This window comes from Arcicella rigui (genome assembly GCF_034929435.1).
Lineage (GTDB): Bacteria > Bacteroidota > Bacteroidia > Cytophagales > Spirosomataceae > Arcicella > Arcicella rigui.
The window spans coordinates 115,343-157,841 of the sequence record NZ_JAYFUM010000012.1 but is presented as its reverse complement, the minus strand read 5'-3'; the positions used below and the strand labels follow the sequence as shown (position 1 = coordinate 157,841).

General features: G+C 35.9%; 29 protein-coding genes and 1 pseudogene (1 of these 30 only partly in view). 16 read left to right on the top strand and 14 right to left on the bottom strand.

The window, feature by feature from the left end:
• Positions 1-1,831 (bottom strand): annotated as a pseudogene (locus VB248_RS12205) (hypothetical protein); the annotation flags it as partial.
• Between the two features lie 128 nt (positions 1,832-1,959).
• Positions 1,960-3,006 (bottom strand): hypothetical protein, encoded by a 1,047-nt coding sequence (locus VB248_RS12200; protein ID WP_323297063.1) that lies wholly within the window; start codon positions 3,004-3,006, stop codon positions 1,960-1,962.
• A 244-nt stretch (positions 3,007-3,250) separates the two neighbouring features.
• On the opposite strand from VB248_RS12200, the gene VB248_RS12195 reads away from it, so the two are divergent.
• The 3 genes from VB248_RS12195 to VB248_RS12185 all read left to right on the top strand — a co-directional run bounded on the left by VB248_RS12195 (position 3,251) and on the right by VB248_RS12185 (position 5,833).
• Positions 3,251-4,078, top strand: coding sequence for a helix-turn-helix transcriptional regulator (locus tag VB248_RS12195; RefSeq protein WP_323297062.1), 828 nt, complete (start codon positions 3,251-3,253; stop codon positions 4,076-4,078).
• 328 nt (positions 4,079-4,406) lie between these two features.
• Positions 4,407-4,856: a nuclear transport factor 2 family protein gene (locus VB248_RS12190; RefSeq protein WP_323297061.1), complete on the top strand. Its 450-nt coding sequence runs from the start codon at positions 4,407-4,409 to the stop codon at positions 4,854-4,856.
• A 320-nt stretch (positions 4,857-5,176) separates the two neighbouring features.
• The gene (locus VB248_RS12185; protein WP_323297060.1) at positions 5,177-5,833 is read left to right on the top strand and encodes a response regulator transcription factor; all 657 of its coding nucleotides are present in this window, start codon (positions 5,177-5,179) and stop codon (positions 5,831-5,833) included.
• On the opposite strand, the gene VB248_RS12180 is transcribed toward VB248_RS12185, so the two are convergent.
• The 4 genes from VB248_RS12180 to VB248_RS12165 form a co-directional block, all read right to left on the bottom strand.
• A complete protein-coding gene (locus VB248_RS12180; protein WP_323297059.1) occupies positions 5,820-7,619 on the bottom strand; it encodes a tetratricopeptide repeat-containing sensor histidine kinase in 1,800 nt (599 codons plus the stop codon). The two genes, VB248_RS12185 and VB248_RS12180, sit on opposite strands and share 14 nt — an antisense overlap.
• 257 nt (positions 7,620-7,876) lie before the next feature.
• A complete protein-coding gene (locus tag VB248_RS12175) occupies positions 7,877-10,195 on the bottom strand; it encodes a glycoside hydrolase family 65 protein (protein WP_323297058.1) in 2,319 nt (772 codons plus the stop codon).
• A gap of 282 nt (positions 10,196-10,477) precedes the next feature.
• A complete protein-coding gene (gene pgmB / locus VB248_RS12170; protein ID WP_323297057.1) occupies positions 10,478-11,125 on the bottom strand; it encodes a beta-phosphoglucomutase in 648 nt (215 codons plus the stop codon).
• 179 nt (positions 11,126-11,304) lie between these two features.
• Positions 11,305-13,203 carry a glycoside hydrolase family 13 protein gene (locus tag VB248_RS12165; protein ID WP_323297056.1) on the bottom strand — a complete coding sequence of 633 codons (1,899 nt, stop codon included), beginning with the start codon at positions 13,201-13,203 and terminating at the stop codon, positions 11,305-11,307.
• Positions 13,204-13,554: 351 nt separating this feature from the next.
• Between VB248_RS12165 and VB248_RS12160 the strand changes: the two genes are divergently transcribed.
• The 3 genes from VB248_RS12160 (at position 13,555) to VB248_RS12150 (ending at position 17,600) form a co-directional block, all read left to right on the top strand.
• Positions 13,555-15,357 carry an alpha-amylase family glycosyl hydrolase gene (locus VB248_RS12160; RefSeq protein WP_323297055.1) on the top strand — a complete coding sequence of 601 codons (1,803 nt, stop codon included), beginning with the start codon at positions 13,555-13,557 and terminating at the stop codon, positions 15,355-15,357.
• A 106-nt stretch (positions 15,358-15,463) separates the two neighbouring features.
• On the top strand, positions 15,464-16,717 hold the full coding sequence (locus VB248_RS12155; RefSeq protein WP_323297054.1) for an MFS transporter: 1,254 nt from the start codon (positions 15,464-15,466) through the stop codon (positions 16,715-16,717).
• A 7-nt stretch (positions 16,718-16,724) separates the two neighbouring features.
• The gene (locus tag VB248_RS12150) at positions 16,725-17,600 is read left to right on the top strand and encodes an N-acetylmuramoyl-L-alanine amidase-like domain-containing protein (protein WP_323297053.1); all 876 of its coding nucleotides are present in this window, start codon (positions 16,725-16,727) and stop codon (positions 17,598-17,600) included.
• 73 nt (positions 17,601-17,673) lie between these two features.
• Here the strand turns inward: VB248_RS12150 and VB248_RS12145 are convergent, their stop codons facing one another.
• Positions 17,674-19,050, bottom strand: a complete 1,377-nt coding sequence (locus VB248_RS12145) for an aldehyde dehydrogenase family protein (protein WP_323297052.1) — start codon at positions 19,048-19,050, stop codon at positions 17,674-17,676.
• A gap of 314 nt (positions 19,051-19,364) precedes the next feature.
• On the opposite strand from VB248_RS12145, the gene VB248_RS12140 reads away from it, so the two are divergent.
• Both VB248_RS12140 and mog read left to right on the top strand, forming a co-directional pair.
• Positions 19,365-19,943, top strand: a complete 579-nt coding sequence (locus VB248_RS12140; RefSeq protein WP_323297051.1) for a TetR/AcrR family transcriptional regulator — start codon at positions 19,365-19,367, stop codon at positions 19,941-19,943.
• 347 nt (positions 19,944-20,290) lie between these two features.
• A complete protein-coding gene (gene mog / locus VB248_RS12135; RefSeq protein WP_323297050.1) occupies positions 20,291-20,821 on the top strand; it encodes a molybdopterin adenylyltransferase in 531 nt (176 codons plus the stop codon).
• Between the two features lies 1 nt (position 20,822).
• On the opposite strand, the gene VB248_RS12130 is transcribed toward mog, so the two are convergent.
• Both VB248_RS12130 and VB248_RS12125 read right to left on the bottom strand, forming a co-directional pair.
• Positions 20,823-21,806 (bottom strand): helix-turn-helix domain-containing protein, encoded by a 984-nt coding sequence (locus tag VB248_RS12130; protein ID WP_323297049.1) that lies wholly within the window; start codon positions 21,804-21,806, stop codon positions 20,823-20,825.
• A 396-nt stretch (positions 21,807-22,202) separates the two neighbouring features.
• Entirely contained in the window at positions 22,203-23,828 is a 1,626-nt protein-coding gene (locus VB248_RS12125) for a S8 family peptidase (protein WP_323297048.1), read from the bottom strand.
• A 558-nt stretch (positions 23,829-24,386) separates the two neighbouring features.
• Between VB248_RS12125 and VB248_RS12120 the strand changes: the two genes are divergently transcribed.
• Positions 24,387-25,643, top strand: a complete 1,257-nt coding sequence (locus VB248_RS12120; protein ID WP_323297047.1) for an MFS transporter — start codon at positions 24,387-24,389, stop codon at positions 25,641-25,643.
• Positions 25,640-26,779: a MalY/PatB family protein gene (locus tag VB248_RS12115; protein ID WP_323297046.1), complete on the top strand. Its 1,140-nt coding sequence runs from the start codon at positions 25,640-25,642 to the stop codon at positions 26,777-26,779. Before VB248_RS12120 ends, VB248_RS12115 begins: the two co-directional genes overlap by 4 nt.
• 86 nt (positions 26,780-26,865) lie before the next feature.
• Here the strand turns inward: VB248_RS12115 and VB248_RS12110 are convergent, their stop codons facing one another.
• A complete protein-coding gene (locus tag VB248_RS12110; RefSeq protein WP_323297045.1) occupies positions 26,866-28,329 on the bottom strand; it encodes a hypothetical protein in 1,464 nt (487 codons plus the stop codon).
• Between the two features lie 166 nt (positions 28,330-28,495).
• Here VB248_RS12110 and VB248_RS12105 point away from each other — a divergent pair, with 166 nt between their 5' ends.
• Entirely contained in the window at positions 28,496-30,214 is a 1,719-nt protein-coding gene (locus tag VB248_RS12105; RefSeq protein ID WP_323297044.1) for an IlvD/Edd family dehydratase, read from the top strand.
• Between the two features lie 387 nt (positions 30,215-30,601).
• Positions 30,602-32,584, top strand: a complete 1,983-nt coding sequence (locus VB248_RS12100) for a S9 family peptidase (RefSeq protein ID WP_323297043.1) — start codon at positions 30,602-30,604, stop codon at positions 32,582-32,584.
• Positions 32,585-32,965: 381 nt separating this feature from the next.
• Here the strand turns inward: VB248_RS12100 and VB248_RS12095 are convergent, their stop codons facing one another.
• Positions 32,966-33,256 carry a putative quinol monooxygenase gene (locus VB248_RS12095; protein ID WP_323297042.1) on the bottom strand — a complete coding sequence of 97 codons (291 nt, stop codon included), beginning with the start codon at positions 33,254-33,256 and terminating at the stop codon, positions 32,966-32,968.
• A 193-nt stretch (positions 33,257-33,449) separates the two neighbouring features.
• Here VB248_RS12095 and VB248_RS12090 point away from each other — a divergent pair, with 193 nt between their 5' ends.
• Both VB248_RS12090 and VB248_RS12085 read left to right on the top strand, forming a co-directional pair.
• Positions 33,450-34,559, top strand: a complete 1,110-nt coding sequence (locus VB248_RS12090) for a carboxypeptidase-like regulatory domain-containing protein (protein WP_323297041.1) — start codon at positions 33,450-33,452, stop codon at positions 34,557-34,559.
• Positions 34,549-35,319 carry an SDR family NAD(P)-dependent oxidoreductase gene (locus VB248_RS12085; protein ID WP_323297040.1) on the top strand — a complete coding sequence of 257 codons (771 nt, stop codon included), beginning with the start codon at positions 34,549-34,551 and terminating at the stop codon, positions 35,317-35,319. Before VB248_RS12090 ends, VB248_RS12085 begins: the two co-directional genes overlap by 11 nt.
• 181 nt (positions 35,320-35,500) lie before the next feature.
• Here VB248_RS12085 and VB248_RS12080 read toward each other — a convergent pair whose 3' ends face one another.
• Positions 35,501-38,308 (bottom strand): outer membrane beta-barrel protein, encoded by a 2,808-nt coding sequence (locus VB248_RS12080; protein WP_323297039.1) that lies wholly within the window; start codon positions 38,306-38,308, stop codon positions 35,501-35,503.
• A gap of 172 nt (positions 38,309-38,480) precedes the next feature.
• On the opposite strand from VB248_RS12080, the gene VB248_RS12075 reads away from it, so the two are divergent.
• Positions 38,481-39,704: an alpha/beta hydrolase family protein gene (locus tag VB248_RS12075; protein ID WP_323297038.1), complete on the top strand. Its 1,224-nt coding sequence runs from the start codon at positions 38,481-38,483 to the stop codon at positions 39,702-39,704.
• Positions 39,705-39,803: 99 nt separating this feature from the next.
• Positions 39,804-40,214, top strand: coding sequence for a hypothetical protein (locus tag VB248_RS12070; RefSeq protein ID WP_323297037.1), 411 nt, complete (start codon positions 39,804-39,806; stop codon positions 40,212-40,214).
• A 43-nt stretch (positions 40,215-40,257) separates the two neighbouring features.
• Here VB248_RS12070 and VB248_RS12065 read toward each other — a convergent pair whose 3' ends face one another.
• Both VB248_RS12065 and VB248_RS12060 read right to left on the bottom strand, forming a co-directional pair.
• Complete coding sequence (locus VB248_RS12065) at positions 40,258-41,160, bottom strand: histone deacetylase family protein (RefSeq protein WP_323297036.1); 903 nt, start codon at positions 41,158-41,160, stop codon at positions 40,258-40,260.
• Positions 41,160-42,499, bottom strand: partial view of a sensor histidine kinase gene (locus VB248_RS12060; protein ID WP_323297035.1) — the 3' portion only. The gene runs 502 nt beyond the window's last position; only the last 1,340 of its 1,842 coding nucleotides appear in the window; its start codon lies beyond the right edge, outside the window — the gene reads right to left on this strand; its stop codon occupies positions 41,160-41,162. The genes VB248_RS12065 and VB248_RS12060 overlap by 1 nt, the downstream gene beginning before the upstream one ends.

Genomic DNA, 42,499 nt, shown 5'->3' with positions numbered 1-42,499 from the left:
CTGTTACCGAACTTCCTGTTAAATTACCTGTCCAACTTACGGTACCTGCACAACCTGTCGCTGTTAGAACTGAACTCGTTCCTAAGCAAACTGAACTATTATTACTTTTCGCAACTGGTGTTACTGGTTTTGGAGCAACTGTAATTGTCACTGTTGTACTGGAGTCACTTTTACAACCATTTACTGTACAAAGAGCTTTATAAGTACTCGTTTTGCTTGGCGTAACTGTTACCGAACTTCCTGTTAAATTACCTGTCCAACTTACGGTACCTGCACAACCTGTCGCTGTTAGAACTGAACTCGTTCCTAAGCAAACTGAACTATTATTACTTTTCGCAACTGGTGTTGCTGGTTTTGGAGTAACTGTGATTGTTACTGTTGTACTGGAGTCACTTTTACAACCATTGACTGTACAAAGGGCTTTGTAGGTAGTGGTTTTTATTGGTGTTACCGTTACTGAACTCCCTGTTAAATTACCTGTCCAACTTACGGTACCTGCACAACCTGTCGCTGAAAGAACTGAACTCGTTCCTAAACAAACAGAGCTATTATTACTTTTCGCAACTGGTGTTACTGGTTTTGGAGTAACTGTGATTGTCACCGCCGTACTTGAATCACTTTTACAGCCATTTACCGTGCAAAGTGCTTTATAAGTACTGGTTTTTGTTGGCGTAACTGTTACAGAACTCCCAGTTAAATTGCCTGTCCACAAAATTGTTCCTCCAGAACAACCGCTGGCATTCAAAACAGTACTTGTACCTGCACAAATAGTCTGTGATTGACTCGTGATAATAGGCTTTGTTACAAAGTATAAAGCAATGTTTTTGGCTTCACTTGTACGAATTGGATTGGTACTCAATATTTTTATTTTGTAATTGCCTGATGCTACATTCGCAGGTAAATTAGCTGTAATTGTTCCATTTACTCTACTGATAATACTGCCTATATTTTTGGCATTGGTAAAATCCCCATTTGCATCTGAAAGAAGTAAATTAAATACATTACCTGTTACAAAAGCCCCCTCCAGTATATACGGTACTTGAAAAGTACTGACATTACAAAAAGTGCTTGCTAATGTTCCTATTTGTACTTTTTCTGAGAAAACTTCTATTTCCTTGATGCCTACTGAACTCCATTTACCATTATTATCTTTAGCTCTTAATAGTAATAAATGCTTGCCAGTTGTTAAGTTAGAAGGAACATCAACAGGAAAATTGTTTTTATCAAAACTGAAACTACTGTTACTTGCAAGGGGTATGTCGGTAGCGTTTCCAAAGCCGGGGTCATTATCAATAAAATATTCAACCTTAACAATAGGCGCTATACCCGTAGTACTACTACTCAAAAATGCACTTACAGTAGTTGCACTCCAACGATTAAGGTTATCCTTGAATCTTACAGAAAGTGTATGTATCCCTTCACTCAAGTTTGTAGGCAAAGTAATTGTTTGAGTATTTTGTGAAATAGCAAAAACAGTAGCATTTCCAACACCAGGATCTTGGTCGATAAAGTATTCTGCTGAAACAATATTTGAAGCCGTTGGTGGACTTTGTTTTAGAAAAACTTGTGTGGCAGTAGCACTCCAGCCATTTATGTTTTTGGCTCTAAAACCAAGCAAATGCACTCCATCTGAAATTGATGCAGGAAAAGAAGGAAGTGAAATACCATTTTGTGTGACTGAAGTACTGGAGGTAAATACAAGTGCTGTAGCATTACCAATGCCAGGGTCTTGGTCAATAAAGTATTCTATTTTTTGAATATTTTGAGCCTTTACTGAAAAAATAAAGACATAAAAAACCAGAAAAAAAGAGAGAAGTAAACGAGTTTTCATCGTATTGGATGTTTCGGTAAGAATTTCAAGAAGCACTCAAAGGAATACTAATTGTATTAAAGAGTAAGGTTTGGTCAATTTCTTTACCATTCCATTACTCTTTAACCCATACACACAAAATTCTATAATTAATTACTTGAGCGAATTGTAAAGCTAACATTGAGGGGTGTAACGCCATTAACACTGAAGCTCGTAATAACTGGCGTATTAGGCACACCTGATGGAATGTAGGGACTTGTGCTTGCGTAAGCTCCAATAGGCGTTGAGCCAACTCCGACAGTACGTGCTGGTGATGTAGCACTTAACTGTACATTTGTTTCTAAAAAAGCTGTCCACGGGTCGGCTACTGTAAATATTGAGGTAGCATTGGCACTATTCACATTACCTGAACCACTTGGCAAACCTCCAACAGTACTACATAAATTGTTGGCTATTTGAGCAGTTGCATCAGTGCCTACCACAGTAAAGCCCGTTGTAGCACCTCGGGCATCAATGATGTTGTTTGTAAAATTGCATCCACCTGATGCTCTCAGTACCGATGACTTTGTATAAAAAGTATTATAACTAATCGTTGATTCAGCAATACCTGTTAAAAAAGCACCATCTCCACTAAAAATATTATTGATAATAATATGACCTGATGACTTGTTTGGACCAACCCAAGTAGCCCAGTTTTTCAAATTTACAGGTCCTGTAAACAAATTTTGACTCAGTATCGTACCACTAATATCATCGTTTGAAGTAATACCAAAACTTGTAGGATCAACGTAAATTTGACCAATTTTACATCTTTGAATTTTAATTTTACTATCCAATATATTTACAATAGAAGTAATTTCAAGTCCCATTATTACACTTCCTGAGCTACCTTTTGCCAAGGTCAAGTAATTTATTTTGGGGGTTCTTTTATCAAAAAAAGTATTGGTGTTACTTGCTAAATTATAGCCAATTCCTATAATAGTTAATTTTTTCCCAATTACTATTGCATCATAATTGGCACTATTACTGGGTTCTAATTGTATAATATCACCATCAACAGCTGCTGCGTAAGCAGCATCAAAAGTAGCATAAACGTTTACTCCTGAAACACCAGAAGTAGGATTTACACGACGAATAGTTTGTGAAAAAACTAAGGACGTGCATAGTAAAGCAGAGATAAGTAAAAAGTATTTCATGGCTCTAAAAGATTTAGTTAAACTCTTTTTTTGTTAGGTACAAAGGTTTATCTTTAAAGCACAATAGTAAATACTGGAAATCAGGTATTTCACCTCATGGTAAACCATGATTTCGTACATACAGTCTGAAGAAATTAAGCTTCTGAAGGTTTCTTTATGGTATAAATATTACATTAGAGGGATTTTTATTATAACATTAATCCGCTGAATAGTACGATGTTTACCCAAATCAAGTCCTATAATTATGATATTTTATAAGAAGATTAATCCTCCATGCCATCTCCAACCATTTATTGAATGTTTCTACATTTGGGAGATGCAATTAGACTCAAAAGAGCCTGTTATAGTGGAATCTCCTCCCAGCTGTTATGCGTCAGTTGTCTTCAATTATAAAACTGTTTACCAAGTATCATCTGCTAATAAGAATTTCCAGTCTATACCCAAATCCTTTATTACTGGACAAGCATCAAAAAACTATATCTTAAAAATTGACCAGTCGATTGGTCTAATTGGTATTGTATTTCGTCCTGCGGCACTTGCTACGATTTTTGGTTTGGAAATGTATGAATTTACTGACGAACGCTTTGATTTGAGAGCTGTCATGGGAAAAGAAATAGATACCTTACAGCAACAAATCGAAGATGCCTTCAGTCATGAAGAAAGAATAGGATTTCTGGTAAACTTCCTTAATCAAAAACTACTTAAATATGATTGTACTCCCAACAGAACAGACTACGCAGCTAATTTAATTATAGAGAAAAAAGGGATTATTAATATCAATATGCTAATGGACGAACTGTATGTATCCAAGCGACAGTTTGAACGTCAATTTTTGAGTAAAGTAGGTGTCAGTCCTAAATACTATGCTCGAATGCGTAGAGTTGGGTACTTGTGTAATCTATTGGCTACTCAAAAATGGAACATTAACGATTGGCAAGATTTAGTCTTCCAAATGGGCTATTACGACCAAGCTCATTTTATTAGAGATTTTACTTCATTTACGGGTAAAACGCCTTCGGTGTATCTCAAAAAGAATGTTGAGTTAGCTAAATATCTATCCGAAATCAGTTGAATGTCGTTTTTTTACAATTTTAAATAAAACTTCTTTTAGAACTTTGTTTCATTAGCAAAACAGCTATCACTTGTGAAATCTATCATCCTGAAAGATTTTGTGACTGTTGTATGAAGTGGGGTAAACCGACCCACTGTACAAAAACGTTTTCGTGTAAGCAACAAATTTGAACGTATAGCTGGTTTGGTTATGCTTGCATACCATCGGAAAGTAATTGTATTTTACATCAATAAACCAGTATTCTATTGTAGCCAATCTTAGGTGGCACAAGTAACTAATCTAACAAAATATTAATTAAATCATTTTTAAAACTTAAACCCAAAATATCATGGAAAGTACTACGGTAAAAGAAAGTTTCAAGGTTTTGACAAGAAAAGGAACTTGTATTGAGTTTTTTTCTGCTTATCAGGAACACGATTATGCAAGGATGCTTACACTTTTTTCACCTGATGCAGATGTTGAATTTGGGCCATTAGGTGAAGGTGGAAAAGGAAAAGCAAAGGAATTAGGTAAAAATATTTGGGCAACTTTGATGGACTGTTTCCCAGACATAGACAATACAATAGATACATTTGAAGTTGACGACGAGAATATTATTTGTAAAGTGAATATCTTTGGTACACAGGCTAAGGATTTTGCAGGAATTCTTTCAAAAGGCTTAAAATTTGAAAATGACCATATCTTTATTTTTAAATTTGACAATGACGACAATATTTCAAGTCTCCACATTGACTGGAATCATGAAAGTTTCTGTAAACAATTGGGAGTTGAGTTATAACGATATTGGCTGATGCTGGCTATATGAACAACATGGTTTAGTAGGAATTTAACAGCTTATTAAGCCATGATATATTTCCATACTTCACTAAAAAGTATTATTGGTACAATTATATATTACAAGCTATTAGGGAAAATTTAAAAATACTTTATCTTTGACACAAGTTTATTCCCTTCGTAAAAGCCAATATTTTTTAATCCATTAATAGATTCACAGTCGAAAATCTAACACCCTATTTTCACTGTGAAGTATCGTTATCTGTAAGTATAAAATTATATAAAATTAATAGTTATTTCCTATCATTTCATACCCAAAAACCCATGAGAGCAATTAAACTCATTTTGATTGATAACCATAAAATTTTCGTTGAGAGCTTGGAACTTGTTTTAAGCTCAAACCCTAATTTTGAAATTATAAATACATTTTATAGTGGGAAGGATGCTCTACATTTCTTAGAAAATGGCGATGAGGTAGATTTAATCATTTCTGACTTACAAATGGCTTCTGTATCAGGGGTTGATTTAACGATTCAAGTCAAAAAGCAATATCCTCAAATCAAAGTAATTTTACTTACAATGATTGAAGATATTCATACTATTAAGTACGCCTTGCAAATAGGCGTCGATGGATATGTATTAAAGTCAGCAGACAAACAAACCCTTGAACGAGCCATTACTGCTGTTATCGAGGGCGAGCATTTTTTTTCCGAAGAGGTTCTAAAGGCTCTAATTGATTATGAAAAAAAACACCTCTGTAATCATCAATACTTACCTTCGCAGTTGACAAAAAGAGAAATTGAAGTACTTCAATTAATTAGTGACGAACACACAACTCAATCAATAGCTGATAAACTTTTCATCAGTATTCCTACTGTTGAAACACACAGAAGAAACTTAATGCAAAAACTCAATGTCAAAAATGTTATTGGTATGGTAAAATATGCGTTTAAGCACGGTATAGCGTCTATTTCTCATTAATGCTTATAATGATTTCATGAATCATCCCTTTTCCTTGTTCATCTGATTTCAGTGTCCAATTTCCGTTCATGCTATCAATCCTTGATTTAATATTCTGAAAACCTATGCCGTTACTTTCATTATTTTGTAGTCCTATACCATTATCCGCCACAATCATTTTCAATTGTTGCTTTGTCATAAAAAAATCAATGGAAGCTTCAGTAGCTTGAGAGTGTTTAATAATGTTATTAATCAACTCAAGACAAACATTATACAGTTCAAATTCAATTTTGGGATTTAGCCTTTCAAAGTTTTGATGAAAATCAAGCTTAAAATGAATACTGGTTTTACCCTCAATTTTTTGAAGGAATTTCGCCAAACTTACTTGCAACGATTGTTTTTCAAAGTCTGGCGGCAACATATTATGAGATATAGAACGTACTTCGTTATAGGCATTGTTTACCATTTCATGCAACTGACTGTAAATCTTTTTCTCGGTTGGTAAAAGTTTTTGTATGTCTATTGCCTGCAAAGTCCACCTAAGAGCCGATAAAGTACTTCCTAAATTATCATGCAAATCAGCTGCGACTCTCCTTCTTTCAATGTGTTGTCCTTTAACGGTTGCATTTCTAATGGCTTCATTCTGTTTTCTTAAAATTCTGTTATTCCAAAAAATAGCAATGACCAAAACAGCCAATAATGCCATCACTACTAATAAAATTTGTAAATTCTTGTTCTGTTGCTCTATCGTTAATAAATCAATCTCTTCCTTCTGCTTTTTGGTATCATATTGTAGCTGTAATTTCGTAATTTCAGCTTTCATTTCGGCTCTGTTTAAGCTATCTTCAATAGTGTTGTGAATCTCGTAGTAAGCAAGAGCTTTTTGAAAGTTTCTTACAGATTTATAGTGTTGGTAAAACCTTAGACTAATGGAAGAGGTTTTTTCAGGTGAATTTAAAGCTTGTACAAAAGGCTCAGATTTTTGTAAATATTCCAAAGCTTTTTGATGATTATTTTTTGAAGAATAATATGAAGCTATTTCAGAAAACAAATAAGCTTGCTCAAGTATCCCATTGATTCTTTTCGATAAATAAACAGCCAATTTTTCATACTTTTTACCTTGAATTGGTTGATCAGTTTTGAAATAAGAGACACACAAATTAATGCTATTGACGCAGCGATGTCCAATCAAATCTTCAATTTGATTATTACTACTGTTTTGGAGATAAATCTTTTCCAGTTTAATAAAAATGGGCAAAGCGATGTCGAACTTATTCATCGTCATATATAAATTCCCGATGTTAGCCCAATTATTTGCATAATCGTTTAGAGACTTTCCTACTTTGATAGATTTTTGGTGATAATCAAGGGCCTTAGTGTAATTCTCAGTTTCGGTATAAGCAATACCTAAAGCCATAAAAGTATCTGTCAAACCTTCTTTGTTATGAGTACTCTCAAAAATACTTGCGGCTCTTAGAAGAAATTGAATAGCAGTATCAAAATGTCCAATTTCTCTTTCTCGAACGCCAGCAGATAACCAATAATGAGCTGCTCCATTTTTCCAATTGTATTTTACCACTAATTTTCTGGCTTCATTAATATACTTCAAAGAACTATCTGAACTTTCATCGACATAACTTCTTGCAAGCTTTGTTAATTCAATAATTAAGGTAGTATCTCTTCCGTAAGAAGAAGGTGTTTTTTTTAGTTTATCAACTTGTTTCTGATATATTTCAATGATGTTATCTTGCGAAAAAAGGTAAGGACTAAAAAAAATCAAAAAGCAAAGAGTGTATAAATGTTTCATCGTTAAATAGTTATTTTTAATTGAGACTCGCAAAGCTTAATTTTGACACACCACTTGACTTCAACTTCTAAAAATTACTATCTAAAATACAGAAAAACTTCATTTTTCAGGTCAAATTGAGTTTTTTTGAGTAAAAAATTATCTAACGGTAAATTTGTTTTTATTGAATCGAAAATTCACTTTTCAAATGGATACAAAACAAAAAAAGCCCTAAAAGATTTCTCCTTTAGGGCTTTTGCTCATTTAAAAATCAATTACTATTTATTCTTGTGTGCGATTGTTACAGACGAAGCTTCTTTTAAACTTACTTCTTCGTTGTGGACGAATAAAGTAATGTCTGCTCCTGCTAAATTTTCAATCGTTACTTCTTGTGCTGAGGTTTTAATGTTCAACAAATTGCCTCTGAAACGAATTTTGAATGAGAATGATGTCCAGTTTTCTGGCACAAAAGGTGCTAAAAACACATGTCCATTTCTTACTCGCATTCCACCGAAACCTTTTACAATCGACATCCAAGTTCCTGCCATTGAGGTAATGTGACAGCCGTCTTCGGTATCGTTATTATAATCGTCCAAATCCAAACGGGCTGAACGTTGATAAAACTCATAAGAACGAGCTTTATCGCCCAATTTTGCCGCAATGATTGAATGTACACATGGACTCAATGATGATTCATGAACTGTCATTGGTTCATAGAAATCATAATTTCGCTTGATGGTTTCTTCATCAAAATCGTCTTCAAAGAAGTAAATTCCTTGTAAAACGTCTGCTTGTTTGATAAAGCATGAACGCAAGATTCTATCCCATGACCATTTTTGGTTGATAGGTCTTTGGCTACTGGCTAAATCTTTTACTTGAATTAATTCTTTGTCTAAGAATCCATCTTGTTGCAAGAAAATACCCAATTCTTTGTCTTCGCCCAAGTACATATTACCGATAATATGACTGAATTTTGCAAACTCATCTGTTTCATTCAGATTGGTAATACTTGCCAACTCGCTGTATCGTTCTGGACTCGAAGCTTTAATTTTTTCGCTTACTTCAATTACGTATTTCAAACACCAAACCGCAAAATAACTGGTGTACCAGTTGTTATTTACGTTGTTTTCGTACTCGTTTGGTCCTGTAACGCCCAACATTACATATTGCTTTTTAGCCTCAGACCAGTTGACACGCTGAGCCCAGAAACGAGCAATTCCTAACAATACTTCAAAACCATATTCAGCTAAATAGGTTTCGTCGCCTGTGTAATTTACATAATCATAAATAGCATAAGCTATAGCACCATTTCTGTGGATTTCTTCAAAAGTAATTTCCCATTCGTTATGACACTCCTCGCCGTTCATCGTTACCATCGGATACAAGGCTGCACCTTTATCGAAGCCCAATTTTTGTGCGTTCTCAATGGCTTTTCCTAATTGTTTCCATCTGTAAACCAACAAATTACGAGCTACTTGCTGGTCGGCGGTAGCCAAGTAGAATGGAATACAATATGCCTCTGTGTCCCAATAAGTTGAACCTCCGTATTTCTCACCCGTAAAACCTTTTGGACCAATGTTCAAGCGTGCGTCTTCACCTGTATAAGTTTGGTTCATCTGGAAAATATTGAAACGAATACCTTGCTGTGCAGCAACGTCGCCTTCAATTACGATGTCGTTCATTTCCCATTTTGCAGCCCATTTCTCGGCTTGTTCGGCTACCATTGTATCAAAACCTTTGGCTTCGATTCTGGCTAAATAGGCTTTTGCATTGCTTAGTAAATCACTGATGGCATGGTTTTCAGAAGAAAGATTACAAGCGTATTTTACTAAAACGATTTCTTCGTTGGTTTTTCCTGCTAATGTAACTTGGCTGGCTACATATTTTTCTGCTTTAAGCGGAAGACTTTGGAAATCAACAGCTTGTCCATTTTGAAAAATTTGGAACTTCTGTCCAGTTACAACATGGAAACCTGTTTTCTTGGTTACCATTTGCACGTAACCTTCGGCAAAAGCTGTCTCTTTGTGTACTTCGTCCCAGAATTTTTCATCGTAGTTGGCATCTTTGTTCTTGATGTCGCCGTCGATAAAGGGTGTAAGTACAATTTTCGCATCGAAGTTCAAAGGGGTGATTGAATAACGAATTACACCCGATTCGTCGTCAACGATAGAGTTTAAACGTTTTGAATTTACTCTTACTTGTTTACCTGATGCCAATGTAGCTACAAAAGAACGCTCTAAATAGCCTTCTTTCATATTCAATACACGAATAAAGTCTGATACCTCAGCTTTATTCAAATCCAATATTTCGTCTTCGATTTCTACTTTTATTCCAATCCAGTTGGCGGCATTCAATACTTTTGCAAAGTATTCTGGATAACCATTTTTCCACCAACCTACACGAGTTTTATCGGGATAATACACACCTGCCACATAGTTTCCTTGAAGTGTTTTGCCTGTAAAGGTCTCTTCAAAGTTTCCCCTCTGCCCCATTCGTCCATTGCCTAATGAACATACAGATTCCGTAATTTCGTTGAACTCACGGTTGAACCCTTCTTCGATGATACACCATTCATCGTGTTTAAGATAGTTTTTCATATGCGGTCGTAAACGCTAAGTTTGTTTATAAAAGAAAGAAACCTTTCTTTTTATCATTTTTTTAAGTAAAAAAATAGCTGATTGTCAGCAAATTTCTTTTTTTATGAATAAATGGTTAATGGTAAATTAAAGAACAATTCTCGATTAAACTTCTAAAATTATCATAAAAGGTTTAAATCATTAGAAAAGTACAATTTAAAATGTTTTTCTTTAATTAGCCTGCGAATTTAGAAGATAAAACTAAAATCAATTTGCTGTGCTAATCTGTCTTTTGAGGATTGATTAAAAATTTAATCTCTCAATCGTCATTTCTTCAAAAGTGCTGATGACAAAATCTGCTTCTGTCAATACTTCTGCCGAACCTACTCCGATGGCTTTCATTCCACCAGCTTTTGCGGCTTGAATACCCGCTACGGCATCTTCAAAAACAACACATTCGCTTGGTAAAGAATGTGTTGCCTCTGCTCCCATCAAAAATACTTGTGGGTCGGGCTTGCCTTTGGTGATATTGTTACCGTCGATGATGGCATCGAAATAATCCAACATCTGAATTTTTTCTAAAATCAATTTTGAATTTTTACTTGCCGAACCTAAAGCAATTTTAATTCCATTTGCACGAAGGGCATCCAAGAAAGCGGGTACTCCAGGCAGTACTTCGTTGGGTGTCATTTGTAAAACTAAATCCAAATACCATTGATTTTTTTTCGTTGCCCAGTCCAATTTTTCGGCTTCGCTTAGGCTTACTCCTCCCCATTGCAAAATCAATTCAAGCGATTCCATTCTGCTGATGCCTTTCAATTGTTCATTTTGATGTTCGGTGAAATCAAAACCTAATTCATTGGCAAGTCTTCGCCATGCTTGAAAGTGATAAACTGCCGTATCGACAATTACGCCGTCGAGGTCAAAAAGGCAGGCTTTTACAGTTGTCATAATAAAATTTGGTTAAATGTGTTCTTTGAGCTATGAGCTAACATCTGTCAGCCTTGAGCTTCGAGCCTTGAGCTAACAGCTTTGAGATTTGAGTCCTAAATTCTAAATCTTAAATCTTGAGTCCTAAGTCTTGTATCTTGTATCTTGTATCTTGTATCTTCAGTCTTAAGTCTTAATTCTTACTTCAATTCAATCACTTGTGCTGAGTATGGACTTACTTTTATTTCTTTTAAATCTGAAAGAATTTTTCCTGAAAGAATTTCTTTTCCAGAACTTGCTCCTTTTATAATTTCTGCAAAACGAGCGGTATTGAGTGTTTTTTCTTCTTTGTTTTGGCTCAAAATTACCATTACGGTTTGTTGTGCATCTTGTCTAAAATACACATACATGCCGTCGATTGGTAAAAATTGCGTAAGTTTTCCTGTTTGTAAAGCCGAAGAATTTTTACGGAAAGTAGCTAAAGTTTTCACAAAGTTATACGCTTCATTCTCTTTTTCGGTTCTTCCTTGTGCTAAAAACTTATTTTCTTTGTCATCAGCCCAGCCGCCCGGAAAGTCTTGGCGTACTTCTGCATCTGATGGATTCTTGAAATTTTTCATCAAAACTTCTGTTCCATAATACAAATGCGGCGTTCCACGAGTAGTCAATAAAAAGGTTAATCCGATTTTGTACTTGTTGAAATCTTCGCCTACAACCGAGTAATAACGGTCTTGGTCGTGGTTATCAACGAAAGTCATGTTCAAATCTGGATTTTGGTAAATCGCATCCGACGCTAAAGCTGAATAAAGTGGGTTGAAACCATTTCCCCAGTTACTGTTGTAACCCAAAGTAGCGTTGATGGCATGGTACAAAACAAAATCGTTTGGCGAAGGCAAATTACTTTTGAACGGAACATTCAAATTATTTTTTGTAAAATAGGCTTGGCTGATGATATTTTGCACAGAGTTTTCGCCCGTGATAAACATATTTGGGTACTCTTCATCCAAAGCTGCATTACAGCGATTCATAAAAGCCAAATCGTTGTATTGATACGTATCAACTCTCCAGCCGTCGATGCCAAAATACTCTACCGTCCATAAAGCATGTTGAATCAAATACTTTTCTACAAAAATATTTTTATGGTTCAAATCAGGCAAGAAAGGCACAAACCAACCATTTTGTTGTACTTTGAAATCTGACTGATTGCCGTGTACAATATCCACAACTGGTTCGTCACGGTATGAAGTATTGGTATAAGTATCCCACTGATTCAACCAATCTTTTGAAGGCATATCTTTCAAAATCCAGTGATTGATTCCCACGTGATTGTACACCGCATCTTGAATTATTTTGATGCCTTTTTTGTGTGCCTCTGTTACCAATTTCAAATAGGCTTCGTTACCGCCCAAACGTCTGTCAACATTGTATTGGTCTGTAAAACCATAGCCATGATAAGCCGACCGCATAGAACCACCTTCATTAGTTTGTGGTTGGTCGTTTTCTACTACTGGATTCAACCAAAGTGTAGTAACGCCCAAATCGTTGAAGTAATCAAGGTGTTGTGTGATTCCCTGTAAGTCGCCACCATGACGCAAGAATGGATTTTTTCTGTCAGATTCTTTGTCTGCCATATCTGCAAACTTATCATTACTTGGGTCTCCGTTGGCAAAACGGTCTGGCAAAATCAAATAGATAAAGTCTTTTGAGTTTACAACTTGTGGCTTTTTATCACGGTTTCTCAATTCATACTCCTGAGAAATTTTCACTACTTGGTCGATTAGCCTTTTCCCTTTTTTTACTTGTACAGTTTTTGTCAATTCAATCGGAAATTTTCCTGCTTGAGCCTCTTTTGAAATCGTCAAATCCAAAAATAAATAATTGGGATTTTCTACGGTATTTACTTTTTCAAGACTCACACCCGGATAACTAATTTTTACCTCCGAGCCTTTAATATTTTTTCCATACACCAATAATTGAAGTGCTGGGTTTTTCATACCCACCCACCAGTTGGTTGGATTGATACGCTGAATACTTGGGCTTTGGGCAAAGAGTGCCGAAACCAAGCAGCAAAGTGTGATTGAGAGGATTGTTTTTTTCATTTTTTTGTTTGAAATGGTTAATCTATATTATAAAAAAGAGTAAAAAATAGGGCTTTTTTAAGGTTAATTTTCAGCTAAATCCGACTTCTCTACAATTTTTTATCGCAATTTTTCAAATAAATTCAAGAATTTCCTAATAATAAAATCTTAAATTGTGACAAAATTTATTCAAAGGTAAAACATTGCTGAAAGAGTTAAATCTGTGCTAAACTGTCCTAATCCCCAAATTTTATTCTAAAAATGTCTCAAAATACCAAAAAACTCACAACTTTATTAGGCAGCTTATTTATCATTTTTTCGATAAATGCTCAAACGACACAATCTAAGCAAAAGCCTCTTTACCCTCCCAGAATGGCAAAAACCCAAAATTATAGTAAATTGAAATACCAAGACAAAATCCCTTACAAAATTAAACCCAGTGTAAAAGACCAGATGAAGACTACAAGAAACGACAAATTAGTAATTTTACAAATGATGTTTCACTTATGGGGAAACAAAAACAGTACTAATAAGTTTAATGGTTCGGCCGCCGAAAATGGCGTAACTAAATTTTCGGATATTAATGACTTGGCTTTACAGAAGCTCAAAGATTACGGCTACTCGCATCTATACATGACTGGTCTGATTGAACACGCTACGATGGAAGACCTTACTAAATATGGTATTCCGAAAGACCATCCTGATGTGGTAAAAGGACGTTGTGGTTCGCCATTTGCCATTAAAGATTACTACGATGTCAATCCTTTTTTTGCAGAAAAACCAAAAAAAAGAATGCAAGAATTTGCGGCAATGGTGGACAGAATCCATAAAAATGATTTGAAATTAATCATGGATTTTGTGCCTAACCACGTAGCCAGAGTATATCATTCTGACATGAAACCAGAGGGAGTAAAAGACTTTGGAGAAACCGACGACAATACGAAATCATTCGACCCCAACAATAATTTTTATTACTTACCCAATACTACATTTCAAATTCCTGCGGGCGTAAATTCACCTGTGAAAGCTGATGCACCATACTTGGAAAGTCCTGCGAAAGTTTCTGGGAATGACGTTTTTTCTTCACATCCAACGATTGACGATTGGTTTGAAACCGTAAAATTGAATTATGGTGTAGATATTCAGAATGGCAGAAAAAAACATTTCGACCCTATTCCGAATACTTGGTTGAAAATGGTAGAAATTCTGAAATATTGGGCTTCAAAAGGTACAGACGGTTTCCGCTGTGACATGGCAGAAATGGTTCCTTACGAGTTCTGGCAATATGCTATTGCGGAAGTGAAAAAGGACTATCCAGACTTAATCTTCATCGCTGAAATTTATAATCCGAACGAGTACCACAATTATATCAAAATTGGTGGTTTTGATTACCTCTACGATAAAGTTGGTTTATACGACGGGCTTCGTCATTTAGTAGAAAACAGACACGATGCCAGCGTAGAAAGTATCACAAGAGTATGGCAACAAGAATCTGGCAATATTTCAGAACACATGTTGAGATTTTTGGAAAACCACGATGAACATCGCATCAATACGCCTGTGTTCTCGAAAGGTTATCCATTCACGGCAGTTCCTGCAATGGTCGTAACGGCAACTTTGCATACAGGGCCAATGATGATTTATTTCGGACAAGAATTAGGCGAATCAGCTTCTGAACCAGAAGGATTCAATACCGCCGATGACCGTACTTCTATGTTTGATTTCTGGGGCGTAAAATCGCATCAAAATTGGATGAACAATGGCAAATTTGATGGAAAACTATTGACAGAAGAACAGAAAAAACTCAGAAAATTCTATGGAGATTTAATCAAATTCGTCAATTCGTCTGATGCTGTAAAATTTGGTTCATTCTTTGATTTGCAGTACATCCAAAACGGAAATTACGACAGAAAAAAAGTATATAGTTACTTACGTTTTACAGACAAACAAAAACTATTAATCATCTGTAATTTCGACCATTTCCAATCAAAAAGTTTTGATGTAGTAATACCAGAAGGAGCTTGGAATGCGATGAAAATCAATCCACAAAAAGACTTTACTTTGAAGGGCAAATTCAATCAAAAAGAAGTAACGAATTATGTTCCGAATCAGGCAATTTCGGTAAATGTAGCACCTAACTCTGTGCTTATTTATGAAATTTCTCAGAAAAAATAGTATATATTCTGAATTTTAATTAATTTCAGACAAGTAAAATTACATCATTAACCATTTTATGACAAAAGAAAACAAACCCCGCCTGAGCCTCGGACAGATAATAAACATGAGTGTTGGCTTCATGGGTATTCAGTTTGGTTTTGCTTTACAAAACGCAAACACCAGTCGTATTTTCTCAACTTTAGGGGCAAACGCCGACGAAATTCCAATCCTTTGGGTAGCAGCTCCACTTACAGGATTATTAGTGCAGCCAGTAATTGGTTATTTAAGTGACCGTACTTGGCATCCTACTTGGGGGCGTAGAAGACCTTTCTTTTTTGCTGGTGCGATTTTAGCAACCATTGCCCTAATTGCCATGCCACAATCCTCAATGCTTTGGATGGCAGGGGCAATTCTTTGGATGATGGACGCCTCTATCAACGTGTCGATGGAACCTTTCAGGGCCTTTGTAGGCGATATGTTGCCAAAAGAGCAAAGAACTACGGGTTTCTCGGTACAAACTTTTTTCATTGGTGTTGGGGCAATGATTGCCTCTGGTTTGCCTTCAGTACTTGATTATTTTGGCATACAAAATACAGCCCCAGCCGGCATTGTACCCGATACCGTAAGGTACTCCTTTTACATTGGTGCTTTTGCCTATTTTACTTGTATTTTATGGACGGTTCTCAATACCAAAGAGTACCCACCAGAAGATATGGAAGAATTTGAACGTGAAAGAGAAGAAATGAATTTCATGCACGGCGTAAAAGAAACAGTAAGCGGTCTTTTTGAAATGCCTAAAGTAATGAAACAATTGGCAGTTGTGCAGTTTTTCTCGTGGTTTTCGCTTTTCTGTATGTGGATTTTTACAACAAATGCCGTAACCAAAAATATTTTTGGCACAACCGATACAAGCTCTGAGATTTATAATCAAGGAGCGAACTTTGTAGGTATTTGTTTCTTGGTTTACAATGGTGTTTCTATGATTTTTGCCTTGTTTCTTCCTACTTTGGCAGGCAAATTTGGCAGAAAACTTACACACTTAATTTGCTTAACTGCGGGTGGTTTAGGACTTATTTCTATTATGTTCGTAAGTTCAAAATACGCCCTCATTCCTTCATTTGTAGGTATTGGTTTGGCTTGGTCGAGTATTTTGGCAATGCCTTATGCTATGCTTTCGGGTAGTTTGCCTGCTAACAAAATGGGTTATTACATGGGAGTTTTCAATTTCTTTATCGTAATTCCTCAGGTAATTGCCAGCTTAGGTTTGCAGAAATTCATGGAAATTATGCAATTAGAACCAATACATATCGTTACTTTGGGTGGTGTATTAATGATAGTCGGCGGACTGCTGACGCTCAGAGTTGACGATAACGATTAAATTATTCATGGAAAAAAACAAACTTATTAAATTACTTTCAAACCTTGCAAGTGCCACAAAACCTTGCAAGGTTTTTCTATTTTCATCGCTAATTGTATGTGGAAGTAGTTTTCAACAGCCTTTGAATGATGAAGAAATTTATGAAAAGAAAATCCAAAATGCACAAGGAAAATCATTGGGAGAATATACTTTAAATATTGCCAAAAGCTTCCTAAATCGTCCCTACAAGGCTTATACTTTAGAAACGGGCAGTGATGAAAAACTTACGGTAAATCTTAAAGAATTTGACTGTTCTACTTTTGTTGAAACTTGTGTGGCAATGGGACTTACCTACAATAAAAATGATATTTCTTTTAATAAATTTAAAAATTATATCAAAAAGCTTCGCTACTACAACGGACACGTAAAAGGCTATGATTCAAGAATCCATTATTTTTCAGACTGGATTTATGTACACAATCAAGATGGACTTTTGGAGGATATTACACAAAACTTAGGGGGTATTCCCTACACCAAAAATATTAATTTTCTAAGTACGCATTGGAATACCAATCCACACGCTGACGACAGTGCTTTACAAGAAAAAATTAGAACTGTCGAAGAAAAAATTAGTCAACAGAAATTTTATTTTATTCCAAAAGCAAAAATCAGAAGTATTGAAGATAAAATAATGAATGGTGATGTAATTGGTATTACGACCAACATCGACGGCTTGGACATCACGCATGAAGGTTTTGCTATTCGTTTACAAGACAAAAGATTGTATCTGCTTCACGCTTCTTCGGAATTTAAAAGAGTAATGGTTTCAGAAAGACCTTTGGCTGAATATATGTCGCCCAAGAAAAACCAAACGGGCATTATGGTTGCAAGATTTAAGCTTTAAACAAATAAGGGTTAGCCAGATACTTTGGCTAACCCCTATTTGTAATTTTGAAAGCAAATATTCATTCAAAATGTTACTTATACCAGTAATCATTTTTTGTATTTTCCTGAGAAATCAAAATTGACTTTTGCTTCAAAAATTTTCGTATCGAAATGTCGCCTAACCTTGAATCAGTAATGGTGGACATAAAATTCGGTGCGAGTTCACGCCCGTTAAATACATTAGAAAGTAAAACATCGTTGATGGCTACACCATTACAATTCAATTTCTTTGCCAGATTTAAGGCTGAATTTTCATTCGTCGAGAAAACTGCCCCAGCGTACTTTGTTTTTACGCTATTGGCAAAAGAGATAGCATCGTTTTCTGTCAAAAACGAGCGAACTGGTAATATTGGTCCGAAGTTTTTTTCCTGCATAATTTTCATATCCATCGAAACATTCGTCAGAATCGTAGGTCGGCAATACAATCCTCCTTTTTGTAAAATACATTTTGAAGAACCAGCCACAATGACTGCACCTTTTTCGATAGCATCCGCCAATTGTTCGTTGATAATCAAAGCGTGTTCTTCAGAAATAATTGGTCCAATTGCTCCATGACTGGCGTTTTGAATCGCCAAAGTAAGTAAATTGGTTTTACCCACTAATCTGGAAAGAAACTGTGAATGAATATTTCTATGAACAAAAACTCTTTCGATACCTTCAAAGGTTTGCCCTGCATTAAAAACACCACCCCAAAGTATCGCAGAAGAAGCTCTTTCAAGATTGGCATCTTCTAACACAATGCCCGCTCCTTTTCCTTCATACTCTACGAAAGCAGGTATAAAATTTTCGGCTGCCAAAGCATATATTTTTCTGGCACTTAGTTCAGTGCCTTTGAAGCAAATCAAGTCTGTAAGTTTGCAAAGACTATTGCCTGTTTCCTCCGCTCCTTCAACAAAATGGAGTACAGGAGCAAGTGCAGCAACTTGCGAGAGTGTCTTTTCGATGACTTTGATAAAACGAGGCGTTTTTTCAGAAGGCTTCACAATGACACTACTTCCAGCCAATAAAGCAGGAATCGTATCTATCAAGGCAAAAACCAAAGGAAAATGCCAAGTACTGATTACGCCCACAGAAACGAAAGCTTCAATTTGATATTCAAAATGATGATTTTGAAACTCTCGTCGAGCAAGCTCACAAGAACTATCAATCAATTTAAAAACAAAGTCTATTTCAGCAATAGTTTCCAGTTTTCGCCCAGTGTCCAAGGTCAAAACCTCTGTCAACTCAGCCCTGTTTTCTTCTAATATATTTTTCCATTTTTGTAAAACATGAATTCGATGGTCGATACCAGCCGAGAGCCACTTAGGCTGTGCCGAACGCATTGAAGCCACCTTTCGTTTTAATACATCAAAAGAATATGGTGAAATTTCATAATCGTATAGTCCTGTCCTTGGGTTGCGTACTTTCATTGATTAAAGAGCTTATCGGAAGAATAAGCTGAATTTTTTGTTGAGTTTTTCTTAATTCAGAGATGTTTCAAAAGAGTATTTTCAGAGAAAATACTCTTTTAATGCTACTTATGCAAAGAAGGATACGACAAAGATACTTATTTAGTATAAAGATTTTAACATTATGGAATGTTATTAGTAAATCCTAACATCGAAAAATAGCAAAAAAATTATAGAATTATCCAATTATTGACAATTATATTCTATATTTAAAGCCAAATTTTCAATAGCCTTAACACACAAACTAAAAGAATCAATTTCCTTCCACTATTTATATGACTAATGCTAAAGATTTCGACAAACGAGAAGCTATTTTGCAAGCTATGTTAGAGCTAATTTCAAAACATGGTTTTCACAGTTCACCGATGTCGGAGGTTGCCAAAAAAGCCAATGTTGCCGCCGGAACAATTTACCACTATTTCAAAAGTAAAGATGAACTAATATGTGCTTTGTATGTTCATAAACGAGAAACTACTTTGCAACATATTTTCAAAAATGACGACCCCTCAAAGCCTTTCAAAGACCGCTTCCGTCATTTTTATTTACAGACCATCAACTACTTTACTACCAACCCCAAAGAATTTTACTTTTTCGAGCAATTTATGAATTCGCCTTATTACGGCATGCTCAAAAAAGAAGAAATTACTCGCCTCGAACAACCCATATACGATTTTCTCAGAAAAGCGGTTTTCACTCAAGTACTCAGAGATGTGCCACCAAAAATTTTGATTGCGATGGTAGTCGGAAGTGCCAATGCTTTGATAAAACTTCGTTTGTCGGGTGAGTTTATGATGACTTCTTCCGATTTAGAATTGGCATTTTTTACTTGTTGGGACGGTATCAAAAGAGTATAATCCTTTCGGCTTTATTTGTGTTTGCGATTAAAAATTTTGAACGCAACATACAGCCCGCCTAACAAGAGTACAAAAAATCCTAATGAAAAAAGCTTTTCAGCTCCTGCCGATAATTGTGATTGAAATAAAATCATAATGTTGGAGTGAATGGTTTTATGGTTGAGTTTTCTAAAACTGAATTTTGCAAATTAACTTATCAAAGCTAAAACCACAAAGAAATAGGTTTTATATTTGGATAATTTTTAGCGTATCAAAAGCTATACAATGCGATTGCAGTGAAGTTATATTCTTGCAAATAACTGATAATTAGAAACTTGCAACACCAATCAATTTTATTTGTCAAACTTATGTCAAAACCAATTAAAATCGGAGTTATTAATATTTCAGACAGAGCCAGTGCAGGAATTTACGAAGATATTCCGGGCAAAGCCGTAGTTGAGACCCTCAAAGAGTACTTAATTTCTACTTTTGAAACCGTATATCGAGTAATTCCCGACGAACAAGAGCTGATTTCTGAAACTTTAATCAACATGGCAGATACCGAAAATTGCTGTTTGATTGTAACAACTGGCGGTACTGGCCCAAGTAAAAGAGATGTTACACCCGAAGCTACCGAGGCAGTTTGTGAAAAAATGATGCCCGGATTCGGCGAATTGATGCGAATGGAAAGCTTGAAATATGTGCCTACGGCTATACTTTCCAGACAAACTGCTGGAATCCGTGGTACATCTTTGATTATCAATCTTCCGGGCAAACCCAAAGCTATTCGGCAATGCTTGGATGCTGTTTTTCCTGCTGTTCCTTATTGTATCGACTTATTAGAAGGCCCTTACTTGGTTTGTAACCAAGAAGTAATGAAAGAATTCAGACCGAAATAATTTATTTCAACTGATTCAGTTCAAGGCTTAATTCTTCTATCAACGATTTTGCTCTTTCTAATGAAAGGCGAGGTTCGGGCATTTCTTTGCTGATAAAGGCTTGTACTTCCCAAATTTCAGCAACTGATTTGAGTGAAATTTCAAAACTCGGAATCGAAGGGTCATCTGAACTTAGTAATAAAGTACCTTTTACTTTGATTTGATTATAGACTCTTCGATATATCACACCTTGTTGTGGCGTAATCAACACGTAAAATTTCCCGTCTAAAATATTTGCCCAATGTTCTACATAACTGCCTATCACGATTGAATTGGGCATCGGAAAGTCGCTTCCCATCTCAAATGCCCTACTTTTATCAGAATTGATAAAAGGCAAAGTAAAAGTTGAAAGGCTTTTGATATACTCCGACTTTTGATAATTAGCTAAATAATCCTTCGTTAAAGCTCGCTTTACATAAGGAATTCGGTTATCTGTATTTTTAGGGTAGCTATCTCCCCCATTTTTTATACTTGTATTGCTTGAAATACTGGTTCTTTCGGTATAAGGCTGAAAGCTTGGTTCTGGCTCAGGCACAAGTACTCTTGGCTGAATTTCTCTTTGTGGAATTCTGGGAAGAGGCTCTTCTTGAAAAAAATCTTTTACAATTTGTGCTATCGGCTGTGGTTCATTACTTTGAGCAAACACTTCATTCACAGGTGGCTGTGGAGCTGGAATTTTAACTTGTTCCATAATCCCCGTTGTACTCTGCCCGAGTGTAATACCGGGCGTTTCACGAATTTTTCTAATGTCAGTTTTAATTAATGAATCTACCGATGTACCGAATACTTGTGCAATCACCTTTAGGTTTTCTAAATTAGGATTCGCTCGGGCTTCTTCATAAGCTCCTAATAATGAACGCTTAATGCCAATTCTACGAGAAAATTGCTCTTGAGTAAGACCATTCAAACGACGAAGATATTTGATATTATTACTGACGATAGACATGGTTTTATTTGATGAAAAGCTATTGTTTTAGGCAAGATAGCCTCTTTCTTTTACTTAAAACAAAGCTCTTTTTGTGATGAATTGCTTTGAAAATATTTCTTTAACGCTTGAATACACAATCAATTGTTAATCCAAACATTTTGTAAAATAACAATATTTTTAATAAAATGCCAATAATAGGCAAGCCTTGTGTACTGTGAACTAAAAAATCAGTATTTAAAATACTCACTTACAATATTTTAACACTCAGCACTTTTATCATTACTTTATCTTTGAGTTTCAACAAAATTGTCGAAAATTTAGTATTATAATTCATAAAAAAGCGGTCTAAAAACTAATTTAGACCGCTTTTTTATGAATATAAGTTTTAAACGAATACTATACCCAAAATACAAATTACTGGTTTTTAGGATTCATTTTGGCTTCTTTTTCTGCTAATAAAATTGCTTGATAAGCATTTACGATACCTCCAGTACTTGAAAGCTCGCCAAACTCTACTATTTCAGATGAACCGGGTCTGGCTACTTGTAAATGATTGAGCTTAGTTGCCGAGTTTAAAACAATATTTTTTACTTGGCGAAAATCAAATTCTGGATAATATGAAAGTATCAAAGCTGCCAAGCCAGTAACCACAGGTGCTGCCATACTTGTACCGCTTAGTTCTTCATATTTTGAACCAACAACGGTTGATTTTATTTCAAAACCCGGAGCAAATACATCAACAGTTTTATGACCATAGTTTGAAAAATTAGCCACTGTACTTGGCGACTGCATCCAAGTGGTAGCACCTACTTCTAACCAATTCTCTACCATCGAACTATCTGTTAAATATTTAGAAGGATAATTCTCGGTTTGGTCAATATTTTCGTTTTCATTGCCAGCGGCATGTACCAAAAGTACTCCTTTCGACTCAGCGTATCTTACAGCAGCATCCACGGCATACTTTTGTGGCGAAAGCGATTTTCCAAACGACATATTTATCACTTTTGCTCCATTATTCACCGCATACATGATAGCACTGGCAACATCTTTATCACGCTCATCGCCTTCAGGAATTGCCCGAAGTACCATAATTTGCACATTGTCAACAATACCAGAAATTCCAATTTCATTAGACCGATTGGCGGCAATAATACCTGCTACGTGCGTGCCGTGATGTGCATCTGGACCTTTTACTTCGTTATTACCGTAATTTCTGTCGTTCAAATTATCAACGTCATCTCCGATAATTGGGCGTGGGTCGAAATTAAGATTTACACCAAAAATCAATTTATTGTTGTAATACTCGTAGGCTTCTTTCAGTTTCGATTCATCCTCTCCTATTTCATAGAAAATCTCAAGTATCTTTCTGGCTTTTTGTAAATCCTGAGCATCTCTCGAATTAATTTTATGAAGGTCGGCTTGGCTAATTGTATTAACTTTTAAGTGGCGACACAATAACTGTTTGGCGATAACATATTGTGAATAAAAATTAATAATATAGTTTCCTTCTTTTCTAAGTTCGTTTACAGTAGCCTCGTACTTAGATTTGTACTTTTCGTATAATTTGTACTTGGCTAATTCATCAGGCGAAAGCTTATTTATATCAACTGAAAACTTGAAATGTTTTCGCAAACGGGCGTATTCACGAGTAATTTCTAAGCATTCCTTATCAATATCTTTTCCGTCTTTTCCTCCTAAAAAATCCCATCCGTGAATATCGTCGATGTAGCCATTGCCATCATCATCAATACCATTGTTGGGGATTTCGTTTGGGTTTACCCAAATTTTACTTTTCAAATCTTCGTGTTCTATATCCACTCCTGAATCAATAATGGCTACTAAAACGGGCTTTGAAGTTTTGTTTTTTAAAATTTCTCGGTAAGCTCTTTCGGTACTGATTCCTCTGATACCGTCTTCTTGATAATCAAGGTTAAACCAATTGGTGGGGACTTTCTCAAGCGGGCGTTCGAGATACTGGGCATTGAGTGACTTGTACAAAAGTACAAGCAAAAGCACAAGAGATAATCTGCTAAATTTCATGGCGGTTGAAAATTTATTTAAAGAGACAATTGTTAGTGCAACAACTAATGTTATCACTGACTACAAATCTAATCAAAATGCAAGACAGAAAAAAATGTAACTTTGGCTTGGGCAATCACATAAAATGGTGATATTTCTACTCAGAAAAGTTCAAAACTTCCTAAAAAACAATTTTGTCCGCTTATCAGTAAATTAAAGATTTCGTTAAATTCTTCTTACGGAAAAAAACGAATTTCGGATTTCCTAACGATTATTTTTTTTTGAAATATTTAAAAAAAATTATGTAATAAGTAAATATACTCAATAACCTACCCTTGTTTTCTACTAATTTTCCTGAAAAAAGAAGAATCTTCCAGCATTAATTTTTGTGAATTTGAAGTATGTGTATATTGAACCCACAATCCATTCGGCGGGTTAATAAGATAGATTAAAAGAATCCAGTAATGGATTAATACAAATTTACTTAGACAAGAGTCGCTGATTTCAAGAAGCAATACAAGACTTTGTGTGCCGAAACTTTGAAACTAACACTCCACATTTACAAACAGAGCATTAAGTATGAATCCAAGCATTGACTTTAAAAACAAATATTATCCGTGGATTATCTGTTTTTCGGGACTTCTGATTTTGGTAGTGATTAATGGACTAACAACCACTTCATTATCTGTTTTCGACAAAGCATTTATTAATGAATTTCATTGGCAACGTGACGAACTAAAACTTCGTGAATCAATCACCAACAGCGTTACACTTTTTTTTATTTTACTTTCAGGAATAATTATCGACAAAGTACGAGTAAAGAAAATGATACTTTTCGGAGCTTTGGTATTGAGTATCGCTTTGCTCGGTTACAGTTTTGTCAGCAATAAATATCAAGCCTATTTTATTCATTTTCTTTTGGGTCTTTCTATGATTTCAGCAGGTTCGGTGGCTTGTATTATTTTGGTATCCTCATGGTTTAGAGAAAAGAAAGGTTTAGCTTTGGGAATTGTTTTGATTGGAACAAGTTTGGGTAGTGCCATTTTTTCACCATTGAATAATTACTTGCTCAATCAGTATGGTTGGCGACAAAGTTTTTTAATTCTATCGGCTTTTCCCATATTTATTTTCATTTATACTTTGTTGGTAGTTGAAAATTCCCCTTCCGACATTAATAGTGTTCCTTTGGGCGAAGAACATCAACAATTAGCCCAAGAAAATAGTTTGTTGGCAGAAGGAATGACCTACTCCGAAGCTACCAAAACGCATTTATTCTGGTTGATTTGTCTTTGCGGATTTCTTACTTTTTACTGTTTGGTAGGCACTATCGCAAATGTTTTTTTATACTTGGTTGGTTTAGGTTTTTCAGATACAAAAGCAAGTTCATTTCTTGGAATGTATTTTATCATTGCAGGTTCGGCAAAACTTTTAGTTTCTTTGTCTTCCGACTTTATTAATCCATACTGGGTATTTTCTATTTGTTGTATCATGATGATAGCAGGTTTTTTAGGGCTTTCGAGTATGGAATCAATTTTTATTTTTCCTTCAATCGCTTTTATGGCTGTCAGTTGGGGCGGAATTTATACTTTGTATAACTTGATTGCTATAAAATCTTTTGGTTTGGCATCGGCTGGAAAAATTAACGGTACTATCAATATGTTTGAAGGTGGCGGAGCTTTATTGGGGCCATTTCTTACAGGTTTAGTATTTACCATCAATCATTCTTATCAACTCGCTTTTTCAATGAATGCAGGCTTGATGGTAGTGGTATTGCTACTTTCATTTAGGTTCAAATCATATATGTTAAAATTACAATCACAGAAAATTCATCAATGAAATACAATTTCGACGAAATCATTAACCGACAGAATACTGATTCTCAGAAATGGGATATGTTCAACGACCCCGAACATACCATTCCAATGCCCGTTGCCGATATGGACTTCAGATGCCCAGAACCTATCTTGGAAGCCCTCAGAAAAGTAACAGAACATGGCGTTTTTGGCTATGCAATTGTACCAGAAGCTTTGAAAGATGTTTTACATGAACGCTTGAAGAATCTTTACAATTGGGAAACCCAAAAAGAATGGCAAGTATGGATTCCGGGACTTGTGCCAGCCATTACCGCTACTTGTAGAGCTATTGGGAAAGAGGGTGAAGCCGTAATAACGCCAATTCCTGTGTATCATCCTTTTCATTTAACGCCTGCTTATGTAGGGAAAAAACTTCAAACATTTCCAATGATTGAAGTAGATGGACGTTGGACTTTTGATTTTGACGCTCTCGAAAAAGCAATTACACCTGAAACTAAATTATTTATGCTTTGTAATCCGCATAATCCGGGCGGTACGGTTTTCACAAAGGCTGAATTAGAGAAATTGGTGGAGATTTGCGAGCAACACGATATTGTTATTTGTTCTGATGAAATTCATGCTGATTTGATTTTGGATGCTACCAAAAAACATATTCCAACCGCAAGTTTGAGTAGCATTGCGGAAAATAGAACCATTACACTTTTAGCTCCTTCAAAAACATTCAATATTGCAGGTTTGGGTTGTTCGGTGGCGGTAATTCCCAACCCTGAGCTTAGAAAGAAATTTATTGATGCCAAAATGGGTTTCTTTCCTCCGCTTACTCGTTATTCACAAGATGCAGCTTTAGCAGCCTATCGTGATTGTGAGGACTGGAAAGATGAACTAATTATTTATCTAAAAGCCAACCACGACTATCTTTATCAAGAACTCAACGGCTATAAAGGCTTGAGAATGTTGCCTTTAGAAGCTACTTATTTAGCTTGGATAGATGCCAGCCAAACAGGAATTAGTAATATTCAAGAAAAAATTCTGGAAGCTGGCGTAAGAGTAATTGACGGAAAAGTATTTAAAGGAGAAGGATTTTTCAGACTCAATTTTGCTTGTCCAAGAATTTTATTGGAGGAAGCTGTAAAAAGAATCAAAGCAAGTTTAGCATAAACATGAAATTATTAGTTATGAGTTATGAATTATAAATTATGTTTTGAGCAATGTCTTAACTAAATTTATATCTCATAATTCATAACTTACAACTTTGCCTCTCCCAAGTAAATATCATCATTTTTCAAGGTGATAATATCTTTCCACTTCCCGTATTTCACCACCAATTGTTTGGTTTCACCTGCATTTTTGGGATTAGGATTTTGACCAGCTACCAAAATTTTATCTTTAGTAACAATCGCTCTCACAATCGGCAGCCCTTTTTCATACAATTCTGCGGCATTGTACTGATAAAATTTATTGCCACCATCAAAAGATACTTCTGGAATAACGGCTTTATGCTCTGCTTCAAAAATGGCATTATGTTTACTGAGGCGATACAAACCCGCAATATAGGCTTCATAACTGGCAAAATTTCTTTGCAAATTATACTGATTTGGTTTGTTGGGCATCATGGTATAAATATCATCCCAAAGCCAAAGTCCTTTTGCACCAGACATCAAAGTAAAAATCGGCATTGCCTCCGCCAATTTCAAGGGTAATGGAGTCCAAGATGGTGGCGTAGTAAAAGCCCATTGTACCGCAATTCTGGGAATATCAGACCAGCGAGCATTTACTTCTTGGTCGGCAAGAATCATATAAATTCCATTTTTATACTTCAAATTATCGTCAGTAACGTAACCGCCCGGTGTTTGAAAATTGATAAAATCTTTAAAATTTTTGCCATCTTTTCCAGCAGGATAATCCCAAATCCACATTTTGGCATTTGGATTTGTATAATGGTCTGGACTCAAATTACCAAGTTCAATCACGCAACCGGGATTATAAGTACCTACCCAAGCTCCTTTCACGATAAATTGACGGGCATCTTCTGTAAGCATTCGATACTTTTCTGCCATCGCTTTTTTATATGCGTCGGCAAACTCATTATCAGGAATTTTTAATCCGGGTGAATTAGGAGCTAAACGAGATTTGTCTGGAACGTACATGACATTTTCTAAATCCCACAAAAAAATATCCACAGTAGCCACCATTTCATCAGGCGGACAGTCATGAAAATGATTGAAACAGAGTCCTCGGAGATGTGAAAGATAACGAATAAAATCATCTTTTGAATCTATAAATGGGTCTAAATGACCCGTATTGTGGTCAGCAAAAGGCGTATGAAATTGCTCAAAATAATTGGCTGTCATCAACCAAGCTCTTTTTGAAATAGGTACATTCGGCAAATCTATATCACTCATTCTCGACCTATCCAAATGGGTAAAACCATAGTCAAAAGCCAAAGGATAGCTTTCATTTTCATACCTTGCACCATTGTACACAATTTTGAGCCCTTTTGCTAAATGGAATTTGGGAAATTTTTCCCAACCAATTTCATTGATATTTTTAGTTGGAGAAAAAACGTAAGTAGGAGTTTCGACCAAAGTTCTTTTAATACTTGAGAGGTCGACAACTTCAACCGAAGCAGGTTTATCTTTTGTACCAAAAAATAAAAACGACGCTCCGAGGGCAAAAACTAAGGCAGGTATTTTCAAGAGATTTTTCATGGTTTATGTTAAACATCAATGAAGCAACGTATTGAAACTGGCTTTATTTCAATTCAGAAAAGAATCCTATTTTTAGGCAAAAAATACAAACAGGATAAAAAATCAACAAAGTATTTTTAATTTTCAAGAACAATCAAGACACAATTAAGCAAAAATATTGATAAAAATGGAAGAAAATAAAGCTTTACGCTCGCAAAATTGGTTTGGAAAAACTGGGAAAGATGGATTCTTGTATCGTGCTTGGATGAAAAATCAAGGCATTCCGCATGACCAATTTGATGGTCGCCCTGTCATCGGAATTTGTAATACTTGGTCGGAACTTACTCCTTGTAATGCTCATTTCCGTGATTTAGCAGAAGCCGTAAAGATTGGCGTGTATGAAGCAGGTGGTTTCCCTGTGGAATTTCCAGTAATGTCTTTGGGCGAAACTTTGATTAAACCTACTGCCATGTTATATAGAAATTTGGCAAGTATGGATGTGGAAGAATCCATCCGTGCCAATCCTGTCGATGGCGTAGTATTGCTCTGTGGTTGTGACAAAACGACTCCTTCTTTAGTAATGGGAGCTTGTAGCGTTGATTTACCAACCTTAGTCATTTCGGGCGGACCTATGTTGAAAGGGCATTTTAAAGGCAGAAACATCGGTACTTCTGATGTTTGGCGTTTTGCTGAAGCGTATAAATTAGGTCAAATTTCACAGAAAGAATTCATTGAAGCCGAAGCTTGTATGGCTCGTACTCAAGGACACTGTGCCGTAATGGGAACTGCTTCTACGATGGCAACGATGGTTGAAGCATTGGGTTTATCACTGCCTAACAATGCTTCAATTCCTGCGGCAGATGCTCGTAGAAAAGTAATTTCTCAGTTTTCGGGCAGACGTATCGTTGAAATGGTAAAAGAAAATTTAACTCTTTCAAAAATTCTTACTCGTGAAGCTTTTGAAAATGCGATTATGGTAAACGCTGCGATTGGTGGTTCAACCAATTTTGTGATTCACTTATTAGCTATTGCGGGCAGAATTGGCGTTGATTTGAGTATTGAAGATTTTGATAAATTCTCGCAAAATATTCCATTATTGGCTAATATTCAGCCTTCTGGAGAGCATTTCATGGAAGATTTGTATTATACTGGTGGCTTGCCTGCGGTAATTAAAGAAATGCGTGCTGTACTTCATAACGATGCTTTGACCGTAAACGGAAAAACCATTGGCGAAAACTGTGCCGATGCAGAAGTTTATAACCGTGACATTGTGGCTACGATGGAAAATCCATTCAAACCCAATTCTGGTATTGCCGTAGTAAAAGGAAATCTTTCACCCAACGGTGCAGTATTGAAGCCTTCGGCGGCCACGCCTGAGTTAATGGTTCACCGTGGTAAAGCGGTGGTGTTTGAAACCATTGAAGATTATCATGCAAGAATTGATGACCCGAATTTAGATATTGACGAAAACTCAGTAATGGTATTGAAAAATGTGGGGCCAAAAGGCTATCCCGGCATGGCAGAAGTGGGTAATATGGGTATTCCGAAAAAGCTTCTTGAAAAAGGTGTTCACGATTTAGTAAGAATTTCTGACGGTAGAATGTCGGGGACTGGTTTTGGAACAGTAGTATTGCACGTTTCGCCAGAAGCTGCCGCTGGTGGCAATTTGGCTTTGGTACAAAATGGTGATTATATCAGTTTAGATGTGCCAAACAGAACACTTAACTTAGAAGTATCAGACGAAGAATTGGCTGAAAGACGTAAAAATTGGGAAGCTATTGATTTGAATATTAATCGTGGCTATGTAAATCTTTATATCAATCACGTTGAACAAGCTCACTTGGGTGCTGATATGGATTTCTTGAAAGGTAAATCGGGAAGTACCGTTACCAGAGATTCTCATTAATACCAAAATGATGCTCATGAGTATCAAAACGATGCTCATGAGTATTAAAGCGATACTCATAAGTACTAAAATGAGACTCATAAGTACTAAAATGAGACTCATGAGTACTAAAACGATGCTCATGAGTTCTAAAACAATACTCACGAGTATTAAAACGAGACTCATGAGTATTAAAACGAGACTCATGAGTATTAAAACGAGACTCATGAGTACTAAAACGATGCTCTGTATCAGTAAACAGATGTTGTAACGGCAAACCCTTGCGGTTTTAAGAAATTGTACCAAATTGAATTTTTCATAAAGTACTAATTCAAAATTCATCTCTCTCAAAAATCCTTTGGGAAATTTTCTTATCTTCGATTTTATTCATAAATCTTCAACAACAACATGAAAAAACATTTACTATTACTCTCGCTTTGTCTTTGGGCGAGTTTCAATTTATCCGCACAAAATACAACCAAACGCCCCTTAAAACCCTCTGATGTTTATCGTTTAAAAACAATTTCAGATGCCAAAATTTCTCCAGAAGGTAACTGGGTAAGTTACACACTTTCTACGGTTGATTCTGCCAAAAATAAAAGAAATGCCGATGTTTACATGGTTTCGTGGGATGGAAAAGAAACCGTTCAACTCACGCACACACCTGACGGCGAATCGCAAGCTCGTTGGAGTCCAGATGGGAAATACTTGTCTTTTGTTTCTTCAAGAAATGGTTTAACCAGTGGTCAAATCTGGTTAATGGACAGAAGAGGTGGCGAAGCAAAACAATTAACAGACCTAAAAAAAGGGGATTTAGAAGAATATGCTTGGTCGCCAGATGGGAAAAAAATTGCTTTGGTTATCAAAGTTTCGGCTGATACTTCTAAATCAAAAGCTCCAAAACCTATCGTTATTGACCGTTTTCAGTTTAAAAAAGATGTTGAAGGCTATATTACCCGAAGCTCAACACATTTGTATTTATTCGATATTGAAACAAAAAAAATTGATACTTTAACCAAAGGAAATTTTGAAGAAGAATCGCCCGTTTGGTCGCCAGATGGCAAACAAATTGCCTTTTTGAGTAATCATACCGAAGACCCAGATAAAAATGAAAATACTGATATTTTCGTGATGGAGGCTAAACCAAATGGTAATATTAAACAAATTACAACTTGGGCTGGAAGAGATTTTGCTCCAAATTGGAGTCCAGACGGACAGCAAATTGCCTATTTACGTACTACTTCTGCCGAAAATTTTATCATGTACGACCAAGCCATTTTATCGGTAGTCTCGAAAGAAGGCGGCGAACCCAAACTCTTGACAAAATCTTTGGACCGCCCTATTGCTTCGCTCAAATGGGCAAAAGATGGTCTTTCGATTATGGCACTTGTCGTTGATGATAGAACTCGTTACATTGCTCAATTCGATGCAAAAGATGGGAAAATGACTAAAATTTTAGGAGGCGAACAAAGCTGTACTTCTTTAGAAAGACATCCTTCGGGAACTTTTCTAACCAGTATGAGTAATCCTTACACGCCTACCGAATTGTATGTTTTAGAAAATGCTTCACTCCGTAAACTTACCAAGCATCACGATGATTTCTTAGCACCTTTGGCTTTGGCAAAAGTGGAAGGTTTTACTTCAAAAAGTAAAGATGGCACTTTGGTTTCTAACTTACTTTTTACCCCCATTAATACCAATAGTTCGCAAAAACTCCCGACGATTTTCTTTATTCATGGTGGGCCAGTGGCACAAGATGAGTATAGTTTTGATTTGAGTCGCCAGATGTTAGCTGCCGCTGGTTATGCGGTAGTGGCTGTTAATTATAGAGGTTCAAATGGTAGAGGTTTGGCGTATTGTAAATCTATTTATGCCGATTGGGGGAATAAAGAAGTAATGGATATTTTAGGAGCTTGCGACCATTTGGTTCAAAAAGGAATTGCCGACCCTGAAAAATTGGGGATTGGGGGCTGGAGTTATGGCGGAATCTTGACAGATTATACCATTGCAACGGATACTCGTTTTAAAGTGGCTGCAAGTGGTGCAGGGGTTGCTTTGGTACTTTCTATGTATGGCAACGACCAGTATATTCTTCAATACGAGCATGAATTGGGTGCTCCTTGGAAAAATGTGGATAAATATATTAATCTTTCTTATCCGTTTTTTAAAGTAGAAAAAATCAAAACACCAACACAGTTTATGGTGGGCGAAAGCGATTTCAACGTTCCTGCGGTTGGTAGTGAACAGATGTATCAAGCCTTTAAATCGGTGGGAATTCCAACAGAATTGATTATTTATCCCGGACAATTTCACGGTATTACCAATCCCATTTTCCAAATCGACCGCTTTGAGCGTTATTTGAAATGGTTTGGGAAGTATTTGAAGAAATAAAATAGCTGTCGGCTATCGGTCTTCGGATTTCGGATTTGTTTTTTTGCTTTCAGATGTCGGTCTTCGGATGTCGGATTTGTTTTTTTGCTTTCGGATGTCGGTCTTCGGATATCGGATTTGTTTTTTGCTTTCGGATGTCGGTCTTCGGATATCGGATTTGTTTTTTGCTTTCGGATGTCGGTCTTTGGATTTGGGATTTAGAATTTTGGTTTTTGAGTTTGAGTTATCTTATATATTCACTTTAAAAACTCAAAAAAGAAAAAATCTAAAACCCGAAATCCGACGACCGACATCAGAAAACAATGCCTAAAACCCAAAAGCCGAAATCTGATGACCGAAATCCGAAAGCAAAAAAAATCCGAAATCCGAAATCTCAAATCCCTAATCCACTTTACTCGCTCTAATAATCTTCACTGGGCCATCCAATAACTCATCTGCCACCAAACCAAAAGCTTTGATATGTGGTTGTTGGTCGTGCAACATTAATCCTTCGTAACTCTCCCAAATTTCATGGAAAGTAAAAAGAGTACTTTCTTCGATTGACTGATGTAAATCGTATTGAATACAAGCGGCTTCTTTTCTCGACTCAACAACCAATTGCTGTAATTGAGCTTTCAGTTCTTCTACTTTTTCAGGCTTGCTTCTTACGATAGCTGTGAGGTAAATATTCATTTTTGAAAGGATGTTAAAGAATTGATATTAAAATTTATCACGAAAGGTCGGTATTTTCGACTCATTTTAAAAATGAAAACGCATTAAATTTTCGATAAAAAACTGGCTACAAAGATTAATCTGAATGAAACAGAACAGGCATTTAAAACATAAAATGTATCTTTGAAAATACAATCCTTGGTTTAAATCTCAGATGAAAAAATATGTTTTTCAAATACTTTTTCTAATTCTTTGCTCCAAAGCAATGATGGCTCAGGAGTTAATCAAAGGAAGAGTGATTGATGCAGAAACCAACGAAATACTTCCCTTTGCCACGGTTTTTGTAGTAGGTTCGTCGATTGGCACAAGTACGAACGAACGTGGAGAATTTAGTTTTCAAGTCCCTTTTGGTACAATCAAAATCGGTGCATCATTTATTGGCTACGCTCCTATCAGTGCTACTTTTGAAACCAAACAATTGCACGCTAAAACCCTCACTTTCAAATTAGAACCCATCAGCAAAGAACTCTTAGAAGTAAAAATAGAAGAGAAAAGAAGTAAAAAATGGCTAAGAGATTTCAAGACTTTCAAGCGAGAATTTCTGGGCGTAAATCCCAACAGTGATTTTTATGATATTGAAAATAAAAACGCCATTCGGCTAACTTGGGAAGATAATATTTTGAAAGCAAGTTGTGCCGAACCTATCGTGATTTTGAATAAAAAATTAGGCTATAAAGTAATTTGTATGCTTCAAGAATTCACGTATCAGTCAAACGGAGATATGTTTTATATGGGCATTACACGCTTTGAAGCCCTAAAAGCCGAGCATGAAAAAGAGCAAAGTTTATGGAATAAAAATCGAAGAGAAGCCTATTTGGGTTCGCCAAATCATTTTTTCAAATCTTTGATTACGCATCAAGTAGAAAAAAATCAGTTTCAAGTCATCAAAGACACTACGCTGAGTTTTATGCCCAACAATTTTTATGAAAAATATAGCAATCCCACTTATCAGGTAAATCTTGATAAAATGGTTGAAGCAGATTCTGCCAATCATCAATTTATCCTGCATCTCAACAAAACATTGGAAGTGGTGTATCTCGGAAAATTCAACGATTTTCCCAATTTTAGGTACAGAACTATGCACCATGAATTCACGAGAATTGAGCCAACCAACCAAGAATTAAAATATTTAACTCAGCAAGGAGAATTAATTTCGCCTCATGCCATCAAATTTTCGGGAAGTATGGGAAATTACAGAATTGGCATGGCTCTTCCCTCCGACTATGAATTAGAACCACAAGAAAACCAAAACAATGATAATTAATCATCTTTTTAATCATCAAGTTGCCATTGTTACAGGTGCTGGAATCGGTATTGGCTTTGAAATTGCCAAACAATTGACCCAAGCTGGAGCAAAAGTAATGCTCAACGACATGGACGAAGCTTTAGCAAGTACTGCTGTTGCCACGATTCAAGCTGATGGGGGAATTTGTGAAAAATTTGTCGGAGACGTTTCAGAATTGGCAACTATTCAAGCATTAGTAAAGAAAACCATAGATATTTTTGGCAAAATAGATATCCTGATTGCCAACGCTGGCATTACTACTTTTGGGGATTTTTGGGAATATCAACCCGAATCCATGCAAAAAATTTTACAAGTAAATCTCTTCGGTACTTTTTTCCTTACGCAAGCCGTCACAAAAGAAATGATTGCTCAAGGAAATGGCGGAAGTGTTTTGCTGACTTCTTCCGTAACGGGGCATCAAGCTCATAAATACTTAGCTGCTTATGGCATGACCAAAGCAGGAATTGAACAATTAGCCAAAAATTTGGTGGTAGATTTATCGCCTTTTCAAATCAATATCAATACCGTTGCACCGGGAGCAACTTTAACCGAACGTACTTTGAGCGATACCAATTATTTAGAAACTTGGTCGAGAATTACACCCACTGGGCGACCTTCAACTGTACAAGATATTGCCAATGCCGCACTCTTTTTGGTTTCGCCGCTTTCCAGACAAATCACTGGACAAAGTGTAGTGGTTGACGGTGGCTGGACTTCGGTAGGGCCTTCACCTTATTAATTATGAGTTTTGAATTATGAATTATGAGATAGGTCGATTTATTCACAGAGTTAAACAGAGTTTGTACTGAGTTCCACAGAGTAATTTTATAGTCTTTCTCTGTAAATGCTCTGTGTTACTCTGTGTATTCCATAAGGCAAATCTTATCTCATAATTCAAAATTCATAACTTCTACTTATCCTCAGCTTTTCCAATATTTCTTCAAGTTATAGCTAAACGTCAGCATAAAATATTGTTGTAATACATTCGACTGCACGTCTTCGATATAAGTAGTTGTGATATTTCTTTGAATACTTGTGTTTTGTTTCAATAAATCAAAAACCGACAATCGTACTTCTCCTTGCTGTTTTTCAAATAATTTCTTTGCCACAGCCATATTCCATAAAGTATATTTTTGATTGTAGCTCGACGACAAACCTGAATATGAAAAATGTGTTGCGTCTGTATTAAAGACAAAACCTTTACCGATGATAATATTCAAACGAATTTTCAGATTTTGATTGAAATAATTATTATTCAGATTGGTAGAAATGGTATTCTGCACATAATTGATATTCGAGTTCGATGAAATTGTAAAGTCTATCTTTTCGCTAATATTGCTACTTAGCACCAAGCCAAAAGTATATTTCTGTGAATCTGAATAGTTCATTACATTATTGACCAAACCGGGTGTACGAGAAAAATTAGCCGTGATGTTTGAATTTATATTCGACTTAATTGCCTTTACAGGAAAACCGTAAGACATAAATCCTCTAATAGAATATTGTCCATCTAAATTGACTGGACGAGACAACTGCGAACCCGTTTTCAAGACAATATCTTTTGAAATAATCGTATCTTTTGAAGCGATAAAACTACTATTGGTGATATTACCCATCACAAAACTGGCACTCATTAAAGTAACAAAATTTGAGAAGGTCGTCGGACTTGTAGCCGTGTAACGAAGCGAAAGTTGATGCTGATACTCTTGTTTTAAAGCCGAATTACCCGTTGAAAGTCGCAAAGGATTATTATTGTTTACTACTTCTTGCAACTGGCTTACGCTGGGTTGTTGGGTTTGGGTTTGATAATTAAAGCGAAGCGATTTTGCGTTGCCACTAATATTGTATCGCAATGAAAACGATGGTAAAATATTATTAAAACTTCTATCAAGATGATATTCTTTCGGAAATACTTGCTCGTTCATAAGTTGAGTATTCTGATAACGGATTTCGGAAGAAATATTCAAAGTTCGTGAAAACTGACGAAAACCTGTACCAACCCGATAAGTATAATAATTACTACTAAAAACGTTGCTCAAAAGCGTATCTAATTGATTATAAACCTGTTCGGCATCTGTAAAATTATAGGCATACTTCTCTGACTGACTTTGGTTATAACCAAAACTTGAATTCAGAAAAACCGCACTTTGTTTACTTATCGGTTCTGAATAGCTCAAATTAGTCGATAAGCCCCAACCGCTGGCATCAGTATGCGAACTTTGATTTAATATTCTTGATGAAGGATTTGTGCCATAATACAAATTGGTAGATTTCAGCAAATTATCGGCATTTTTATCATTATAAGTAGTTGAAACATTTAAGGTTAAAGCTCTGCCCATTTTGGCAAAACGGTGTCTGAACAAAATATTATTTGAAAAATTAATGGCATTGTTATTACTGACATTTAGGTTAGAAACTTCATTGAGTTTGGTATCTTTCAAACTTGTGACACCCGAATAACCCGAAGTAACATCCGTATTTTGAATGCTCAAGTTGGGAGTCATTACTAAAGAATTATTATCATCAATTTTGTACTCCAATCTAAAATAGGCACGATGGTTCAAACTTTTTGTACTTGAATTACTTGTTTCTGAATAGGTTTGTCCAGCATTATTGCTTTGAATATATTGCTGATAAGTATTTTCAATCAATGAATTATTTGATTGATTCAAGAAATAACTGCCTTGAAATTTCAATTTTGTTCCCCATTCATTAGAGTAATTCAAACCCAAAGCATTGGTTTTATTATAACCGGGCTGATTATTGACTAAAAAATTACTGGTATTATTCATACCTCCGCCAGCCTGACCGCCACCTCCGCCTTGTCCACCGCCTCCGCCACCTCTTCGGGTTTGTGCTGAGCCACTGGAAACGCCAATTAAATCTTCAGAAGAAAAATTTTGTTCATTGATATTATTCGACTGAAACAAAGCGGTAAAACGGCTATTTCCTTTGAAACGATTGATACTTGAATTTACTTTATAAGTATCATTTGTGCCAATTCCTGCTGCATTTCGCCCAAAAACGCCATTTCGCATATCGGGGCGAGTAGTGATATTGACAGTTTTTGTGGTATTTCCATCGTCGAGACCAGTTAATTGAGATTGTTCACTGAGCTGGTCAAAAACCTGAATTTTATCAATTACTTCGGCTGGAATATTTTTCATGGCTGCGGTAGCATCTTTTCCGAAGAAAAGTTTTCCATCAATCATTACTTGTTTTACTTCTTCGCCTTGAATCTGCATTTTACCATTTTCCACTACTGCACCGGGCAATTTTTCAATAAGTTCATCGGCATTTGCATCAGGATTCACTTTGTAGGCACGAGCGTTGAACTGCAAAGTATCTTTCTTTTGAATAACGCCCGCTACTTGTCCTACTACTTTTACTTCGTTCAAGGTTTGGCTATCTTCTTCTAATAAAATCGGCGGAATGGTCATGGCTTCGCCCGTAATGCTAATGTTTTGGCGATACTCTTTGAAACCCACAAAACTTACTCTGAGCGAATAGTTGCCTCTTCTTATTTGTGGAAACTGAAATTTTCCTTGGTCGTTGGTTGTCACCATTCTTTTTCTGGTAGAATCCATCAAAGAAACCAAACTCACATAAGCACTTTTTAAAGGTTTTTGTGAAAGAATTTCTCGAACTTCACCATTCACAGGAGATTGAGCAAATATTTGAGAAGCAGTAAATAGGAAAAGGGCAAAGGCAGCAATACTTTTTTTCATAAATGAGTAAAGGTTTATATCTTGAGTATTAACTCAAAATTCGCTTATTCCGTATAGATATAGGGAACTATGCGACAATTCGGAATTATTGTGCGACTTATCTCTGTAATATCATAAATTTGATACGCTTTAAGGTTTTTTAACGTTAATAAAAAAATTAAAATAAACTCACATGAACGATTCTCGACAAAAAAAACTATTACTATACGCTTTCTTTTTTGTCTTTACTTTTTGGCTTTCAAGCTGTAAAGAAAGTAGTACTAACATCGAGCCAACTCCCACAAATACTTATTTGGTAAGTACAAATCTGATTGGCTCTTATACCATCAACGATTTAAAAACCCGAACAGCAGTACTAACGGGCGGTATCAACGACCCACTGGTTAATGCTTTTGTAACAGGTTTAGTAAAGTACGACATCAAGGCTTACAAAATCGTTTATAAAACCAAAAATACGGACGGAACTGAAGTCCAAGTTTCGGGGGCTTTGCTTATTCCAACTACTACCGAGGCTGTTCCGCTCATCAGCCAGCAACATGGTACGATACGTTCGGATACTGATGCTCCTTCAAATTATGGTACTGGTAGCGAATCTTACTCAATTGCTTCGCTGTTCGCTTCTAATGGCTATATCATTGCTTGCCCCGATTATATTGGCTATGGTACTTCCAAAAACATCGTTCACCCTTACGAACATCGTGAAAGTTTGGCACAAGCCAGCTTGGATATGATTAGGGCTTCTGCTGAATTTATTAAACAAGAAAAAGTGAATTGGAATAAAAAATTAATGATTACGGGGTATTCCCAAGGCGGATTTGCTACGATGTCTTTACAGAAAAAAATTGAAGAACAATTCCCGAATGAGTTTAATTTAGTGGCTTCTTCTTGCGGTGCTGGAGCATACAACAAAACGGCATTTATGAAGTACTTAATGAATGAAACTACGCATGGCATAGCGGCGTATAATCAATTATATATTTGGGTTGTGCAAACTTACAATCGTGTTTATGGACTCAACAGAACAATGGACGCTTACTTCAAAGCTCCTTACGCTGCTGATATTCAAGCGAATGGTACGAATACTGATGTTAGCGTAAGCTTTAATCTTGCTTTTTCAGATAGTTTCAAAAAAGCGGTAAATGATGGTACTGATACTGCCTTTTTGAATGCCGTAAAAGACAATGATGTATATGACTGGGGGCCAAAAACCGAAACGCAACTGTATCACGGCGATGCCGACCAACAAGTATTTTATCTAAATTCAACAACGGCTGTGGCAGCAATGAAAGCAAAAGGTGGAAATGTAACTCTTTACACAACCATCGGCGGAACGCATGGTTCTACCTTGCAGAGTTATGCTTTAGGAACATTTCAGTTTTTCAATAGTAAAAAGTAATTTTGTGATGCTTTTCCTCTTAGGAAAATTAAGCTTTCTCTTGAAAAATTAAATTATTGTTTTTAATTTTAAAAAAACAACAAAATTCCAATTCCATCAATGCAACTCTCGCTCATTTCCCAAATGCCTGAATTAGAGAAGAAAATCTTCTTGGACATTTATGCTAAGGTGTATTTTGACACCCGAAGAAATAGACCAAGATTAAAAACCATTGATGGACAAACGATTCCTTGTGATTTAAAAATTGGCTGCCCAACTAAAATCATTTCTGATTTTCCAGAAGGTACAATTTATAAATTAGATGCTCGATTGATTCAAAAAAATGGTCGCCAACCCTATTTTCTGACTATCAATAAGCATAAAGTACAAAGAGCGATTGAGTTTTTTGAACATAATTTACAAATTCAAAAAGGTTTAAAAACGGATGTAAAACCCAAAAAAGTAACCTTCGAGAAAATGAAAAAAGAGAGAAAAGCTAAGAAAGTAAACGAAGATATTACGATATTTTAATAGAAAAGCTTGATGAACAGAATCATCAAGCTTTTTTTATAAATCAAAAATACATTTTCTCAGCCAAGCGGAAAGTATTGCAATGGGCTTCTACGATGTCTGTAATTTTAGGTGAGTAACCTCCACCCATGGCTACTACAATCGGTAAATTGTTCATTTTAGCTTGTTCAAAAACAAATTCGTCACGTCGATAACATCCTTCTTTTGAAACACTTAGTTTACCCAGTTTATCCGTTGCTAAAATATCAACGCCAGAAACATAAAATAAAAAATCTGGATTTTGGCTTTTGATTAATTTCGGAAGTGTTTCATAAAGTAAAGACAAGTACGGCTCATCTTGCGTATAAGTTGGGAGTTCGATGTCTAAATCAGATTTTTCTTTGTGAAGTGGGTAATTTTCTTTTCCGTGCATCGAAAAAGTAAAGACTCGCTTTTCTTGCTGAAAAATTTCAGCCGTTCCGTTGCCTTGATGTACGTCTAAATCAATGACTAAAATTTTATGAGCTAACTTTTGAGCTAACAAATAATTGGCTGCCACTGCTACGTCGTTGAGCAAACAGAATCCTTCGCCTTTATTGGAGTAAGCATGATGCGTTCCGCCTGCAACGTTCATGGCTACGCCATTTTCAAAAGCAAAATGACAGCAATCAATTGTGCCTTGTGTGATGATGGTTTCACGCATTACTAATGCTTCAGACAAAGGAAAACCGATTTTTCGAACCATTTTTGGGTCGAGGCGAAGATTTTTTAAGTCTTCCCAGTACTCTGCATCGTGGCTCAGAAGAATCCATTTTTCATCAACTGCTTCTGGAACGAAAAAATTCGCTGGACTACAAGTACCTTCATAAAGCAATTGTTCGGGAATTAATTCATACTTCAACATCGGGAAACGATGTCCTTCTGGTAACGGATGTTGATAAATGGAAGAATAAGCGATTTTTAACATTAAAAATAAGGAAAATTAATAGTAAAAGTAGTCCCTACGTTTTCGGTACTTTCAAAAGAAATTTCCCCGCCGTTTATTTTTACTAAATTGTGTACAATCAATAAACCGAGTCCAGTCCCTTTTATTCCTCCGACATTATTTCCTCTGAAAAATGAAGTATAAACTTTTTTCTGCTGATACTGAGGAATACCAATACCAAAATCAATGATTTTGATTTGATAGTCGCTATCATTGAAGGTTAAAATCAATTTCGGACTTTCTTTTTCTTTAGAGTACTTAAAGGCATTTGAAAGAATATTATCAACAATATGCTCTAAATGTTGAATATCGGCAAATACTTTGCGTCTTGTTCCTTCAATAATTAATTCCAGTTTTCTGCCATCTTGTTGATGTTTATTCTGACGGTCGGCCATATAAGTAATTACATCAACAAGGTCAATTTCATCTCGATTTACTTGTGTATTTTCGGCTTCAATTTTACCAAGGAACAAGGTTTCATTCATCATTTTATTAATTCTGACGATTTCTGAATGAATATTACTTAGCTGTTTGGTAATAATATCTTTACGGCTATCTTGAAGTTGCGTAATTAAAATATCAATTATATCAGCCGCCGAAGCAATCGTTGAAAGTGGCGTTTTGAATTCATGGGCTGTCATGGCTACAAATCTGGTTTTCAGCTCGTTGAGTTCTCTTTCTTTTTGGAGAGCTTTCATGAGTCCTTCCTCCGCCAATTTGCGTTCGGTAATTTCTCTGGACGAACTTATTACTCTTCTTTCTAAATCATAATTATCAAAAAAGATTTTATATGTGCCTTCCAACCAAGTATATTCTCCGTTTTTTTTCTTAAATCTAAATTCGTAAGAAGAGTTTGGGTCGGGGTCTTGGCGTAAAAGTTTACCTTCTTTTTCTAAACGGATAAGGTCGTCGGGATGATAAAAATTACGTATATATTGCCCAATAATTTCTTTGGGTTTATAGCCAGTAAGTGCCTCTACGGACGGAGAAATGTAAATACATTTTCCTTCCATATTATTGAGCGTAATAATATCTCGAACATTATCCAATAATAATTCATTGAGATGGGCATTCGCTTTTTCGCCAGTAATGTCTTTAAGCGTGCCTGTTGTTCCTAAGATCTTGCCATTTTCATTCAAAAGCAATTTTGCATGAGCAATCAACCATTTTATATTGCCATTTTTATCGACGTATCTAATCTCTTCACGACAGGATTCTATTTTCTTTTGAAACAAAGGGCCAAAAGCAATTCTGGTATTTTCGTAATCTTCTGGAATGGTAAAATTCTTGAAGTCTTTTCCCAAACTTTCTTCCACAGTAT

What these genes read in the sequence shown, in the direction of transcription:
- VB248_RS12200 (WP_323297063.1), bottom strand. Translation starts at nt 3,006, where the DNA reads ATGAAATACTTTTTACTTATCTCTGCTTTACTATGCACGTCCTTAGTT.
- VB248_RS12195 (WP_323297062.1), top strand. Translation starts at nt 3,251, where the DNA reads ATGATATTTTATAAGAAGATTAATCCTCCATGCCATCTCCAACCATTT.
- VB248_RS12190 (WP_323297061.1), top strand. Translation starts at nt 4,407, where the DNA reads ATGGAAAGTACTACGGTAAAAGAAAGTTTCAAGGTTTTGACAAGAAAA.
- VB248_RS12185 (WP_323297060.1), top strand. Translation starts at nt 5,177, where the DNA reads ATGAGAGCAATTAAACTCATTTTGATTGATAACCATAAAATTTTCGTT.
- VB248_RS12180 (WP_323297059.1), bottom strand. Translation starts at nt 7,619, where the DNA reads ATGAAACATTTATACACTCTTTGCTTTTTGATTTTTTTTAGTCCTTAC.
- VB248_RS12175 (WP_323297058.1), bottom strand. Translation starts at nt 10,195, where the DNA reads ATGAAAAACTATCTTAAACACGATGAATGGTGTATCATCGAAGAAGGG.
- pgmB (WP_323297057.1), bottom strand. Translation starts at nt 11,125, where the DNA reads ATGACAACTGTAAAAGCCTGCCTTTTTGACCTCGACGGCGTAATTGTC.
- VB248_RS12165 (WP_323297056.1), bottom strand. Translation starts at nt 13,203, where the DNA reads ATGAAAAAAACAATCCTCTCAATCACACTTTGCTGCTTGGTTTCGGCA.
- VB248_RS12160 (WP_323297055.1), top strand. Translation starts at nt 13,555, where the DNA reads ATGGCAAAAACCCAAAATTATAGTAAATTGAAATACCAAGACAAAATC.
- VB248_RS12155 (WP_323297054.1), top strand. Translation starts at nt 15,464, where the DNA reads ATGAGTGTTGGCTTCATGGGTATTCAGTTTGGTTTTGCTTTACAAAAC.
- VB248_RS12150 (WP_323297053.1), top strand. Translation starts at nt 16,725, where the DNA reads ATGGAAAAAAACAAACTTATTAAATTACTTTCAAACCTTGCAAGTGCC.
- VB248_RS12145 (WP_323297052.1), bottom strand. Translation starts at nt 19,050, where the DNA reads ATGAAAGTACGCAACCCAAGGACAGGACTATACGATTATGAAATTTCA.
- VB248_RS12140 (WP_323297051.1), top strand. Translation starts at nt 19,365, where the DNA reads ATGACTAATGCTAAAGATTTCGACAAACGAGAAGCTATTTTGCAAGCT.
- mog (WP_323297050.1), top strand. Translation starts at nt 20,291, where the DNA reads ATGTCAAAACCAATTAAAATCGGAGTTATTAATATTTCAGACAGAGCC.
- VB248_RS12130 (WP_323297049.1), bottom strand. Translation starts at nt 21,806, where the DNA reads ATGTCTATCGTCAGTAATAATATCAAATATCTTCGTCGTTTGAATGGT.
- VB248_RS12125 (WP_323297048.1), bottom strand. Translation starts at nt 23,828, where the DNA reads ATGAAATTTAGCAGATTATCTCTTGTGCTTTTGCTTGTACTTTTGTAC.
- VB248_RS12120 (WP_323297047.1), top strand. Translation starts at nt 24,387, where the DNA reads ATGAATCCAAGCATTGACTTTAAAAACAAATATTATCCGTGGATTATC.
- VB248_RS12115 (WP_323297046.1), top strand. Translation starts at nt 25,640, where the DNA reads ATGAAATACAATTTCGACGAAATCATTAACCGACAGAATACTGATTCT.
- VB248_RS12110 (WP_323297045.1), bottom strand. Translation starts at nt 28,329, where the DNA reads ATGAAAAATCTCTTGAAAATACCTGCCTTAGTTTTTGCCCTCGGAGCG.
- VB248_RS12105 (WP_323297044.1), top strand. Translation starts at nt 28,496, where the DNA reads ATGGAAGAAAATAAAGCTTTACGCTCGCAAAATTGGTTTGGAAAAACT.
- VB248_RS12100 (WP_323297043.1), top strand. Translation starts at nt 30,602, where the DNA reads ATGAAAAAACATTTACTATTACTCTCGCTTTGTCTTTGGGCGAGTTTC.
- VB248_RS12095 (WP_323297042.1), bottom strand. Translation starts at nt 33,256, where the DNA reads ATGAATATTTACCTCACAGCTATCGTAAGAAGCAAGCCTGAAAAAGTA.
- VB248_RS12090 (WP_323297041.1), top strand. Translation starts at nt 33,450, where the DNA reads ATGAAAAAATATGTTTTTCAAATACTTTTTCTAATTCTTTGCTCCAAA.
- VB248_RS12085 (WP_323297040.1), top strand. Translation starts at nt 34,549, where the DNA reads ATGATAATTAATCATCTTTTTAATCATCAAGTTGCCATTGTTACAGGT.
- VB248_RS12080 (WP_323297039.1), bottom strand. Translation starts at nt 38,308, where the DNA reads ATGAAAAAAAGTATTGCTGCCTTTGCCCTTTTCCTATTTACTGCTTCT.
- VB248_RS12075 (WP_323297038.1), top strand. Translation starts at nt 38,481, where the DNA reads ATGAACGATTCTCGACAAAAAAAACTATTACTATACGCTTTCTTTTTT.
- VB248_RS12070 (WP_323297037.1), top strand. Translation starts at nt 39,804, where the DNA reads ATGCAACTCTCGCTCATTTCCCAAATGCCTGAATTAGAGAAGAAAATC.
- VB248_RS12065 (WP_323297036.1), bottom strand. Translation starts at nt 41,160, where the DNA reads ATGTTAAAAATCGCTTATTCTTCCATTTATCAACATCCGTTACCAGAA.